Source organism: Bradyrhizobium sp. P5_C12, assembly GCF_054049735.1.
This window is the reverse complement of sequence record NZ_JBFULU010000013.1, coordinates 112805-163629: the sequence shown is the minus strand read 5'-3', so window position 1 is coordinate 163629 and position 50825 is coordinate 112805. Positions and strand designations below refer to the sequence as shown.

The window sequence follows — 50825 nt, the reverse complement described above, 5'->3', positions numbered from 1 at the left end:
CCCATACCCCCAGGGAGACGTTGTGGCGCGAAGCTGGTAACCACGAGTCTTCGCCAAACCACTGCCTGTGGGTATGGGTCCCGGCCTTCGCCGGGACGACACTGATTTTTTGGCTGGCTACCTCCGCCCCACCACCAGCGCATCCACGATCGTCACGCCCTGCCCTTCTGCGTGCACCAGCACCGGGTTGAGCTCGATCTCCGCGATCTCCGCCGCATGCCGCGCGGCGAGCACTGAGATGTCTGCGATCAGTTGCGCCACCGCCGCGACGTCGGCCTTGGCCGCCCCGCGGAACCCGTTCAGCAGCGGCGCGGCTTTCAGGCTCGCCAGCATGGCGCCGGCCTCTTCCGCGCTCACCGGCGCCGGACGATAGACGACGTCGCGGAACAGCTCCGTGGTGATGCCGCCGAGACCTACCATCACCATGGGACCAAACGTCCTGTCCGTCATCGTGCCGACGATGATCTCGACGCCCTTCTTCGCCATCGGACCGACCAGCACACCCTGGATCGTCGCCTCCGGCCGGTGCTTGCGCGCATTGTTGAGCAAGGCCTCGAACGCCAGGAACACCTCGCCCTTGGTCGTGATGTTGACGCGCACGCCGCCGACCTCGCTCTTGTGCGCGATATCCGGAGACTGGATCTTCATCACCAATGGGAAGCCAACACGGACGACTGCTTCGTCGAGCCCGCCTTTGTCCCTCACCAGCACCTCATCCGGCAGCACGATGCCAGCGGCGCGGAGCATCGCCTTGCTGTCGGCCTCGGACAGAGTTGGCGCTTTCAGATACGCCGAGAGATCGCGCGCCGGTGGCCGCGCCTGGTCCGCAGGCTTGGGCAGGCTGAACGTCGCGTAGTCGACCAGCTGCCGCATCGCGACGCCGACATAAGTGAGGCCCGACAGCACGACCACGCCGGATTTCGCAAGCTCGCGGCGCGCAAAGTCCGACGGCAGCGTGTAGGAATAGAACACCACCGGTTTGCGCTGCGCTTCAAGCGCCGGTTTCAGCTCGGATTCCTTGAACGGCATCCGCACCTCGCTCGACAGCGACAGCACGACCAGGATCGCGTCGACCTCGTCGGAGGCCGTGAGCAGGTCGACGCTCTTCTGAAGCCCGCCCGAGGTCACGCCTTGCGCGGTGACGTCGATCGGATTGCGCGCGCTGCCGTAGGACGGCATCAGCTTTTTGATCTCCGTCTGGATCGGCTCGGAGAGCTCAGGCACCTGCAAGCCGCGCAGCGCCACCGCATCCGCGCCCCAGATCCCGGCGCCGCCGGAAACGGTGACCACGGCGACGCGATCACCCTTCGGCAGCGGATTGCTGGCGAGCACGGCGGCGATCGTCAAGGCTTCGTCGAGATCGTTGGAAATGATGAAGCCGTACTTTGCGAATACCGCATCGTACGCCGCCGACCAGCCGGCCATGCTCGCGGTGTGCGAGGCGGCTGCGCGCTCACCGGCGCCGGAACGGCCGACCTTGGTGACGATGACGGGCTTGTTCAGCTCGGCCGCGCGCCGTGCCGCGGCGAGAAATTTGTCGACGTCGCGAATGCCTTCGATGAACAGCAGGATCACGCCGGTCGAGGCGTCCTGCACCAGATAGTCCAGGAACTCGCCGGCGCCGAGGTCGGATTCATTGCCTGCGCTGACCACATAGCTCACGGCGACACCGAGCGCCTTGGCGCGGTGATAATAGGCAAAGCCGATGCCGCCGCTCTGCGCGACGATGCCGATCCGCTTTGTCGTGGCAATCAGCGGCACCACGCCCGGCTTGACGTCCACGGCGGGGCTGAAGGTCGCCGCGACGCGCTGCACCTGGCTGAAAAAACCTTCGGCATTCGGGCCGGAAATCCGCATGCCCGTGCGCTTGGCCAGCGCCGCGATCGCGTCCTGCACCGCGGCACTGTCGCCGCCTTCCTCGGCAAAGCCGGAGGAAATGATGACGGCGTTCTTCACGCCGGCGACCGCGCATTGCTCGAGTGCGGGCAGCACCGCGCGCGCGGGAATGATGATGACGGCAAGATCGACCGGTGCGCCGATCTCGGCGACCGATTTGTAGCAGGCGAGCCCGTCGATCTTGGCATAGTTCGGGTTCACCGGATAGATTTTGCCGGGATAGTCGTTCTTGCGCAGCATCGACAACAGCCGCCCCGGGATCTTCTCGTGATCGCGCGAGGCCCCGATCAGCGCGATGCTCGCGGGCGCGAAGAAGCTGTCGAGCGGATGCGGCATGTGGGGCGTTCCCTTCTTCGTGGAGCCGTACACTCTCTCAATCCGTCATCCCCGCGCAACGGCGAAGCCGTTGCGCGGGGATGACGGATTGAGATCTACGAAGGCAAGAGTTCAAGCAGCAAGACGGAACGTCACCCCACCCAACAAGAACTCGCTGCCCGCGACCGCGTGGCCCTTTGCCCTCGCCGCATGCAGCACACTGGCCGCATCGGCGACCCGAAACTCAAGCGCGCTCATGATCTCGCTTGCGCCGTTGACGAAGCGAAAGGTGGCGTTAGGCAGCCTCAGCTCGGCATCGCTACTCGGCGCAACGCCGATGATCTTGCCCCAATGCTCCGCCAGCCCCATCGGATCCGGGCTCTGCATCTCCACGGCTGTCAGCGCCTGGGTCACATCCCTGCGGATGAATTTTTGCCAGTCCGGACCCGCCGGTGGATACGGCCCCAGAATGTCGTCGCTGCCGTCGGTATGGTTGAACTCGATGAAGGCGGCGCGGCAGTCGCGGGGATGGAGCTGCACGCCGTGATAGGGCGCGTGGTCGATGACGTTGGCGGTGCGCACGCCCATGGCGTTGGCATTCCGGCCGCGCTCGTCGGGATCGTTGCAGCAGAAGATCGCCATGTAGCCGCCGCGGCCGCCGGTCTTCTCGATGAAGCGGCCGGCCGTGGTGCCGCCCTTGAACGGCGCCACCACCTCCAGCAGAATCGTGTCGACCGGGAGCAGCGCGTTCTCCAGGCCGTATTTGGCGACATTGCCGTCGCGGTAGCAGACCGCGAGGCCCATGATCTCGGCGATGTCGGAGATCACGGGGGCGAGCCGCGGCGCGACCAGGCAGATCTGCCGCAGCCGCATATAGGGCGCCATCGTCATGCGCCCTGGAAGGTCGGCTTGCGCTTCTCGACGAAGGCCTTGGCGGCCTCCTTGTGGTCCTCGGTGTCGCCACAGCGGGTGTGATGGATCGCCTCGCCGTCGAAGCAGTCTTCCAGCGCCAGATGCTCGGCATTGTTGATGTTGCGCTTGATGAAGCCGAGCGCGATCGACGGGCCCTGCGCCAGCGACAGCGCGAGCTCGTGCGCGGCGGCGTCGATCTCGGCGTCCGGCACGACTTTTGTCACCATGCCGATCGCATGGGCCTCCTTCGCGGTGAGCACCGGCGAGGTCAGATAGAGCTCACGTGCCCGCGCGCTGCCGAGCAGCTGGGTGAGGAAATAGGTGCCGCCGTAATCGCCGGAGAAGCCGACCTTGGCGAAGGCGGTGGTGATCTTGCAGGATTCGGAGGCGACGCGCAGGTCGCAGGACAGCGCCATGGAAAGCCCGGCGCCGGCCGCGGCACCATCGAGCTGCGCCACCACGGGCTTCGGCATCTGGTGCAGGATGCGCGAGACCTCCATGCCGCGGCGCAGATTCGCAAGCTTGGTCTCGAACGGCAGCGGCGCGCGGCCCTCCGCCATCGACTTGACGTCGCCGCCGACGCAGAAGGAGCCGCCCGCGCCCTTGAACAGCACCGCGCGCACCTCCGGATCGTCGGCCGCGCGCCGTGCCGCCTCGACCAGCCCCCGCACCATGTCCGGGTTGAGCGCATTCTTGCGCTCCGGCCGGTTCATGGTGATGGTGAGCAGCCCGGCTTCGAGCTTTTGCAGGACCATGTCGTTGCTCATGGGACGTCTCCCTTGTTGTTGTTTGTTTTGTCGTTCCCGGGGCGCGACGTAGTCGCGAACCCGGAATCCATTTCTCAACAGTTACTGCGGCCCGATGGATCCCGGGCTCGCGACTTCGTCGCGCCCCGGGATGACGAGCCCATCCTGTCGTTCCGGGGCGATGCAAAGCATCGAACCATGGTGCGCAATTGCGCACCTGAGAACCTCGAGATCCCGGGTTCTCGCTTCGCGAGCCCCGGGATGACGCTTCGCGTCACTTCTTCACCAGCGGGCAACGCGACTGCTCCAGTGACTGGAACGCCTCGTTGCCGGGCACGGTGGCGAGCAGCTTGTAATCGTCCCAGCGGCCCTTGGACTCCGACGGCTTCTTCACCTCGAACAGGTACATGTCGTGGATCATGCGGCCGTCCTCGCGGATCTTGCCGTCCTTGGCGAAGAAGTCGTTGATCGGGGTCTCCTTCATCACCTTGATCACCGCGGCCGAGTCGGTCGTGCCGGCCGCCTTCACGGCTTTCAGATAATGCGTGACGGAGGAATAGACGCCCGCCTGCGCCGACGTCGGCGGCCGCTTCATGCGCTCGGTGAAGCGCTTCGAGAATGCGCGGGTGTCGTCGTTGAGGTCCCAGTAGAAGGCTTCGGCCAGCAGCAGGCCCTGCGCCGTCTCCAGCCCAATCGAGTCGATGTCGGTGACGAAAGCGAGCAGCGGCGAGATCTTCTGGCCGCCTTTCATGATGCCGAACTCGGCCGACTGCTTGATGGCGTTGACGGTGTCGCCGCCGGCGTTCGCCAGCCCGATCACCTTGGCCTTCGAGGCTTGGGCCTGAAGCAGGAATGACGAAAAATCCGACGTGTTGAGCGGATGGCGGACATTGCCCAGCACCTTGCCGCCGGTCTTCACGACCACATTGCTGGTGTCCTTCTCGAGATCCTGGCCGAAGGCGTAGTCGGCGGTGAGGAAGTACCAGGTGTCGAGGCCCGACTTCACGGCCGCAAGGCCGGTCACATTGGCCTGGCCGAACGTGTCGAACACGTAGTGCACGGTGTAGGGACCGCAGGCCTCGTTGGTGAGGCGGATCGAGCCGGGGCCGTTGAAGATGATGATCTTGTTGCGCGCCTTGGCGATCTCGCCGGCGGCGAGCGCAGTCGCGGAGGCCGCGACGTCATAGATCATCTCGACGCCCTGATTGTCGAGCATGTCACGGGCGATGTTGGCGGAGAGATCGGCCTTGTTGAGATGGTCGGCGGCCAGCACCTGGATCTTGCGTCCCAGCACCTCGCCGCCGAAATCCTCCACCGCCATCTTGGCCGCGGTCTCGCTGCCGGCGCCGGTGATGTCGGCGTACAGGCTCGACATGTCGAGGATGCCGCCGATCTTCAGTGGCGGCTTGTCCTGGGCCTGCACGGCACTTGCGCTCAGGGCGAACGACGCGGCAAAAATGCCCGACAAAATTCTCTTCATTGAAAAAGGCCTCCCTTATCGCGCCGTACTCTGATGGCGGCTTGGTTATTGCTCTTGGTTATAGCTCTTGGCTATCGCGATTGCCGCAATCATGCCGCATGCGCGAGAGCGCAGCAAGCGCGGGTGGCGTGCAGGTCGCGCGATCGTCACGCGTTTTCCGCAAAGCGGAATGGTGGGATGACGCAAGATGCTTCAACATTGCGAGCGCAGCGAAGCAATCCAGACTGTCACCGCGGCGGGATTCTGGATTGCTTCGCTGCGCTCGCAATGACGGAGTGTGAGGAAGCCTCTTCGCGACCCGCTACGCCTGGGTTAAAGCTAGAGCGTAACGCAACCTCTCCGGGCAACGTGACGCGATCCCTCACCTTCATAGTAGTCGCAGCGGCCCTCTTCATCGCAGCTCACGATGTCGCGCTCGCCACACCGTGCCAGTTCGAATCCCAGGGCGAGGGCCGCGTCGCGGCCATCGTCGATGCACGCGGCGTGCGCCTCGACGACGGCCGCGAAATCCGCCTCGCCGGCGTCGAGCCGACCGCAACGACGAAGCAGGCGCTGACGTCGCTTCTCGTCGGCCGCGACGTGACCCTGCGCGGCGCTGACGACACGCCCGACCGTTACGGCCGCCAGGGCGCGTTCATCTTCGTCGGCGAAAGCGACGCCTCCGTGCAGGCCATGTTGCTTGCCCAGGGCGAGGCGATCGTCTCCGCCGAAATCGCGGACAAGGATTGCGCGGCGGCCCTGATGTCGTCGGAAGCCGAGGCGAGGCGCCAAAAAAAGGGCAGCTGGGCTGACCCGTCGGCCATAAAAAACGCGGAAAGTCCGGACGATAWTTTGGCCGGGATCGGGCGCTTTTTGGTGGTCGAGGGCAAAGTCCTGTCGGTCCGGCAAGCTGGGGCAGTGACCTACCTCAACTTCGGACGGAACTGGACAYGCGGCTTTGCGGTGACTATTTCAAAGCGCACGTTGCCGGCGTTCGAGAACGCCGGATTTACCCTTAAGTCCTTGGAAAATCGTCGTATTCGAGTCCGGGGCTGGGTTGAGGGGACGACGGGGCCGCGTATCGATGTGCGTCTCTTGGGACAGGTTGAATTGCTGGGCGCAAACGAGCCTACTGGGGTAAGGCCTTAAAGGCCGGGCACGGGTTAAGCGACGTGAATGGGGTGCTAGAACAGCACAAAAAGGGCGAAGGACGCCGCCTTCGGGCTGCGCCGGCCGCGCTTTGCCTTTTGCTGGGCGGGCTTCTTGCTGGTTGCGGCGATATGGGCCGGTTCCAGACCACGGCAGCCCCGCCGACCGTCGCGCTCCCAAAACCCAAGCCGGCCGTCGCGCAGACCCCGGCGACCGAAAAGGAGCACGAGCGCATCCTGGCGAGCTATGGCGGGACTTATGACGACCCCAGGCTCGAATCGCTCGTCACCAAAACCGTCGATCGGCTGGTCGCCGCCTCCGACCGCCCCGACCAGGGCTACAGGGTCACCATCCTCAATTCCGGCGCGGTGAACGCCTTCGCGCTGCCGAACGGCCAGCTCTACGTCACGCGCGGGCTTCTTGCGCTTGCGAGCGATACCTCGGAATTGTCCTCCGTGCTCAGCCACGAGATGGCGCATGTGCTGTCCAAGCACGCCGCGATGCGCGAGGACCAGGCGCGCCAGGCCGCGATCGTCACCCGCGTCGTCACCGACATGAGCAACGACCCCGACCTCACCGCGCTCGCGCTCGCCAAGACCAAGCTCACCATGGCGAGCTTTTCGCGCAACCAGGAGTTCGAGGCCGATGGCATCGGCGTCGGCATTTCCGCCAAGGCACATTTCGACCCTTATGGTGCTGCACGGTTCCTTTCGGCGATGGAGCGCAATGCCGAACTGAAGGTCGGCAAGACCTCGCTCGATCCGCGCGCGCAGGACTTCACCTCGTCGCATCCGGCGACCCCGGAGCGCGTCCAGAATGCGCAGACCATCGCGCGGCAGTACGCCGCGCCGGAAGGCGCCGAACGCGATCGCGAGACCTACCTCGCCGCGATCGACAATCTCGTCTATGGCGAAGACCCCAGCGAAGGTTTTGTGCGCGGCCGGCGCTTCCTGCATCCGAAGCTCGGCTTCACCTTCCAGGCGCCGGACAATTTCACGCTCGACAACACGGCGCAGGCCGTGATCGGCGTGCGCGACGGCGGCTCGCAGGCGATGCGCTTCGACGTCGTCCGCGTGCCGTCCGAACAGTCGCTCGGCGATTACCTCAATTCAGGCTGGATGGAAGGCGTCGAGAAGGCCTCCACCGAAGATATCACCATCAACGGCTTTCCGGCTGCGTCCGCCACCGCCAAGGGCGATCAGTGGCAGTTCAAGGTCTATGCGTTGCGCTTCGGCAGCGACGTCTATCGCTTCATCTTCGCTGCGCGGCAGAAGTCGACCGAGAGCGAGCGCAATGCGCGCGAGACCGTCAATTCATTCCGCCGCCTGACGCTCGACGAAATCCAGGCCGCCCGTCCGCTGCGCATCAAGGTCATCACCGTGCAGCCCGGCGACACCGTGGAATCGCTCTCCCACCGGATGGCCGGCGTCGATCACCCCGCCGAGCGTTTCCGCGTGCTGAACGGCCTCGATCGCACCGCGCAGGTGAAGGTGCGGGATCGCGTGAAGGTCGTCGCGGATTGAGGCGCGCTGGCTCCGCAAGCTCCGCCGTCGTCCCGGACAAGCGTAAGCGCAGATCCGGGACCCATAACCACAGGATACCGGAATGGGCACGCTGGTAGCTCCAGCGTGCTTCAACAATGAACAGGCGGGGTAATGGGTCCTGGCTTTCGCCAGGACGACATGCGCGTGAGCTTAACCGCCCGCGTCCATGTCGCCCGCCTCGCGCTGGCCGCTGAGCCAGAGCGCCAGCAGGGTCCAGAACGCGCCGGAGAGCAGATAGGCGCCCGAGGCGATGACGCCCAGATTGGTCGCGAGCAACAGAGCTGCGAGCGGGGCAAAGCCGGCGCCGAACAGCCAGGCCATGTCCGAGGTCAGCGCCGAGGCCGTGTAGCGGTACATCTGCTTGAAGTTCGAGGCGATCGCGCCCGAGGATTGGCCGAAGGAGAGGCCGAGCAGGATGAAGCCGATCACCATGTAGATGGTCTCACCGAACGCGCCGGCGTCGAGCAGTTGCGGAGCAAAACCGCTATAGACCGCGATCGCGATCGCCGAGCCCATCAGCAGCGATTTGCGGCCGACGCGGTCGGCGATGATCCCGGAGGCCACGATCGCGGCGACGCCGAACACGGCGGCGACGATCTCGATGATCAGGAAGCGCACCGGGCTTTCGCGGGTGAACAGGAACACCCAGGACAACGGAAACACCGTGACCATGTGGAACAGCGCGAAGCTTGCCAGCGGCGCGAACGCGCCGAGCATGATGTTGTGGCCTTCGCGGGCGACAGTGTCGGAGATGCGCGATGGCTGCAATTCGCGGGTCTCGAACAGCGACGCGTATTCCTCCGTCGTCACCATGCGCAGGCGGGCGAACAGCGCCACGACGTTGATGGCGAAGGCGACGAAGAACGGATAGCGCCAGCCCCAGTCGAAGAAGTCGTCGGCCGACAGATTGCCGGCGAAATAGGCGAACAGCGCGCTCGCCACGATCAGCCCAAGCGGGGCGCCGAGCTGCGGCACCATCGCGTACCAGCCGCGCTTCGAGGGCGGCGCGTTCAGCGCCAGCAGTGAGGCCATCCCGTCCCAGGCGCCGCCCCAGGCCAGACCCTGCGCGATGCGCGCCAGCGCCAGCAGCCAGATCGCAGAGGCGCCGATGTCGTGATAGCCGGGCAGGAACGCGATCGCGACAGTGGCGGTGCCGAGCAGGAACAGCGCGGCGACCAGCTTGGCCGTCTTGCCGTATTCCCGGTCGACCGTCATGAAGATGACGGTGCCGAGCGGGCGCGCCATGAAGGCCAGCGCGAAAATCGTGAAGGAATAAAGGGTGCCGGTCAGTTCGCTCGCAAACGGGAACACCAGGCGCGGAAACACGATCACCGAAGCGATGGCGTAGACGAAGAAGTCGAAGAATTCCGAGGTGCGGCCGATGATGACGCCGATGGCGATCTCGCCGGGACTGGCCTGGTCGTGGCCATGCTCGCCCGAGTGGAGGTCTGCCATTGCGGGGGTCTGTGCCGTCGCCATTCGTGCGCCCTTAACGTCCTGAAAACCAAAGCCGACCACCCGGCGGGCGCCGGGCAATCTGGTTCTCTCTGGCGCAACATTCCGCACTGCAACATTGGACAAATTGTCCAATGTCCGGATTGCTGCGCCGCAGCTACCCGTTGGCCCCGCAAAGGAAACTCATTCTCATAAGGCTCAGCCCGTGTCTCGTCTCAAGATCCTGGCGCTACTACCTTTGGCCGTAGCGCTCAGTGGCTGCAACTACGTCGTGCTGGCGCCAGCCGGCGACATCGCCGCCCAACAGCGCGACCTCGTCATCATCTCCACCGTCCTGATGCTCCTGATCGTCGTCCCCGTGATGGCGCTGACGGTGCTGTTCGCCTGGCGCTACCGCCAGTCCAACACCGCCGCGCGCTACGAGCCGGACTGGGACCACTCGACCAAGCTCGAGCTGGTGATCTGGTCGGCGCCGCTGCTGATCATCGTTTGCCTGGGCGCGCTGACCTGGATGGGCACGCATCTGCTCGATCCCTATCGCACGCTCGGCCGCATCAACGCGGAGCGCGCCGTCGACCAGTCCAGGGCGCCGCTCGAGGTTGATGTCGTCGCGCTCGACTGGAAGTGGCTCTTCATCTATCCGGACTACGGCATCGCCACCGTCAACGAGCTCGCAGCGCCGGTCGATCGTCCGATCAAATTCCGCATCACCGCGTCCTCGGTGATGAACTCGTTCTACATCCCCGCGCTGGCCGGCCAGATCTACGCCATGCCGGGCATGGAGACCAAGCTCCACGCCGTCGTGAACCATTCCGGCACCTACAAGGGCTTCTCGGCGAACTACAGCGGTGCCGGCTTCTCCGGCATGCACTTCGCCTTCCATGCTCTCGACGACAAGGGGTTTGACGGCTGGGTCGCCGGCGCCAAATCGGCCGGCGGCTCGCTCGGCCGCGGCGAATATCTCCAGCTCGAGAAGCCGAGCCAGAACGAGCCGGTGCGGCGCTACGGCAGCATCGACACCGATCTCTATCGCCTGATCCTCAACATGTGCGTCGAGACCGGCAAGATGTGCCAGAGCGAGATGATGGCCATCGATGCCAAGGGCGGCAACGGCCATGAGGGCCTGAACAACACCCTGCCGCTGGCCTACGACAAGTACGCCCGCCGCGGCACGGCGCTTGGGCCGGAGCCGACCTTCGTCGCCGGCACCTGCACGCCCGAGGCGCCGCAGGGCCAGACCACGGCCGCGATCAAGGCGCCGCTCGACACCGCGCCGCTGCTCGGCGCCGGGCTGAAGCGGCCGACCTTCACGCCGCTCAAGTCTTCGTCCTTCTTCCTCGGACAACGTCCGAAGTCAGACTCCTAAAGAGAGCTCGCATGTCTCCTGATTTTCTCAAGCTCATCTTCGGCCGGCTCACCATCGAATCGCTGCCGCTGCACGAGCCGATCGTCGTCGGCACCTTCGCGGTGGTGGCGACCGGCGGCCTCGTCCTGCTCGCCGGGCTCACCTATTTCCGCCTCTGGGGCTATCTCTGGAGCGAGTGGTTCACCAGCGTCGACCACAAGCGCATCGGCATCATGTACATGATCCTCGGCATCGTGATGCTGCTGCGCGGCTTCGCCGACGCGCTGATGATGCGGTTGCAGCAGGCGCTCGCCTTTGGCGGCTCCGAAGGCTATCTCAACGCCCATCACTACGACCAGGTCTTCACCGCCCACGGCGTCATCATGATCTTCTTCGTGGCGATGCCGCTGGTCACCGGCCTGATGAACTTCGTCGTGCCGCTCCAGATCGGCGCGCGCGACGTGTCGTTCCCGTTCCTGAACAATTTCAGCTTCTGGATGACGGTGGGCGGCGCGGTGCTGGTGATGGCCTCGCTGTTCATCGGTGAATTCGCCCGTACCGGCTGGCTCGCTTATCCGCCGCTGTCGAACATCGGCTACAGTCCCGACGTCGGCGTCGACTATTACATATGGGGTCTCCAGGTCGCGGGCGTCGGAACGACACTGTCCGGCATCAACCTGATCTGCACCATCGTCAAGCTGCGGGCGCCGGGCATGACCATGATGCGGATGCCGGTCTTCACCTGGACCTCGCTCTGCACCAACGTGCTGATCGTCGCCTCCTTCCCGGTGCTGACCGTGGTGCTCGCGCTGCTCTCGCTCGACCGCTATGTCGGCACCAATTTCTTCACGAACGATTTCGGCGGCAGCCCGATGATGTACGTGAACCTGATCTGGATCTGGGGCCATCCCGAGGTCTACATCCTGGTTCTCCCCGCCTTCGGCATCTTCTCGGAAGTGACCTCGACCTTCTCCGGCAAGCGGCTGTTCGGCTACACCTCGATGGTCTACGCCACGGTGGTCATCACCATCCTGTCGTACCTGGTCTGGCTGCACCACTTCTTCACGATGGGATCGGGCGCCAGCGTCAATTCCTTCTTCGGCATCACCACGATGATCATCTCGATCCCGACGGGCGCGAAGATGTTCAACTGGCTGTTCACGATGTATCGCGGCCGCATCCGCTTCGAGCTGCCGATGATGTGGACGATCGCGTTCATGCTGACCTTCGTGCTCGGCGGCATGACCGGCGTGTTGCTCGCGGTGCCGCCGGCCGACTTCGTCCTGCACAACAGCCTGTTCCTGATCGCGCACTTCCACAACGTGATCATCGGCGGCGTCGTGTTCGGCGCGTTTGCCGGCATCGGCTACTGGTTCCCGAAGGCGTTCGGCTTCAAGCTCGATCCGTTCTGGGGCAAGCTGTCGTTCTGGTTCTGGGTCACCGGCTTCTAYSTCGCCTTCATGCCGCTCTAYGTGCTSGGCYTGATGGGCRTGACCCGGCGGCTTCGCGTGTTCGACGATCCGAGCCTTCAGATCTGGTTCATCATCGCCGGCATCGGCGCGTTCCTGGTCTTCCTCGGCATCCTCAGCATGCTGATGCAGTTCGCCGTCAGCTTCCTCAAGCGCGAGCAGCTCAAGGACGTCACCGGCGATCCCTGGGATGCGCGCACGCTGGAATGGGCGACGTCCTCACCGCCGCCGGCCTACAACTTCGCCTTCACCCCCGTCGTTCACGACAATGACGCGTGGTGGGACATGAAGAAGCGCGGCTACGTCCGTCCGCTGACCGGCTTCAAGCCGATCCACATGCCGAGCAACACCGGCACGGGCATCATCCTCGCCGGCTTTGCCACCGCGATGGGATTCGGCCTGATCTGGTACATGTGGTGGCTGGCGGCCGCGAGCTTCATCGCGATGCTCGCCGTCGCGATCGGTCACACCTTCAACTATCACCGCGACTTCGACATTCCGGCCGACGACGTCATCCGGGCCGAGGACGCACGCACCAAACTGCTCGCCGGAGCCAAGTAAATGACGGTCGCTGTCAATCCTGCCCAAACGGGCGAGCCGCTGTTCTACCTCGCCGACGAGCACCCGCACCCGGAAGGGTACAGCACCTCGCTCGGCTTCTGGATCTATCTGATGAGCGACTGCCTCATCTTTGCGATCCTGTTTGCGACCTTCGGCGTGCTCGGCGGCAACTACGCCGCCGGTCCGGCGCCGAAGGACCTGTTCGACCTGTCGCTGGTCGCGGTCAACACCTCGATGCTGCTGCTGTCGTCGATCACCTACGGCTTTGCCATGCTGACGATGCAGCAGAACAAGATCGCCCAGACCCAGATGTGGCTGGCCATCACCGGCCTGTTCGGCCTCGCCTTCATCGGCATCGAGCTCACCGAGTTCGCCCACATGATCCATGAGGGTGCGACGCCGCAGCGCAGCGCCTTCCTGTCCGCCTTCTTCACGCTGGTCGGCACCCACGGCCTGCACGTCTCCTGCGGCCTGATCTGGCTGGTGACCTTGATGGTGCAGGTCTGGAAGTTCGGCCTGATCGAGGCCAACCGCCGCCGCCTGATGTGCCTGTCGATGTTCTGGCACTTCCTCGACGTGGTCTGGATCGGCGTCTTCACCTTCGTCTATCTCCTGGGAGTTCTGCGATGAACACCGACACCCACGCCGCCCACGCCGACCATCACCACGACGACGGCCACGCCCACGGTTCGCTCTCGACCTATGTGCTCGGCTTCGTGCTCTCGGTCGTCCTCACCGCCATCCCGTTCTGGCTGGTGATGAGCGGCGCGCTGCCCAGCAAGCAGATCACCGCGCTCGTGATCATGGCCTTCGCGGTCGTGCAGATCGTCGTGCACATGATCTACTTCCTGCACATGAACACCAAGTCCGAGAACGGCTGGAGCATGATGGCGCTGATCTTCACCATCGTCATGGTGGTGATCGCGCTGTCCGGTTCGCTGTGGGTGATGAACCACCTCAACAGCAACATGATGCCGATCCACCAGATGACCGGGATGAAGTGAGCGAGACCGGGACCATGACAGCAAGCAAGGGCGCGCGCCGCAAGCCTGCGCGCCCTTCCTTGTGGCTCATCGTCCTCTCGCTCACGGCCATCGCGCTTCTGATCGCTCTCGGCGTCTGGCAGGTCGAACGCCGCGCCTGGAAGCTGGCGCTGATCGACCGCGTCGAGCAGCGCGTCCATGCCGCCGCACGGCCGGTCCCCTCGCCGGCATCGTGGCCGGCGGTCACCGCCGCAAATGACGAATACAGGCACGTCGCCGTCGCCGGCCGCTTCCTGCATGACCGCGAGACGCTGGTTCAGGCCGTCACCGAGGAAGGCCCCGGCTATTGGGTGCTGACGCCGCTTCGGCGCGACGACGGCACGCTGGTCCTGGTCAACCGCGGCTTCGTGCCGTCCGAGCGGCGCGACGCATCGACGCGCCACGACGGCAATCCGCAAGGCCCGGTCGAGATCACCGGCCTGTTGCGGATGACGGAGCCGAAAGGCGGATTCCTCAGGACCAATGTCCCCCAGCACAACCGCTGGTACTCGCGGGATGTCGCCGCGATTGCCGCGGCACGCGGCCTCGACCACGTCGCGCCCTTCTTCATCGATGCCGACGCCGGATCACAATCCGGCAGCGGGCCAATCGGCGGATTGACCGTGATCCGCTTTCCCAATAACCACCTGATCTATGCGCTGACGTGGTTTGCCCTGGCTTTCATGCTGGCCGGTAAACTTTTCGTCACATTCGGCGGCGGGCTGTTCCGCCGCAGGCGCTTCGTCCACGAACCGGCCGGCGATGCTGCCGCGCGCAGGACGGGATCAGATGCTGGAACGATCGTCGAGCCGACCTGACGACGGGAAGACGCTTCCCCACACGCTTGCCCATCGTGGCGAGCTGGCCGTCACGCTGCAATCGCAGGCGGATGCGCGCAGCGAGCTGATCGGCGCTGCGCCGACCGACGACGAAACCAACCGCAAGAACATGGCGCTGCTGATCCAACTGCGCTGGACTGCGGTGGTCGGTCAGATCGTGACCATCGGTGGCGTGCATTTCTGGCTCGGCATTCCGCTGCCGCTGGCGCGCATGGGCGCGGTGATCGGCGCGCTGGTGCTGCTCAATGTCTCGAGCCTGGTCTGGGTGCGCCATCGCGCCGCGATCACCAACAATGAGCTGCTGGTCGCGCTGATGCTCGACGTCGCCGCGCTGACCGCGCAGCTCTACCTCAGCGGCGGCGCCACCAACCCCTTCACCTCGCTGTTCCTGCTCCAGGTGACGCTGGGGGCCGTGCTGCTCAATGCCCGTTCGACCTGGTCGTTGGTCGCCCTGACCTGCGCGAGTTTTGTCTGGCTGACGATCGCGTACCGGCCGCTCGACCTGCCGCCGAATCCATTGGGCGAAAGCTACACCCTCACCGTCGCCGGCATGCTCCTGGGCTTCGTTCTCAACGCGGTGTTGCTGGTCGTGTTCGTCACCCGCATCAATCGAAACCTGCGCGAGCGCGATGCGCATCTGGCGGCGCTGCGCCAGCATGCGGCCGAGCAGGATCACATCGTCCGCATGGGCCTGCTGGCGTCCGGCGCGGCGCATGAGCTCGGCACCCCGCTCGCCTCGCTCTCGGTCATCCTCGGCGACTGGCGCCGCATGCCGGACCTCGCCGCCGATCAGGAGCTCGCCGAGGATCTCGCGGAGATGGAGACCTCGCTGCAGCGCTGCAAATCGATCGTCACGGGCATCCTGGTGTCGGCGGGAGAAGCGCGCGGCGAAGGATCCTCGCCGACCACGGTCACGGCCTTCGTCACCGCGCTGGTCGAGGAGTGGCGCGATGCGCGCTCGGCGCGCACGCTCTATTTCGTCAACACCTTCGGCGAGGACGTCGCGATCGTCTCGGACGTCGCGCTGAAGCAGGTGATCTTCAACGTGCTCGACAATGCCTACGAGGTTTCGCGCGAGTGGGTCGAGCTTCTGGCCGAGCGCGAGGGCGACAATCTCGTGCTGTCGATCAGCGACCGCGGCCCGGGCTTTGCGCCGGAGATGCTGGCGCAGCTCGGAAAGCCCTATCATTCGAGCAAGGGCCGCGCCGGCGGCGGGCTCGGCCTGTTCCTGGTGGTGAACGTGGTGCGCAAGTTAGGGGGCAGCGTGACCGCCGAGAACCACAGGAAGCGCGGCGCCACCGTCCGCCTGACGCTGCCGCTCGCAACGCTCGCGATCGGAGGCAGCTTTGACGCCTGACCGCTCGCTCATCGTCGTCGAGGACGATGCCGGATTCGCGCGCACGCTGAAGCGCTCGTTCGAGCGCCGCGGCTATGAGGTGGTGCTGGCCGGCTCGATCGAGGACGTCCGCAAGGTGCTGGAGGAGCGCTCCTTCGGCTATGCCGTGGTCGATCTCAAGCTCGGCGGCGCCTCGGGCCTTGCCTGCGTCGAGCTGCTGCACACCCACGACGAGGAGATGCTGATCGTGGTGCTGACCGGCTTTGCCAGCATCTCGACCGCGGTCGAGGCCATCAAGCTCGGCGCCTGCCACTATCTGGCAAAGCCCTCCAACACCGACGACATCGAGGCTGCCTTCAACAAGGCCGAGGGCAATGCCGAGGTCGCGCTCGATGTGCGGCCGACATCGATCAAGACGCTGGAATGGGAGCGCATCCACCAGACCCTGATCGAGACGGATTTCAACATCTCGGAAGCGGCGCGCCGGCTCGGAATGCACCGGCGGACCTTGGCGAGGAAGCTGGAAAAGCGGCCGGTGAAATAAACCTAGGCTCTCTCCCCTCGTCGTCCCGGCGAAGGCCGGGACCCATAACCACAGGATTTGGTTTGGCGAAGACTCGTGGTCGCCAGCCCCGCGCTACAACTTCTCCCTGGGGTAATGGGTCCCGGCCTTCGCCGGGACGACACTGCATTTGTTGACCCACCGTCGCGACGTGGCGGACATGGAACGCGAGACGGCACACGCAAAAACAAAAAKCCCGGCCATTCGGCCGGGCTTTTGATCTGTTGCGATGAACGCGAGAGGCGCTTACGCGGCCTCGTCGGCGACCGTGGTGTCGTCGCCATCGGTATCGTCGGCCTCACCCTCGGCATCCGCTTCGCCTTCGGCGGCTTCGGACTTGGCGCCGGTGCGGCGGGGGCTCTTGGCGAGCTGGGCCTCGATCTCCTTGACCGCTTCGGTCTCGGTCGAGTGCTGCACCACCGCGATCTCGCGGGACAGGCGATCGAGCGCCGCTTCATAGAGCTGGCGTTCGCTGTAGGACTGCTCGGGCTGCGACTCGGAGCGGTAGAGATCGCGCACGACTTCCGCGATCGCGACGATGTCGCCCGAATTGATCTTCGCTTCGTATTCCTGGGCGCGGCGCGACCACATGGTGCGCTTGACGCGGGCGCGGCCCTTGAGCGTCTCGAGCGCCTTCTTCACCAGCGCCGGCTCGGAGAGCTTGCGCATGCCGACATTGGCGACCTTCGCGGTCGGCACGCGCAGCGTCATCTTGTCCTTGATGAAGTTGATGACGAACAGCTCGAGCTTGGCACCGGCGATCTCCTGCTCCTCGATGGCCAGGATCTGGCCGACGCCGTGAGCGGGATAGACGACGAATTCGTTGGCCTTGAAGCCCTGGCGCTGGGTCACGACCTTCTTTTCCTCGACCTTCGGCGCGGGCGCAGCCGCCTTCACGGCCGGCTTGGCAGCGACGGGGGCCTTGGTGGGGGCAGCGGCAACGGGCGCCTTCGGAGCAACGGGCTTGGCAGCGGGAGCCTTGGCAGCAGCAGGCTTGGAAACGGTCGCTTTCGCGGCAGTTTTGGCAGTCTTGTTAGGCATTGCGCTTCTTTTGTTCTTGGAGGACTTTGCAGCCGGAGCCTTCGTGGCGGCACGGCCCTTGGATGCGCTACGGCTGGCCGTGGCGACTTTCTTGGCCTCCTTATGGGAAGCCCTCGCAGAAGTACTCTTTTTACGCGTTTTCTGTGACACAGCCTGCGCGCGGAAACTGCCACGCCCCTGTTCGACATTTGGTTTCACGGGAACCCAGAGGGGCCAACGGGGCTGACGGGGTTCAGCTTAATGTGCCCAATATAGCACATTTCCCGCAAAAATCAATGATTTAGGGGTCGTGAGGGCTGGTTTTCGGCGCGTTTGAAGCTAATAGGGTTAAGTTTGGGCCCAAATTAGTCCCCGGAACCGGGGTTCGGGGAGAAATACTTCTCGAACTTGCCCTCCATACCGTCGAATTCCTTCGCGTCGGCGGGTGATTCTTTCTTCTGGGTGATGTTCGGCCAGCTCTTGGCGTAGTCGGCATTGACCGACAGCCACTTTTCCAGGCCCGGTTCCGTGTCCGGCTTGATGGCATCGGCGGGGCATTCCGGCTCGCACACGCCGCAGTCGATGCATTCGTCAGGATGGATGACGAGCATGTTCTCGCCCTCGTAGAAACAGTCGACCGGGCAGACCTCGACGCAGTCGGTGTACTTGCACTTGATGCAGGCTTCAGTGACGACGTAAGTCATCCAACGCTCCGAAAAGCTCTTTTAAAAGTCGCGGCTTGCGTAGCGCGGATGGCCCGGCGCTGCAAGATCAGGAACGACCGATCATGACGGCTTTCCGCGCGTGATCGACCAAGAAATGAATACGAAGCGCAATTAATTGCGCTTTGCGTCAGTGAGCTCCTCGTAGAGCACGCGCGCAGAAGCAGCATCGCCACGGCGCTCGTTGAAGGCGGCGACTTTCAAGACGCGCACGGTGCGATCGAGCGCGATCGTCAGCACGTCGCCGATCTTGATCGCGTGCCCCGGCGATGTCTCGCGCCCGCCGTTGACGCGAACATGGCCGGACTCGACGAGCTCAGCCGCGGAGGTGCGCGCCTTCACCACCCGCGCATGCCACAGCCATTTGTCGAGGCGCTGGCGCTCGGTCGTGGGCGTTATTCCTCTTCACGCGTCTTCTTCACGCGAACCGCTCCGCACTTCGCTTGAAACGCTATTCCTTGCGCCCCGCGAGCTGCTCCTTCAGCGCAGCGAGCTTGGCAAACGGCGAATTCGGATCGATCGGGCGATCGCGCTCGCGCGGGTTGGCGCTGGAGGCGTAGGGACGCAGCGACGGCCCGCCCTGGCGGTCGCGGCCCTTGTCGCGGTCGCGGCCACGATTGTCGCGGCCCTTGTCGCGATCGCCACCGAACTTGCCCTTGTTGCGATCGCGATCCTTGTCGCGATCCTTGCCCTGATCCCGACCCTGGAAGCTGCGGTTCTTGTCGTCACGCCCCTCCTGGCGCGGCGCGCCTTCGGCGCCACCCTCGCGGGGCTTGCGGAAATCCTTGCCGCCATCCCTGCCAGCGTCCCTGCGATGACCACCGCCGTGGCGATGCCGCTGCTCGCGCTTCTCGCCGTCGGCGGCCTGCGCCGCTTCGCCTTCCGCGGGCGCAGCACTGGCCTGCGCGCCGTCCTGGGCGCGCGGCTGATTGTGGTGACGCTGATGGCGATGGCGCTCGTGGCGCGGCTTGCGATCCTCGTGACGGCCGCCGGGACGCCAGACCTCGACCAGCTCGGGCTCGGCGGGCGTGGCTGCCGCCTCCACGGGCGCGGCTGCATCGGCCGATGCAGCGGCTTCCGTTGCGGCGGCCTCAGCGGGAGCGGCCTCGAGATCAGCCGTTTCGGCAGGTGCTGCGGTCGCTTCGGCCGGCGGCGCGATGCCGGGGGCATCTTCCGGCGTGACCGGGGCTTCGCTCGATGCTTCGAGCGCGGGCTCCTCATGGGCGGGCTCGTCGTGCTGCTCCATGCCGGGGGCGTCTTCGACGGTGACCGGCTCGGCGGCGGCTTCGATCGCGCTGTCCACGGGTGCCGCGGCGTCCTCGACCGGCGTCTCGGCGCTAGCCGCTTCGGTCGCAGCAGCTTCCGTCACAGCCTCGGCACCGGCCTCAACAGCCGGCGTCTCCGCGGCGGGCGCCGCGGGCTTCGGCGGCAGCGGCGCGCGCTTCTCCATGCGATAGCCGAGCGCGCGCAGCACCGAGGCGAAATCTTCACCGGCCGAGCCCGTGAGCGAGGTCATCGCCTGCGTCACCACGAAGCTGCGGCCGTCGAACGCGCCGGCGGGCTTGTCGCCCGGCGAATTCTCGCGCCAGGCCAGCGCCGGGCGGATCAGATCGGCGAGACGCTCCAGAATGTCGACGCGCACGGCGCGCTCGCCGGCCTGCTTGTAGCCGAGCACGCGATAGGCATCGCGCGGCAGTTGCTTGTCGACCGGGAACGAGGTGCGGCCCGAGCTTGCCAAATGCTGCGCGCCGGACAGCGACGAGAGATCGACATTGTCCTGCTTCAGCGCCCACAGCAGTGCGGCGAGCGCGCGCGCGGCGGGCTTCAGGAGGCCGGGGAAATAGATGTGATAAGCGCCGAAGCGGACGCCGTATTTGCGCAGCGTCGCGCGCGAGGGCTGGTCGAGATCCTTCAGCTCATTGGCGATCTTCGGCCGCTCCAGCACGCCGAGCGCCTCGACCAGCTGATATGCGATGCCGCGGGCAATGCCGGTGACGTCAGCCGCCTTCGACAGCTCGAACATCGGCCCGAGCAGCTTCTCGATATGCGTCTTGAGCCAGAGATCGAGCCGGGCCTGCACCTTGTCACGAGGAGCCCCGGTCAGGCGCTCGTCGGAGATGATGCGGATGCGCGGATGCAGCGCCTCCTCGGCGGCCGTCAGCCGCGCCACGGCGTCGCCGGTCCAGCGGATGGTGCCGTCGGACGTCAGCAGGAACTGCTCGTCGGGCGCGCCGCCCAGTTTCTCGGCACGCGCATTGATCTCGCCCGCGAGCACCGCTTGTGCGGCAGCCTGCAAGGCTTTCGCATCGGAGCCGGCTTCCGCCGCATCCGGTGCAAAGGTGAAGCCATCGAGACGGCCGATGACATGGCCTTCGACGATGACTTCGCCGGTCTTGCCGATTTCCGTATTCAAGCTCGTGTTCTCCCGCAGGCGGCGCATCAATACACTGGTCCGGCGATCAACGAAACGCTCAGTCAAGCGTTCATGGAGCGCATCCGATAATTTATTTTCGACCTCCCGCGCGATTCCCTGCCAATGTTCGGGGTCCGCGAGCCAGTCCGGCCGGTTGGCGACGAAGGTCCAGGTGCGGATCTGCGCGATCCGGCCCGACAGCGTGTCGATGTCGCCGTCGATGCGGTCGGCCTGGTCGATCTGGGCCGCGAACCAGGCATCGGGAATGCGGCCTTTCTGCATCAAAAAGCCGTACAGCGTCGTCACGAGCTCGGCGTGGGCCGCCGGCGACAGCTTTCGGTAATCCGGGACCTGGCAGGCCTCCCACAGCCGTTCCACCGCGGCCTTGCCATGTGCGGTATCGCGCACATCGGCATCGCGGGCGGCGTGGTCGAGCACGCGCATGTCCTCGGCGATCGGCGCGCGCGTCAGCGCCTCATGGCCGGGGGCGAGGTTCAGCGACACCTGGAGCGCGCCGAGGGAGGAGAAATCCAGCTTCGAATTGCGCCATTGCAGCATCTTCACGCTGTCGAAGGTGTGGTTCTGGAGCGCGTTGACGAGCTCGGGCTCGAACGGTGCGCAGCGGCCTGTCGTCCCGAACGTTCCGTTCCGCGTGGCGCGGCCGGCGCGGCCGGCGATCTGGGCGAATTCGGACGGTGTCAGGCGGCGGAACTGGTAGCCGTCGAACTTGCGGTCGGAGGCAAACGCGACGTGATCGACGTCGAGATTGAGGCCCATGCCGACCGCATCGGTGGCGACGAGATAATCGACGTCGCCGTTCTGGAACATCGACACTTGCGCATTTCTGGTGCGCGGCGACAGCGAGCCGAGCACCACGGCGGCGCCGCCGTGCTGGCGGCGGATCAGCTCGGCGATGGCGTAGACCTCGTCGGCGGAGAACGCGACGATCGCGGTGCGGCGCGGCTGGCGCGTGATCTTGCGGTCGCCGGCGAATTCGAGGCTCGACAGCCGCGGCCGCGTGATCATGGAGACGCCGGGCAACAGCCGCTCGATAATGGGGCGCATCGTCGCGGCGCCGAGCAGCAGCGTCTCGTCGCGGCCGCGGCGGTTGAGGATGCGGTCGGTGAAGACGTGGCCGCGTTCGAGATCGGAGGCGATCTGGACCTCGTCGACGGCGAGGAAGGAGACGTCGAGGTCGCGCGGCATCGCCTCGACCGTAGAGACCCAATAGCGCGGGTTCTTCGGCTTGATCTTCTCCTCGCCGGTGATCAGCGCGACGGACTCGGGGCCGGCGCGATCGGCGATCTTGTTATAGACCTCGCGCGCGAGCAGCCGCAGCGGCAGGCCGATCACGCCGGAGGAATGCGCGAGCATCCGCTCGATGGCGAGATGGGTCTTGCCGGTGTTGGTCGGCCCGAGCACTGCGGTGACGCCGGCGCCTGGCAGCCGCTCGGAAGCGAAGGGGGAAGAGGAAAAGGCCATGTCCAGGGATTAGGTAGTGGCGATTGGGGCGAATGTCAGTGCTGTTTGGGGCGGGTCAGCGGTAGGACCCGTCGGCCATGTCTCCGAACGCTGCGTCGAAGCCACGTTTTCCGCTGTCATGCCCCGGCTTGACCGGGGCATCGAGTACGCCGCGGCCTGTCCGCTCAACCACAGCCGCCTCGGCGTACTGGTTCGCCCGGTCAAGCCGGGCGATGACACCGGTGGTGGTGTGGGAGCGGTTTCCAAAAATCCCGCGCAACTGTCTCACTTTGCGACGCTTTTCCCGTTGGCCTTAAGCTTCGGAACGACTCTAGAACGAATCGCGGCCGAATCGCTGACTCGCCCCTGAGTCCTGTTCCGTTCACGCAACATGTCGCGGGACCCTGTGTTTCATCGCACTAGATGGAGTTTTGGGTTGCCGCACAAGCGCCGATTTGATGACAGGTTCCTTAAAATTGGGGACGGCGCGGAGTCGAATCAGAATCGGGGAGGAGTCAAATGGATTCACGGGCCGGCTGACCCCTCCAGAGCAAAATCGCGAAAACAACCCCATGCACAGTAGAAGCGGCTGGGCGGATGAATCGTGGGGTGGCGGCGGGTAAGGTGTTGGCGCGGTGTGGTAAAACTCTCTCGAAACGACGGGGGTTCGTAGCCCGTATGGAGCGGAGCGGAATACGGGGAGCCGAAGCAAAGAATCCCGGATTGCGCTGCGCTCCATCCGGGCTACGGCAGCTCCGCCTACTGCGTCTTGGCCACTCTTGGCGGCTGGGCGACGGTGACGAAGCTGGTGGCTTCCAGCATCGCCGGGCCGAGCGGCGTCGGCACTTTCAGCCAGAACGGGACCAGGATGCGGGTGCCCGCGACGGGGGCGAAGGCGATCTCGATGTTGCGCTGGGCGGCGAGGTATTTGATCACGGGGCGGTCGGGGATGTAGCCGGCGACCGGCACGAAATACAGCGAGCAGACCACGACCGGGCCGTGATAGCCCTTCTCCGCCTTGACGTTTTCCATGCGCTTGAAATCGAGCTTGAGGTCGTAGCGCATGCGGCCGTCGAACACCGGCGCGGAATTGTGGCAGGCCTCCGCCGACAAGGGATCGCCGGTGCCGGGCACGCGCAGCAGCGAGGCCGTCATCGGATCCCAGATGCCGCGGCGATGCGCCTCGGTGACGACGATGCGGTCGGCATCGACCGGCGGCTCCGGCACGATGGCAAAATCCTTCACATTGCCCTTGTCGAGCGTGATGCGGATCTCTTCGGTCTTCTTCGAGGTGGTGGTGGAGGCCTGGTAGCCGGTCGCGACCAGCGCGCCGTTGACCACCCGCCCTTGGCTAGCGCCGGTGCCGGACCCGCCCGCGAAGGACTTCAAAAGCCCCGTGGTGCCGCCGGCGGCGGCTGAGGCGAACACGTCGTCCTGGATGTCGATGTTCCAGGCGCCCCGGCCGACGGGAATGCCGGCCAGCGTCGCCTCATACTGCGCCTCGAGCTTGCCCTGGGCTGCCGCGGGCTTCGCCCCCCAAAACATGGCCAGCCCGCAAAGGGCCGCCAAAGCCAGCCGGCCAGCAGCATGCAGCCGGGGCAGATGAGGGGTCAGGGTGTCCACGAAATCATTCCGATGGGCCGTCAGGCCTTGTTACTTAAGTCAAAAATCACGGCAAACAATGCGTCCGGGCCCAGGGCTTGCGGAACTTAAGTGGGGTTTTCACCAGTGAATACGCCCTTTATGTGATGGTAAGGCGCTTTAAACACTGCCGTTTTGGTGATCGGGGCGCGACTTTTTCCCGCGCTCCGCTGCCCCTTCCCCCTCGCCCCGCTTGCGGGGTCGCGACGAGCTTCGCTCGCGCTGAGAGGGTTGGGGTGAGGGGGGCTCTCCCCGGGGACGGTGAGAGCTGCCCTCGCGGAGACTCCCCCTCACCCGGAATCCGCGCTAATCGCGCGCATTCCGGCCTGTCCCCGCACGCGGGGAGAGGCGAAACGGGCCCCGGTCGCCTTGACTGTCCGCCGCTTCCCCCCTATACGTCCGCCGCTCCCTGCAAGGACAGAGAATTTGCCCCCGTGGCGCCCCGGATGGCGGCCGCAAATCATTGGGGGAAAGATTGAGGATTTTGACATGTCTCGCCGCTGCGAACTGACGGCCAAGGGCCCCCAGGTCGGCCACAAGGTCAGCCACTCCAACATCAAGACCAAGCGCCGCTTCCTGCCGAACCTGGTCAACGTGACCTTCATCAGCGAAGCCCTGGAGCGCAACGTGCGCCTGCGCGTCTCCACCAACGCGGTCAAGAGCGTCGACCACAATGGCGGCCTCGACGCCTTCCTGCTCAAGGCCAAGGCCGACGCCCTGTCGCCGCGCGCCCTCGAGCTGAAGCGCGCCATCCAGAAAAAGGTCGGTCCGACGACCGCGCCGGTCAAGAAGGCCAGCTAAGCGGATTTTTTCGAATAGGGCGGGGGCTAAGTTGCGTCGCGTGGCGTAGGCTTAGCCAAGTAGAGTTTTGCGTGACGGCCGGATCGGAAGATCCGGCCGTTTTTGTTTGCGACTCAAAGCCAACTCGACGCCAATCACAACTCTGGCGCGCACGGCGCAGCGCGGCTATTCTCAAAATTGCGAGCACTTTTTTTATCTGACATTTCGATGAGGGAAAATTGACTAGAGATCTTAGACCGCGCAGCGGTCGACCCGCGCACGACGAACTCTCAGAATTTGTCCAACACCTTCCTGCGCCAACGAAGATTCTCGGTCTAACGCATATTACTAGCAGCTATTTGTTGAGGGATCTCATCACCGCAGGACGAATAGAAGCATACGAAAAATGCTCTGTCTTGGGTGAGCTTGTCACTTATGCGTTTTACGGGCGCGCAGCTTTTCGCGGGAAATTTGAATTCGCACCAACTACTTTGTCGGCTCTATTTCCGTCCGTCCTCATACTAGATCCAGCGACGGTTCCAACTCCGGCGTACGTTTTTCCGTTCGACAGCGGCGCCTTTGTCGATAACATGATGGACGCGTTCCTTCATCCTTACATGCCTCTGTTCGACTTTCTTCTCGCACCAGACATACAGTCTGCTGCCAAACTCGTAACCGCCGTATTCGGCACCAATGAGAACTTCCTTCGTAACACCCCCCTAATGACCTTCGATGTTCCTAGTTCGAATTTCGAAGCGGATTGTTACAAGAAACTGGCGCTGGCAAACGGCGCGACCTCATCTGGCGATCTTGACGATCGTGCATCGACACCCGAAATCATCTTTAAGGATGCGATCGAGTTGCGAAAAAGCGTTGTAGCTGCGGTGCTGCCAGACACGCTCGCTGCAGATGCCAAGATCGGCGGCGCGCTAAGAGCTTTTGACGTAGACGTGTATGACTACGTATGGACAAGCGGCAGCCGCCCTGGCGAGAATCACTTTGTGGTTCGGAATTTGATTCAGACCATCTACAGGCGTCAGGGTTGGTTATGACGAACGATAACTCACATCATCACCGCGACATGTTGCTCGACGAAGGCCTTGTAACATCGCTGGCCGTGCCGTTCTGGACGCAACCCGGATTCGCAATTCCTCTTGTCCGATCGCGCGCGGACAGTAACGTCGCTTACGTTCAACGCGTCGGCAGGAATCAGCGTATTGTCGGATTCGAGCTGTTCGAAGGCAGTTCAAACATCGTACCGGTTAGCGAGCCAAAAGAGGTTCGCGTTGGAGAGAAAGAACTATTTGCGTTGATCGACCCAAACGGAGAGCCACACACCGGCCCAAGAAACAAGCTTGCACCCATCGTACGGCAATGGGTTGGCCACATAGACACCCCGCTTGTTCGCATGAACTTCGCGCGGTTCTGTGGGAATGACGCTTTGGCGACACGCTCGGCGGCTGAAGCCGTCAGATCGAAGTCTCTAGAGCTGAAGAGCAAAGATGACGCTATTCTTTGGTTCGTCGATGCAGTTTTGATAATTGAGTTGTTGAACGTCCTAGCCGGCGCCCGCAACGCAAAAAGCCTACAGATTGAGGACGAATTATTGGGAAATTCGCTCCTTTCTGTGCAGCTCGATAAAGATCGCTTATCGATAGAACTTCCTGCTTTCCTTCTGGATCAAAAAGCAGGAGCAGTGAAGGGCTTCAAACTTGAGAAGTTGCTTCGATTTGCGCGGCAAGCCACCGGACGTGGCTTAGATCTAAAGAAGAAAGTTCAAGCGGGCCGAACTAAATCGTCTCGAGAGAAAGAGACGGAGCATCTTCGCTCGATTTCTGAGAACATTCGACAACTCTCAACACAGGAGAAACGTTTAGCACGGCTGATCCGTAGCCTTGTTATTGAGCCGCTTGGGCCGAAGCTTCTCGAGCACTACTCGGACAAAACAGTCTTCATGAAGAAGGCGCTCTTGCTGTTGCGCGAGGCTCTCGCACCCTGGCCCGCCAAGAAGCAGCTTGATCAGAAAATCGCAGCCGTCTTGCTGAATATCATTTCGACATCATATCCGCGGCAAAAAGGACGCCTGCTTCTGCAGCTCGCGCGTGAACTAAACGAATTCGAGCACATCTCGGCAGTGATCCGAAATATCGCAACCCACTCAAAGTCGCAGGATGTGATTCCGCTGCGAGACTCAATAGTGGAGGTGCTCTCACTTGGTTTCGAGAATCGTCGATGAATGTTTCTAGCCAACAACCCTCAGATTACGGGCAGCATAGCGACCATCGCCCAATTCTATCAGCGCTAACGCCGGAATTCGAACATATAGCCCCTTTGCCGCTATACTCGCCCCGGTAGCATCACCCGAAGACGCACCATCGTTGCCTGCGCATAACGGACACAACTCGGCGCCGCCACGATGTTGACATTTGTTAACACTCCCGCTATCTTCAGGTCTCCCCATGGCTGATCGGCCCAGGCATCCGCACAAGGAGATCGAGGCCGTTGTCGCGCACGCCGAGTCGATTGGTTGGCGGTGGCGCAAGATGGGGCATTGGGGGCGGCTGTTCTGCCCGCATGCCGGTCGTGATGGCTGCCAGGTCGGCGTGAACGGCACACCGAAGAACCCGGAGGACCACGCACGCCAAGTGATGCGGGCGATCGGGCGCTGCCCGCACGGAGGCGAGGAGGACAAGTGAAGAAATTCGAATTCAGCATCATTGCGTCCGGCCTCGATCCTGCGGCGGAAGATTTCGAGCAGCGTTTCTACGATGCCGGCTGCGACGACGCGGCGATCGCCTTCCAGAAGGGCCACATCATCGTCGATTTCACCCGGGAGGCGAAATCAGTCAGCGAGGCCATCGTCACGGCGGTGCAGAACGTGCAGGCCGCCGGCGCCCGCGTCGATCGCGTCGAGCCCGACCCGCTCGTCAGCCTCTCCGATATCGCCGCCCGAACCGGAATGACGCGCGCGGCGATGACGCAATATTCCAAGGGACAGCGAGCCAAGGATTTTCCCGCGCCGGTCGCCCGCGTGACGTCCGACAGCCCGCTGTGGGATTGGGCGGCGGTCGCAAAATGGCTGTTTCATCACGACAAGCTCAGCCGCGACGAGGCGATCGAGGCGGCCGCCGTGCGAGCGGCCAACGCGGCGATCGGATCGCGCACGGCCAAGCTCGAAGAGACCTTGAAGGGAAGCCTGAAAGCCTACGAGAAGGAACTCGACCGGGCCGCGTGAGGCGCGGGATCCCCGCCGGCTCGCCTGCTCTGCGCTCTGCGCGCCGCCCGCCCCCTACCCCCGAAAATCGATGCTCCGCAGCACGATCCCGGCGGCGTGCCCTCGAACTCCGTCGCCTGATATTTGTGTCCCGCTCGCGCTTCGATGCGGTCGCGCAGGCGGGTGAACTGGGCTTGGACCTGGTCGGGCCTGGCGCGCACGCCGGGCGGCTGGCCCCGCCCGCGTGTTAACCGTCCATTAACCAACGCAGCCTAGCCTGCTGTAATCGTCCAGCCATCATTAGCCCGAAATGCCTTCCCGGTTCGCTCCAGGAGAAGCGCCGATGTGCGTTGCGTTGTTGACGTATGCCGATCTCAGTGCCCGCCTCAATATCTCGCGCGAGGCCGCGCGTTCGCTTGCGAGACGTCGCCGGTTGCCGCGCTCGCGTTCGGATGATGGCAAAGCGCTGGTGAGCGTTGATGTCTCCGAACTCCGGTACGTGCCCCGCCCACGGCGTGGCCGCCAGGCAGACCCCATCGCCGCCTCCATGGCAAGGATCGAAGCGTTCAAGGCGGAGGCCTTCAAGGCGGAGGTCGCGCGGCTCGAAGCGGCAGCAACCGGCTACAGGGCGGATTTCGAGCGCGAGCGTGAGCGCGCCGATCGCCTGGCCGTCGAGCTCAAGCAGGCGGCTGCCGAGACGATGGCAGCCAATGCGTGGGCGGCACGACTGGAAGACGAAGTGGCGGCTCTGCGGAGCGGTCGCCGGGCCGGCGGCGCGATCGCGGGACAAGCCGCGCTTCGATTGGGACATCTGGCCGCGGCCATCGTGGGCGCAGACCGCGCGGCCTGCAGGTAGCACTCGAACCTTTCTCCATCCCCGGCCTGCCGGAGCAACCACGAGGAAAGAATCACTGGCATGACCGATATTCGTGAAATGAAGGCGCGCATTGTCGTGTTCGGGGTCGGCGGCGCCGGCGGCAATGCCGTCAACAACATGATCACGGCCGGGCTGGAAGGGGTCGACTTCGTCGTCGCCAATACCGACGCGCAGGCTCTGACCATGTCGAAGGCGCCGCGCCGCATCCAGCTGGGCACAAAGGTGACCGCAGGCCTTGGCGCCGGCTCGCAGCCCGAATTGGGACGCGCCGCAGCCGAGGAGGCTATCGATACGATCCGCGATCATTTGACCGGCGCGCACATGGTGTTCGTGACCGCCGGCATGGGCGGCGGTACCGGCACCGGGGCTGCACCCATCATCGCCAGGACTGCGCGCGAGCTCGGCATCCTCACGATCGGCGTGGTCACCAAGCCATTCTACTTCGAGGGCCAGCGCCGCATGCGCTTTGCCGAAGCCGGCATCGAGGAGTTGCTGAAGACAGTCGACACCCTGCTGATCATCCCGAACCAGAACCTGTTCCGGGTGGCCAGCGAGAAGACCACATTCGCCGATGCCTTTGCCCTTGCCGATCAGGTGCTTTATTCGGGCGTGGCCTGCATCAGCGACCTCATCGTCAAGGAAGGCCTGATCAATCTCGATTTTGCCGACGTTCTCTCCGTGATGCGCGAGAAGGGCAAGGCGATGATGGGACGGGGCGAGGCTTCCGGCGAGAAACGCGTGCTCGCCGCCGCCGTGGCCGCAATTTCCAATCCATTGATCGAGAACCCCTCGATCAAGCGCGCCAGCGGCCTCATCATCTCCATCACCGGCGGGCGGGATCTCATGCTGTTCGAAGTCGACGAAGCTGCGACCCGCATTCGCGACGAGGCGGACCCGGACGCCAACATCATCGTCGGCGCGTCGTTCGATGAAAGCCTCGAAGGCATCGTCCGCGTCTCGGTGGTGGCGACCGGAATCGACAATGTTGATCCGGCGCAGCAGACGCAACCGGCGGAAACCTCACTCACGCAGCTCGCCGGCAGGCTGCGCAACGACAGCCGCCGCATCGCCGATCGCATCGAGCGCGGTGCACCGCTTCCGCAAGTGGAAAGCCCGCCGCTTCGCCCCGAGGCCGGCCGATCCGCGAGGCCACCGGCAACGCCGAATGCTGAATATGCGCGCCATACAGCTTCTCAGCCGCTCGATCCCTACGGCCGCTCCTCTCCGCGCAATGCGACCGACGAGGACACTCTCGATATCCCGGCCTTCCTGCGTCGCGCCGGCAACTGAGCTGGTCGCAAGCACCAGCACCTGGACCGCTGTCCAGCCCGTCATGCCCGGCCTTGTGCCGGGCATCCACGTCTCTGCTCCAACCAGGCAAGAAAGGCGTGGATGGCCGGGTCATAGGCGAGCGAAAGCGACGCCGTCCTTCGGACGGCCATGGCGAGCGGAAGCGACGCCGTCCTTCGGACGGCTAGGCCCGGCCATGACGAAAAGTGGGTCACTTCACGCGGTTAGAAAGTCCCTGAAAATGCTGGCTGCATTTCGGTCAGGCCCTGAGCAGCGCAGCGCGCCGGTTTTTCACGCGGCCGTGCTGCGCGGGCCCTCCGCTGCTTCCTTTTTTTCCGTCTCCTTGTCACGGGACAGCCATGCCGGGAATCGAAGCAGGCGCTCGTTGTTGTCTTTTGGCAGTTCGACGGGCGGTACGATGGGCGCTTCATTGGCCGAACTCGGGAGGTCCAGTGCAGCGTGGCCGACGCGCACCGCATCCGCGCGCTGATCCAGTTCGCGCAACACCGGATCGATGACGTTGTCGATTTCGGCCGCCACCGATAACAGGAAGCTGTTGAGCTCGCGGGCCTCGGGCACAACTGCCGCAGCCTGCTCGATCGCCCTGCAGAGACCATCGACAACAGGTGCAAACGCGCTCCCGGCCTGTTTGATTCGGGTTTTGATCGCTTCGATTTCGCCGAGGACGCGATCACGCTCCCGCCTGTTCTTCTCCTCCGAAAGGCGGGCTTCGATTTCGGCGATCTGAGCCGTCAGGGTCGCGGCTTCGGATGCAAGAGCATCGCGTCGTCCGCGCGCGCGATCGAGATCGCGACTGAGATTGTCCACTAAGTCGTCCTTTCCGAACATTGCTCTGCTCCCTAGGACAGCCGCAACGCGAACCGTCAGCCTGGCAACCGAACGAATGGCCGGATCGGCCAAAACAGGCAGCAACTTCAGTCGCGTCACATGGGCCGACATGGTGATCCCCCAATCGTCCACATTAGGCGACCGCATGGTTAACAAGAGGTTAATTTCAACAGCTGATGCGGCAACGGGGCCCGCGGATGCAATCGAAAACGCGCGAAGCTTGCGCACGCTCGGGTTCGAACCGTCGCTACCCCCTACCCCCGAAAATCAATGCTCCGCAGCACGATTCCCGGCGGCGTGCCCTCGAACTCCGTCGCGCGGTACTTGCTCGCCGCTCGCGCCTCGATGCGGTCGCGCAGGCGGGTGAACTGGGCTTCGCGGTGCTCGGGGCGGGCCTGCGGGCCGCGCTCGAGATAGTCCATCGCGGAGGTCGAGATCGCGCAGGCGATCTCCTTCGGCCCGTCCTGCATCGAGAACTGCACGATACCCCGGTCCTGTTCGTAGCCGACGAAGCGGCTGCTCGTGAGCGTCATGGCTTACTCCCTTACGCGATTGCTCCCGGCGCGGTCGCCGCTTGGCTCCAACGCCCCCCAAGCCCGTAGGCCGGGATCCGTGACCCGGTCGGCTTTGTCGCAGCACGCTGTGACACGCGCATCCCTGACAACTCGCTCCGGCGCTTATGGGTCCTATTTTCGCAGGAAACGGCCGGAACCCGCCTTCAGCTCTCCCCGGACAGGCGGACGAAATCGTCGAACAGCGCCGCCACCAGCGCGCGGTGGCGGGTGTCTTCAGAGGGCAGGCTCGCGGCATAGAGGTTGAGCAGATGGCGCGCCTTCACCGCGGCCTCCGGCCACGACATCGCCGGCACCGTCATCATGCGGTTTTCGAGATCGGCCTCGCGCTCGCGCAGTTCCCTGACATGGGACTCGACCTCGGCCAGCGCGCGGCGCAGATCGGTCGCCTTCTGGGCGGCCATGCCGCGATGCTTGTCGAGATCGACCGGGTAATCACTCATGAGGCGCTTCCTGGGGAGCTTTCATGGCGCGGCGCTGGCATCGGCGGCCTGGGCGTTGGCGAGGTCGACCGAGCCGATCGACAGCATCTCCATCGCACCGGTGTGCGGGGCTTCGGTCGGCACCGTGATCATGGTGGCGATGCGGCGATAGGCCGAGAAGGTCAGGCCCTCGATCGTCTCCTCGTCGGTGACGACCTCGTAGGCGCCCGCGGGGAGCAGGCGCTCGATGCCGCGGATGCGGAACGGATGCTTGAAGGTGACGGTTTCCCGCCGCGAGCGGATGGTCATGCGCGCCTGCCTTTCGAGAAAGAGGGGCCCCAACCGACGCCGCAGTGCAAAGCATGCGCTCCTTTGGTGGCAATAGCCAACGCTTTCTGCCGCGGCATCGGCGCGCGCGCAGGCTTTGGGCTCGCTATCGGCGCGGTGCAGGCGTACGCTTGCCGAACCAATGCGCGTTCGACGGCATCGCGCGGCCATTGAAGGTCATTTGCGCGCCCGCCGCGCTAGTCGGCGAACTCGAACCTCCACAGGAGACGGACGTCATGGCCAAGGGACAGCAACGCAGCAATCGCGAGACCAAGAAGCCGAAGAAGGACAAAACCAAGGTGATCGCCGCGGCCCCGAGCCGCAAGGAAGCCGGCTGGCAGCCGGATTTCGGGCCGGCGAAGAAGAAGTAGGGCGCTCCTTCGCCTCTCCCCGCGTGCGGGGAGAGGCCGGAATTTGCGCCGCAAATTCCGGGTGAGGGGGACTCTCCACGAGTCCAACTCCCACCTTCCCCGGCGAGGCTCCCCCTCACCCCAACCCTCTCCCCGCAAGCGGGGCGAGGGAGCGGACCGCCGTCGCGGACACAGGCATCGTCTCCTCCCTGCCACGCTTTTCGGCTATACTCGCCCCGGTAGCATCACCGGGAGGGGCATACCGTGGAGCACGACCACAAGACCGAGCCGAGAAATCTCGTCATCTGCTGCGACGGCACCGGCAACGAGATCAGCGAGAACATCTCCAACGTCCTGAAACTGTATCGCTGCCTGCGCAAGACCGACAAGACGCGGCCGCGGCAGCTGGTGTTCTACGATCCCGGCGTCGGCACGGTGACGGAGCCGACCACGTGGCACCGCTGGAAGGCCAACATCAACCTGGTGCTGGGGCTCGCCACCGGCTACGGGCTCGATGACAACGTGCTGTCGGCCTATTGCTTCCTGATCGAGCACTATGCGCCGGGCGACAAGATCTATCTGTTCGGCTTCTCGCGCGGCGCCTACACGGTGCGGGTGCTGGCGGGGCTGATCCACAAGATCGGGCTGATCTCGCCGGAGCAGGCCAACCTCGCAGGCTCCGGCCTGGTCGCCTACAAGCAATATTCCGGCACCGGGCGCGGCAACGACATCGAGGACCTCAAGGACGTCGCCGTCGACGATCAGGGTCCGCTGCCGAAGGATGCGTTCGATCTCGCCGCCCAGTTCGCGCGCATCACCTCGACGCGCTGGCCGACCATCCATTTCATCGGGGTCTGGGACACGGTGGCGAGCGTGATCGTGCCGCGGCGCGACAACTTCTTCTTCCTGTTCAGCCTGGAGGAGCTCGCCTTCACGCGGCGCGATCCGAGCGTCAACATCTTCCGCCAGGCGATCGCGATCGACGAGCGGCGCCGCATGTTCCGCCTCAATAAGTACGAGGAGCCACAGGACTATTGGAGCAATCGCTATGTGCCCGACGAGAAGAAGGTGCCGCAGGACATCATGCAGGTGTGGTTCGCTGGCGTGCACTGCGACGTCGGCGGCGGCTATCCGGAGGCCGAGAGCGGGGAGTCCAAATATCCGTTGATCTGGATGATCGAGGAGGCGGCGAAAGCGGGCCTGAACTTCAACCCGCGCACCGTCAACCAGCTCGCCTGGGGCGTCCAGCGCGAGAACTCGCCGTTCACATACGTCCCGCCCGCCTACACCGGCAAGACGGGTGAGCTGCACAATTCGATGACGGCGGCCTGGCGCGCGCTGGAGTATGTGCCGAAGAGCGCGAAGTACAAGGAATGGCCGGAGCGGAAGGTTGTGCTCGGCTTCTACATCCCCGATTGCGAACCGCGCGTGATCCCCGAAGGCGCGCATGTGCACGAAAGCGTGCTGAAGCGGATGGCGGTGGAGCCGGGCTACCGGCCGGTGAACATGCCGAAGGACTATGTGACGGTGCCGATGCCGATGCAGGCGGGGGTGGAGGCGGCGGTGGGGACGACGGGGTGAGGAGGGGCTGGCGCGGCACTACCGGTGTCGTCCCGGCGTAGGCCGGGACCCATAACCACAGGGAGCGGTTTGGCGAAGACTGGTCGTTCGGGATTAGCCCTCCGCGCAATCGATAGATCACGCGGTATGGGTCCTGGCTTTCGCCAGGACGACGGTTGAATTTGAGGCGCCAGCGCAGCCCCCCACCGCGCTACCACCACTTTTCATTAAAATTCTCACCCCCGCCTTAGCGAGATCGCATCATACTCCTTCCATCATCGCCTCAGACCCGCCGCGAGCCCTGCGGAATTGGAGGAGAGTGCCAATGCATCCGCGCCGACATGCCCGCGTCAAGCCCGCCGGCCTGGTGTCCCGCCAGGCCAAGATCATCACCGACCCGCGCGCGCCGGTGATCCCCTGCACGCTGATCGACTATTCGCCCGGAGGGGCCTGCGTCGATCTCGGCGGCCAGGTGACGATCCCCGAGCGGTTCGAGCTGCTGCACGTCAACACCAAGAAACGCTGCCGCATCGCCTGGAAGCGCGGCTCGCGCATCGGCGTGGTGTTTTGATCTCCTGTCGTCCCGGCGAAGGCCGGGACCCATAACCACAGGGAGTAGTTTGGCGAAGATTCTGGGTTCGGTACTTGCACCTCATCCCAATCGATAGACCTCGCGGTGGGTCCCGGCCTTCGCCGGGACGACAGCGAGTTTTTAGCCTCCCTACTTCCGCATCCTGGCCTTCGCGCCGGCGATGATCTGCATGGCGACGCCGGCGATCCAGCCGATCAAAGCGAGCCAGGTCCAGGCCAGGTGCGGCTCGAGCCGCAGCACGATGACGGCGATGGAGGCAAAGGCGGTGAACGTGGCGAAGAGCGTGCCGGCGGCGCTGAGGAATTCCGCGGCGTCGAGCTGGCTGTGGGCCTCGTCGAACGGAAGCTGCGGCGTGTCGATGCCGAGATAGAAGCCGACGACGCCGAGCAGCATCATCACCAGCAGAAAGCCCTGCGTGGTGAGCGGCGCAATCGCAGATCCGACATAGGCGCCGACGAACAGCCCGCACGCGGCCCCCGCCATCGCGAGGCCAATGCGCTCCAGCACATGAGCAGCCTTCCGGACACGAAAACGCATGGCGGGCCTCGCAGGCTTGAGTGCGCGCAAGGTTAGGCCAGTTTCGTGGAGGGTGGAAGGCAAGCGGGGTTACGGATGCGTGAGGTGATGGTGACGCCGTGACCCTGGGCCGAACGGAGTACTCCCGATGATCAGGGAACGATCGTGCCGCGCCAAATCCACCGTCGTCGTCCTGGCGAAAGCCAGGACCCATTACCACAGGAAGTAGTTTGACGAAGATTCGTTGTCCGGTACGTCTACCTTCCCCCATCGATAGATCACGCGGTATGGGTCCTGGCTTTCGCCAGGACGACGGCTGAGGTCGAGGCGCCGCTACCGCGCCTCATCCCCACCCCCTCACCGCGCCCCGAACGTCGTCTTGCCGAACAGCTCCTTCTGCGTCGACGGCTGCGAGCGCCAGTATTGCGGCGGCGCCTCGACCACACCGCCGACTTCAGCCGCGGCATGCCAGCCCCAGCGGGGGTCGTAGAGCATGCCGCGGGCGAGCGCGACCATGTCGGCCTTGCCGGATGCAACGATGTCCTCGGCCTGCTTCGCCTCGGTGATCAGGCCGACGGCGATGGTGGGCAATCCGGTCTCGCGCTTGATGCTGTCTGCGAACTGCACCTGGTAGCCGGGGCCGAGCGTGATCTTCTGCAGCGGCGAGACGCCGCCGGAAGAGGCATCGATCCAGTCGACGCCGCGCGCCTTCAGCGCCTTGCAAAATTCGATGGTCTGCGCCAGGTCCCAGCCGCCCTCGACCCAGTCGGTCGACGACACCCGCATGCCGACCGGCTTGTCGTGCGGGAACACGGCGCGCACCGCGTCGAACACCTCTAACGGAAAGCGCATGCGGTTCTCGAGCGAGCCGCCATATTCGTCGGTGCGCTTGTTGGAGATCGGCGACAGGAATTGATGCATGAGATAGCCGTGCGCGCCGTGCAGCTCGATGGCGTCGATGCCGATGCGCATCGCGCGGCGGGTCGAGTCGACGAAGGCGTCGCGGATGCGCTTCAGCCCCGCGGCATCCAGCGCCAGCGGCGCGGCCTCGCCCTCCTTGTGCGGCAGCGCCGACGGCGCCACCGTCTGCCAGCCGCCCTGCGCTTGCGGAATCAGCTGGCCGCCGTCCCAGGGCCGCGCGCTCGAGGCTTTGCGGCCGGCATGCGCGAGCTGCATCGCGACCGCTGTGGTGGAATGCTTGCGCACGGAGGCGATCACCTGCTTCAGCGCCGCCTCGCAGGCGTCGCTGTAGAGCCCGAGGCAACCCGGCGTGATGCGGCCGATCGCCTCGACATGGGTCGCCTCGATGCAGAACATCGATGCGCCCGACAGCGCGAGATTGTTGATGTGGGCGAAGTGCCAATCCGTGGCGACGCCGTCGTCGGCCGAATACTGGCACATCGGCGACACCACGAGACGGTTCTTCAACGTCAGGCCGCGCAGCTTGATCGGGGAAAACAGGGCGCTCATGCGGGGAGTTCCGGGGATGGGAGGGGCAATGCAAGGAGTGTAGTGACGGACGGGCGGATTTCCAGCGGCGCGGCGGGCATGGCGGCCCGCGGGGCCATGCATTGCGCGCGTCATATGATCACAAGACCGCGACACACATTCCGCCCGTCGTCCTGGCGAAAGCCAGGACCCATACCGCGAGGTCTTTCGGTTGCGTGCGGTGCTAATCCCGAACGACCAGTCTTCGCCTAACGTCTCCCTGGGGTCATCGCGACGAGCGCAGGGCGCTCGCGCGGGGGTCCTGGCTTTCGCCAGGACGACGATTACTCCAGCTCCTCGAACTTGCCCGCTTGCGGCTTGCCCATGCGAATGCGGCCATCGGGCAGCAGCTCGCCGTCGGCCTCGGCCGAGAACTGGATGGTGTTGCCGCCGCCGTCCCGCTTCGTCGTTTTGCCGAGCGGCCCGAGCTTGTCCGCAAGCGCGGTGTCGTCGAGCACGAACACACGGTAATCCGTGAGGTGGAAGCGGCGCGGCGACTGCCATGTCAGCGCGGGCACGGATGTCCGCATGTCGCCGTCCTCCTTGAGCTGGACGGTGCGCCCGGTGGCGTCCCGGAACAGGTCCGGCCCATCGATCAGCCGCGCGCGGCCGCCTTCGATCGCGTACAGGTTCAGCGTGACGATATGGCGCTCGCTGCGGAACGACACCGCAACATAGCGCGAATCCGCCGACCAGGCGGCGTGGAAAGCACCCGGCGCGGAGTCGAGGATGTTGTCATCGTTGACATTGTCGAGCGCCATCAGCCGGCGATGGCCGGGCTCGGCCATCAAATAGATGCGGAATTTCTCGGAGCCGGTCTCGCCCTCGCCGTGGGCGGCAATCGAGAGCTTCCGATTCGGCGCACGTCCGTCCTGGATGATGGCGTATTCGCCCTTGGCGTATTTGTGCTCGGCCGTGGCAAAGGCCGGCGACAGGGCGAAGGTGAGCAGAAGGGCGAGGATGGCGCGAGGCTGGGGCATGATGTTGGGTCGGCGAAGGGGGGGCTAACGTTCAACCTACTCCACCAGCGTGAACTGCAACAGCAGGGTGCGCTGGAGCAGGGAGAAATTATCATCCGAGACCATCGTCAGCACGGTCTCGCCGTCGGCCGTGACATGGGCGTCGATGCCCTCCATGTTGTCGACCTCGTGGCCGAGATCGGCCTCGAACAGCGTAGGCCCGTCGACCACCGCGCCGGGCGCGATCGACTTCAGCGGGATCGAGCGAATGCGGATGTTGATGCCGGTGAACCAGGAGAATTTGCGCTCGAGGATGAGCAGCTCGCCGGAGGGGAGCAGCACCGCGTCGCTGATGAACTGCTTGTCGGTGCGGCGGACGCTGAACTGGCCCGGCGAAGGCCCGCCGATCAGGAATCCGATCAGATTGCCGTCGGCATCAAAACCGCCTTCCGACAATGCGATCAAGCTGCCCGCGAGCGGCTGGCCCTTGTCCCTGGGCACGAAGACCAGTGCCTCGAGCCCCTTGTTGTACGGCAATTTGCGCACCGCAGGCGGCGTCGGCAACACCTCGCCGCGGGCGCGCGTCGCTCCCTTGGCAAAATCGAAGCGCATGATCTGGTTGACGCGCTCGAGCCCGACATAGAGGAGCGAGCCGTCGCGCGCGAGCGACTCGGTGTCGTACCAGAGCCGCTTCTCCGTGATCGGCCGCCCCTCGGAATTGAGCATCGGTGCGGCCTCGACATCGTCGAGCCCGACCATGGCGCGGCCGGAATAGCGGATCGCGCCTGTGAACCAGGTGCCCTGGTCGGAGAGCGCGAGGAAACGCTCGCCCTTGCTGTCGAGGAAGCGGAAGCCGGACAGGCCGCCAAAACCGCGATGCGGCGAGGTCAGCACCAGGCCGCTGCGATATTGCAGTGAACCGAAGCGCGTGCGCGACCGGTCGCGCGGCTCGAAGGACGGAATCGGCCGCGCGTTGACTTCGATGCTGGCCGGTTCGGTGACGGCATGCTCGATCTGCGTCTGCCGCGCCGGCGGCTCCGCATGGGCAAACCGAGGGAGTGCGAAAGTGGAAAATCCCGCCGCCGCGTGGCCGATAAAGCTGCGGCGGGATCGAAGCGTGCTCACGAATGCAGTTTGCGGCGCGGGCGGCTTGCCGAATGCGTAGGCGCGGTCGCCGTCTCGCTGAAGAGCTCGGCGAGCTTCTCGGTGATGGCGCCGCCGAGTTCTTCGGCGTCCACGATCGTCACCGCGCGGCGATAATAGCGGGTGACGTCATGGCCGATGCCGATCGCGATCAGCTCCACCGGCGAGCGGGTCTCGATCTCCTCGATGATGTGGCGCAGATGCCGCTCGAGATAGTTGCCGGGATTGACCGACAGCGTGGAATCGTCGACCGGCGCGCCGTCCGAGATCATCATCAGGATCTTGCGCTGCTCGGGCCGGCCGAGCAGGCGCTTGTGCGCCCAATCGAGCGCCTCGCCGTCGATGTTCTCTTTCAGCAGGCCCTCGCGCATCATCAGGCCAAGGTTTTTCCGCGCACGGCGCCAGGGGGCGTCGGCGGACTTGTAGATGATGTGGCGGAGATCGTTGAGACGGCCGGGATTGGCCGGCTTGCCGGCGGCAAGCCACGCCTCGCGGGACTGGCCACCCTTCCAGGCGCGCGTGGTGAAGCCCAAAATCTCGACCTTGACGCCGCACCGCTCCAGCGTGCGCGCCAGAATGTCGGCGCAGGTCGCCGCCACGGTGATCGGGCGTCCGCGCATCGAGCCGGAATTGTCGAGCAGCAGCGTCACCACGGTGTCGCGGAAGGTCGCCTCCTTCTCGTGCATGAAGGACAGCGGATGATAGGGATCGGTCACCACGCGCGACAGCCGCGCGGGATCGAGGATGCCTTCTTCGAGGTCGAACTCCCAGGCGCGGTTCTGCTGCGCCATCAAGCGCCTCTGAAGCCGGTTGGCGAGCCGGGCGACGATGCCTTGCAGATGCGCGAGCTGCTTGTCGAGATAGGCGCGCAGCCGCTCCAGCTCGTCATGGTCGCAGAGGTCTTCGGCCGCGATCACCTCGTCGAATTTCGGCGCGAAGGCGTGGTATTCCGGCCCGCGCGGCTCGTTGGCCCCGCGCGAATTCGGCCGCGTCGCCTCGCCCGGCGTCTCGTCGTCGCCGAGCTCGCCGTCGTCGAAGGTGTCGGAGGTCGAGGCCTGCGCGCTTTCCATCGCGCTCTCGCTCATCTCCTCCGAACTCGCCTGCGCCTGGTCGGCGCTCATCTCCTGGGCGGCATCGGAATCGGGCGAGCCCTCGGCGCCGGACTGATCGTTGTCGCCGTCGCGGTTCTCGTCGTTGTCGTCATTGTCCTCGCTGTCGGCGTTGCGCTCGTCGCCGAGCTCGAGCGCCGAGAGCAGATCATGCACGGCGTCGCCGAACCGGGTCTGGTCCTCGACCAGGCCGTCGAGCCGGTCGAGCCGCCTGCCGATCTTGTCTTCGAGAATGGGACGCCAGAGATCGACCACCTTTTTCGCAGCCGTCGGCGGCGCCATGCCGGTCAGCCGCTCGCGCACCAGCATCGCCAGCGCGTCGGCCAGCGGCGCATCGGCGCGGTCGGTGATCTCGTCAAACTTGCCGCGATGGAAGTGATCGTCGAGCATCGCGGTGAGATTTTTGGCAACGCCGGCCATGCGGCGCGCGCCGATCGCCTCGACGCGGGCCTGCTCGACCGCCTCGAACACGCCGCGCGCCTGCGGATTGCCCGGCATCAGCTTGCGATGCAGTTTCGGATCGTGACAGGCGAGCTTGAGCGCGATGGAGTCGGCGTGGCCGCGGACGATCGCGGCGTCCCGCTTGGTCATCTTGCGCGCGGGCTCCGGCAGCCGCGCCTTGCCGGGCGCAAGGCCCGGACGCTCGGCGGCGAAGCTGACGTCGAGCTCGGGCGTCTTGGCGATCGCCTTCAGGCAGGAGGCCACCGAGCGCTTGAACGGCTCGGTCGGAGCTTCCTTGGTGTTGCGGAATTTGGAGTTGGAGGTGGTCATCTCGCCCTATCCGTCGCCCCGGCGCAGGCCGGGGCCCATAACCACCGGCCGTTGTCGTATCAGGGAAAACTATCAGCGTCGCTTCATCGAGAGACCTCGCGGTGGGTCCCGGCTTTCGCCGGGACGACACACCGAGAGAAATCAGGACAGCGCCACGTTCACCGCCGATTCCGGCAGCTCCGCGTTGAAGCAGCGCTGGTAGAACTCGGCGACCAGGGGACGCTCGAGCTCGTCGCACTTGTTGAGGAAGGTGACGCGGAAGGCGAAGCCGATATCGCCGAAGATGTCGGCGTTTTCCGCCCAGGTGATCACCGTGCGCGGGCTCATCACCGTCGACAAATCGCCATTGGCGAAGGCGTTGCGGGTGAGATCGGCAAGGCGCACCATCTTGTTGACGATGTCGCGGCCCTCCGTGGTGCGATAGTGCTTGGCCTTCGCCAGCACGATCTCCACTTCCTCGTCATGGCTGAGGTAGTTGAGCGTGGTGACGATCGACCAGCGGTCCATCTGGCCCTGGTTGATCTGCTGGGTGCCGTGATAGAGGCCCGACGTGTCGCCGAGGCCGACCGTGTTGGCGGTGGCGAACAACCGGAACGACGGGTGCGGCTTGATCACCTTGTTCTGGTCGAGCAGCGTCAGGCGGCCGGAGACCTCGAGCACGCGCTGGATCACGAACATCACGTCCGGGCGGCCGGCGTCGTATTCGTCGAACACCAGCGCGACGTTGTTCTGGAGCGCCCAGGGCAGGATGCCGTCACGGAATTCGGTGACCTGCTTGCCGTCGCGGACCACGATCGAGTCCTTGCCGACGAGGTCGATACGGCTGATGTGGCTGTCGAGGTTGACGCGCACGCAGGGCCAGTTCAGGCGCGCGGCGACCTGCTCGATATGGGTGGATTTGCCGGTGCCGTGATAGCCGGTCACCATGACGCGGCGATTCCTGGCGAAACCGGCGAGAATGGCGAGCGTGGTGGCGCGGTCGAAGCGGTAGTCGGAATCAACTTCGGGCACATGAGGATCGACGGCGGAATAGGCCGGCACTTCGAGATCGCTGTCGATCCCGAACACCTGGCGGACCGACACCTTCATGTCGGGCAAACCGGAAACTTCCTCAATCTTGGACAGGGCGGCGGTCGTCATCAATCCTCCGAGGTCCCGGGCGATCCCGAGACCAGTTATTTGCACGGTGGCTGCGGCTGGGTGCGTCTGCGAACCTATCAGAGACAACGTGCTGGCAGAAGCCCGCCCCCCAATCAAAGTTCCATTGTCTTTTCATCTAGATAGGTAAGGAACGCGATTTTTGGAAGGCTGCCCTGCGAATCACGCTCGAATTTCGTGCGGGACTGGTAGCCCTGCCCACGCAAGTGGCACTTTTACCGCCCCTGCTTACTTATGTAGGGTCCGAACCCGCGTGGCCCCACCCAACCCAGAGACGATGTGACGTCCTTTCTCGATCCCTTCATCGCGTTCGTTTCGGCCCATGCGTGGCTGGCCTACCTGACCCTGTTCCTGGCAGCGCTGCTCGAAGCCGTTCCGGTGGTGGGATCGGTGGTCCCCGGCTCGACCATCATCCTGGCGCTGAGCGCCCTGATTCCCGGCGGGGAGCTGAAGCTGCAATGGGTGCTGCTGGCCGCGGCTTTCGGTGCGGTCCTCGGCGATGGCTCGGCCTATTGGATCGGGCACCGGCAGCAGCGCGAGATCCTCAGCACCTGGCCGCTGACCAATTACCCGCGCGTGGTCGCGGAGAGCGAAAGCTTCTTCCACCGCTTCGGCACCTGGGCCGTGTTCTTCGCCCGCTTCGTGCCGCCGATCCGCGCCTTCGTGCCCGTGACCGCCGGCGCGCTCGGCATGGCGCCGGCGCGCTTCTATTCCATCAACATCCCGGCGATCCTGGTCTGGGCGCCGGCGCATGTGCTGCCGGGCGTGCTGGCGGTATCGGCCCTGCATGAATATGCCGGGCTGCACCACCATGGGCATATCGGCAAGCACATCTGGATCCTCACCGTGGTCAGTGGCGCCATTATTCTGGGGCTGGTGATCTGGTTCATCCGCCGCCGGAACGGCGGCGGCGTCGCCCCGGCGAAACCGCGGGCCTAGGGCATGAGCCCGGGACCCTGAGCATCCCGGGAAGACCTGCCAAATCCGTATCGGCTCCGTATCGGCCTCAGGCGACGTTCAAATTGGTCGAGCGCCCGGTCTGAACTGTGTCACGGCGACGCCGGAGATCGCGAGCAGCCCACCGACAATCAACTTTGGGGTCATGCGCTCGCCAAGAAACAGCACGCTCGACATCAAGGCAAACACCGGAAGCAGCAGGCCGAAGGGGGCGACGCGGCCCATGGAGCAGCGGGCGATCAGCCAGAACCAAAGGCCGAACCCGACGATTCCCCCGATGAAAATCGTGTAGGCGAGTGCCAGCCAACCATGTTGATCGGCCGTGACAAGGCTCGCCAGCTGTCCATGCTCAAGCAGCAACGACATCAACATGACCTGCGGCACCGTGAGCAGCGACGACCACCCCATCAACATCAGGGGATCGAAAGGGCCGTAGCGTTTCGTCAAGACGTTGGAGACCGCGAATGCGAAAGCTGCCCCGACCACAAGCAGCAGCGGCAGCGCGTTTGCCGACAGGCCAGGCCCCGCTGCCAGCACGACCACGCCGACGAATGCAAGCACAACGCCGGCGGACGTGATGAGGGACGGTCTCTCCGCGAGCAGCGGCCAGGCCAACAGGACGGTGAAAGGCGGCGCGAGTTGATAGGCGACGGCCGACAGACTTCCCGAGCCGAGCCCAAGGCCAACATAGAAGAGCCCGAAGTTCAGTCCGCCAAGGAAAAGCGAAATGGCTGCGACAGGGCCGAACTGTTGACGCGTGGGCCGTTTGACGAACGGAACAAGCAGCAGCGCGATGGCCAGGAAGCGCAGCGCGAGGAAGAAGAGCGGCGGAAACTCCGTAACGCCCACCTTGATGGCCACGAACTGGTAACCCCAGAGCAAGGGAACGGCCACCGCGCAGACAATCTGGATCGCAGACATGGCATCTTCCTTTCAAGACCGATCAGTCTAGATATGGACGCGCCGATAGCGAAGCGCCCGTGGGTTGTCGTTTACCTGATGAAGCGATCGAGGAGGGCGTCAACGGTGGCTTGCCATGTGATCCCTGTCGGTGCCGTTTTGGCGACCACTCGTAGCCCCCAAAGGAAACAGACGAGAATTTGAGCGGCGCTTGTAGGCTCGACACCATCGACCAGCTTGCCCGCCGTCTTCGCGCGGGACAATGCATCCGCCACCCTGGCTTCCATGGTTTTGAAAAAGCTCGCGATGCGACGACCAGCTTCAGCATCCTGGCCGGCCAGTTCCATGGCCGTGGCCACCAGCAGGCATCCGCGCCGGCCATTGGCGCCGCTCATGCGCTCGACATAGCCGGCAAAGAAGGCCCGCAGGCCGTCGACCGGCTCTCTACGGGGGTCAAGTTCGACATCCATGCGTGTCAGGGCATCGGCAATGTAGCGATCAAGCGCACGCAGGAAGAGTGAGTGCTTGTCACCGAAAGCGGCGTAAAGGCTGCCGCGCGAGAGTTTTGTCGCACGAAGAAGGTCCGGCAGCGCCGTGGCGTGATAGCCGCGCGACCAGAACACGCCCATCGCACGTTCGACAGCGGCTTCCGTGTCGAAACTTCGGGGACGGCCGCGGGGCAACCGCACTGGGGTTTGGTGGCGCATTGCTGATATATAGACCAAATGGTCTTTAATTCCAAGCGGGCTTCCAGGTGGACTGCCAAATGGCCGCTTCGGGTCAACCCTGGGGCTTTGATTCCGCAGCCGCCGTTCTCCGGCCCGGCGCAGGCCCGACATAGCGGGCGCGGGGACGGATCAGCTTGCCGAACTGCAATTGCTCGCTGGCATGCGCGATCCAGCCGACGCAGCGCGCCATCGCAAACAGGGCGAGCTCGCTGCCCGCGGGTAGCCGCAACGCGTGCACGAGCACCGCGAGCGCATAGTCGATATTGACGAGTTCGCCGGTGGCTTCAACGATCCGCTCCGGCACTTCCCTGGTGAACTTTCGCGGCGCGCCGGCGCGGGCCAGTGCATTCAGCAGCGACTGCGCGCGGGGATCGCCGCGCTTGTAGACGCCGTGGCCGAAGCCGGCAAAGCGTTCGCCGAGCGCGACGCGCTCGCGCACCATCGGCTCCACGTCGCGATCGACCAGCGTCTTCACGAGCTGCGAGGCGAGCACGCCGGCGCCGCCATGCTTCGGACCTTTCAGCGCGGCAAGACCGGCGATGACGGAATCATAGAGGTTGAGGCCGGTCGACGCCGCGCAACGCGCGGTGAAGGTCGAGGCGTTCAATTCATGGTCGGCGAGCAGCACCAGCGCGCGGCGGATGAGATCCGGCGCATGCTTGTTGTCGGGTGCCCAGGTCTTCGCGATCTGCCGATGCAGCGGCTCTGCCGAGAGCTCGGCATTGAGCATGGTCGCCACCAGCAGCCGGACGATGCGCGCGCCGACCAGCGCGCGGCCTTCGGGCGCGCGGGTGAAGGCGCGGGGATCCGCGCTCGAGGCAAGCGCCAGCACGGCGATGGCGCGGTCGATCGGGGCGGCGCGGCGCGCGGCCTGCGCAATCGCGCGCATCTCGTCGGACAGCTGCGGCTGATTGTCCGGTGCGAACGGATCGACGCCGGAGACGTCCCAGAGCAGCGTCGCCGTATGCTCCAGCGTGTCGTTCTCGGCGAGATCGACGCAATTGACGCCGCGATAGATCGCGCCCTCCTCGGTGATGGTCGAAATCTCCGTGTCCATCACCGGCAGGTCGGCATCGAAGCTGCGCAGGCCGCGCGGCTCCGGCGACGGCACCCGGCGCTCCTTCAGGGCGCGCACGTCCTCGGCGCGGTAGCGGTTTTTTCGCGAGTCCGGAGTCGGCTCGGAGCGGATCAGGCCGCGGCTGACATAGGCGTAGAGCGTGGCCGGCGAGATCGCGAGCTCGGCGGCGGCTTCCCGGGCGGAGAGGTAGAGCTCCTCGGAATTTTTCATATTGATTTATGTAATCAAGATTGATCAATCTGTCGAGAGGCCCGATCTTTCTTCCCGTGAACAGGAGATTTGGGCCATGAACATCCACCTCACCAAAAGCCAGATCGGTCTGGACGGCGTCCCCGCGGCCGAAACCGTGCTCAGCCATGTCGACGGCGAGCGCGGCGAACTGATCATCGCCGGCGAGCATGTCGGCACCCTCGCCGCCAAATCGAGCTTTGAGGGCGTCACCGCCCGGCTCTGGAACGGCGCCACCGGAAGCACGCGCAGCGAAGCCAATGTGCGGGCGAACCTCGGCGCGGCGCGCGAGCGTGCCTTCGCGCGATTGGCAGACCTGCTGCCGGCCACCCGCGGCATGGGCATCGTCGACGGGTTCCGCGCGGCGGTCGCGGGTCTTCGCGCGGAGAACGGGCTGGAGCATGAAGCCACCATCGTCGGGGCGTTTCCGGTGATTGCGGGTGCGCTGGTCCAGCGCGCCAAGGGACTCGATCCGGTCGCGCCCGATCCGAATGCGAGCCATGCCGCCGATACGCTGCGGATGTTGCGCGGCACGTCGCCGGAGCCGCGCGAGGTCGCGGCGCTCGACGCCTATTTCGTCACGGTCTGCGATCACGGCATGAACGCCTCGACCTTCACCACGCGCGTGGTGGCCTCGACGCAAGCCGACCTGTTCGCGGCCGTCACCGCCGGTTACTGCGCTTTGACCGGTCCACTGCATGGCGGGGCGCCGGAGCCGGTGCTGGAGATGCTGGATGCGATCGGCTCGCGCGAGCGAATCCAGCCCTGGGTGGATGCGGCGCTGGCGCGCGGCGAGCGCATGATGGGTTTTGGTCACCGCGTCTATCGCGTGCGCGACCCGCGCGCCGACGTGTTGAAGGCAGCCATCGAGCGGCTGTCCGCAGACGGCGCCGACCTGCCCTTCGCCGGCGAGGTCGAGGCCTATATCCGCGCGGCGCTGCGCAAGAAGAACCCAGACCGGCCGCTGGAGACGAATGTCGAGTTCTTCACCGCGATCCTGCTCGATGCGCTCGCCATCCCGCGCCAGGCCTTTACGCCGATCTTCGCGGTGGCGCGCGCCGCAGGCTGGACCGCGCATGCACGCGAGCAACAGCGGACGGGGCGGCTGATCCGGCCGAGCTCGTCTTATGTCGGGGCGATGCCTAAAGAATGATGCAGTGGCCGGGATGGAGCGAAGCGTAATCCGGGGAATTGCTGTGCGAGAAAGTCCCGGATGACGCCGACGCTCCATCCGGGCCACGGCTGCTTGGCTAAACGCCCCAGCGCAACACGCCGCACGAGACCGTGATCGCGAGGACGGCCTGCCGGCCATGCAGGAACACGCGCGCACCTGGCGACTTACCTATCTGCCCCCGGTAGATCAGGAACGCGATGCTGGACTTGTTAGGACATTCGGACGAGGCCAGGATCGGCGAGATCGCCGCCAGCTATGCGACGCGCCGGAGCGAGGCCGACGCCGATTCCGAAAGGCGCTTTCGCGACTTGCTGCAGGCGTTGCCCGCCGCGGTCTACACAACCGACGCAGACGGCCGCATCACATTCTTCAATCGCGCCTGCGTCGATTTTGCCGGACGCACGCCAAAGATCGGCGAGATGTGGTGCGTGACATGGAAGCTCTACCTGCCTGACGGCACGCCGCTCCCGCACGATGAATGCCCGATGGCCGTCGCGCTCAGGCAGAACCGGCCCGTGCGCGATGTCGAAGCCGTGGCCGAACGGCCGGACGGCTCCCGGATCTGCTTCATGCCGTATCCGACGCCGCTGCGCGACAAACGCGGCCGATTGGTTGGGGCGGTGAACATGCTGGTCGACATCACGGCCCGCAAGCAGGCCGAGCAGCGGATGATGCTCCTCACCTCCGAGGTCGACCATCGTTCGAACAATCTGCTCGCAGTGGCTCAGGCAATGCTGCGGCTGACGAAGGCAGACACCGCAGAAGAGTTCCAGGCCGCGTTTCAGGGCCGGCTCAGCGCCCTTGCCAACGTGCAGAGGCTGTTCTCGGCCTCGCGCTGGACCGGTGCGAATCTGAAGACCATCGTCGAAGAGGAATTGCGGCCCTACGCCAGCCGGGACGGCGAGCGGATCAGGATCGCGGGAGACGACGTCCATCTGCCGCCTACCCTCGCCCAGTCGATCGCAGTCGCGCTGCATGAGCTGGCGACCAACGCTGCCAAATACGGATCGCTGTCGACGCCTTCGGGCACGCTGGAGATCCGTTGGGTGACCAATGATGCACAGCCTCTCGTGCTGCACTGGTCGGAGAGCGGCGGCCCCCGGGTCAACGAGCCGACGACGCGCAGGGGCTTCGGGGTCGGCGCGATCGATGGCATCATCCGGACCTTGGGAGGAAAGGTTATCCGGCAATGGAGGCCGGAAGGACTGGTTTGCGAACTGTCCTTCCCCGAGGTCGTCGCCTAGGCCTCCCGCACCACAGTCTTCAGATAATTATAGGCCTTGATGATCTCGATCAGGCGGTCTTCGGTGGAGCGGTCGCCGCCGTTGGCGTCGGGGTGGTGCTGCTTCACCAGCGCCTTGTACTTGGACTTGACGTCGGCGAGCGTCGCGCTGGGGCCGAGGCCCATGACCTGGAGAGCCTTGCGCTCGGCGTTCATCACCTTGCGCGTTTCGACCTTGGGCTGAGCCTCCGGACCCTTGCGCCAGCCGGAGCGGCCGTTGAGCTCCTGGAACATGCTGAACGGATCGAAGGCACCGTCGATCTCGGCCTCCGCGCCCTTCTTGACGCCGCCATTGGCACCCATCTTCCAGGTCGGACGGTGGCCGGTGAGCGCGTCCTTCTGGTAGCGCGCGACGGCGTCGGCGTTCATGCCGGAGAAGAAATTGTAGGACTGGTTGTACTCGCGCACGTGATTGAGACAGAAATGCCAATATTCGCGCGAATTGTCGCGGCCCTTGGGCGCGCGGTGGGCGCCCTTGTTCTGACACCCGGCCCATTCGCAATTGGCCACGGTGTCGCGCGGCTTCGCCTCCGCCTTGCCCTTGGTCGGCTTGACGCGGATGGAGTCGAAGAACTTTGATGAATCGATCGGCATGACCAACTTTGACTACGCAATGCAAAAACCTTCAAGTCTTGACATTGCAATTAGCGGCTACCCCGGCAATTGACGGAGTGCGATCGCACGCATTAATGGACTCACATGGCTACCAGAGACATTATCAGCAACAAGTTGCAGGAAGCTTTCACGCCGGAAAGCCTGCAGGTCGTCGACGAGTCACATTTGCATGAGGGCCACGCCGGCCATCGGCCGAGCGGCGAGACGCACTTTCGTGTCTATATCGTATCGCCGGCCTTCAAAGGGAAGAGCCGGGTCGAGCGCCATCGCATGATAAATTCGGCGCTGGCCGCGGAACTCTCCGGCAGCGTGCATGCGCTCGCGATCCACGCGCAGGCGCCGGGGGAAGGGTAAAGGCGCGACAAGTCGTCCTGTCATGCCCCGCCACCGGGTCTCGCCTTCGGCGAGCCCGATGACAGGCTCCGTCGGGGCATCCAGTAAACACTGCTGTCGAGATTCAACCGATAGGCCGCGGCGTACTGGATCGCCCGCCCCAGTGCGCAAGTGCGCACAAGGCGGGCGATGACGCCGAGTGTGCGTCAAAACGACGTCCCGGCCCGCCGCGGCTTGGCTTCTTCCAGCTCCGCCTCGCGCGGCACCGGTGAAATACGGAGCGCGGTGATGCGGTTGCGCTCACGGCGCAGCACGCGGAAGCGGAAGCCGTGGAAGGTGAAGCTCTGGCCGCGGTCGGGGATCGAGCGCGCCTCGTGAATGACGAGGCCGGCGACCGTGGTTGCCTCTTCATCGGGCAGGTGCCAGTCCATGGCGCGGTTGAGATCGCGGATCGGCACCGAGCCGTCGACCACGACGGAGCCGTCCGGCTGGGCGCGCACGCCGGCGACCACGACGTCGTGCTCGTCGGAGATGTCACCGACAATCTCTTCCAGAATGTCTTCCAGTGTCACAAGACCTTCAACTTCGCCATACTCGTCGACGACCAGCGCGAAATGTGTCTTGCGGCGGCGGAACGCCTTGAGCTGCTCGGAGACGGGGCGCATCTCCGGCACGAACCAGGGCGGCAGCGCGATGGTGGAGACGTCGATGCGCGAGGTGTCGCCGTCCGAGGCCCGGATCGCGCGCAACAGATCCTTGGCGTGGAGCACGCCGATGATGTTTTCCGGCTTCTCGCGCCACAGCGGAATGCGGGTGTATTCGGTCGCCAGCACCTCGCGCACCAGATCTTCCGGCGGCAGGTCGGCGTTGATCATCATCATCTCGGTGCGATGGATCATGACGTCGGAGACCTGGAGCTCGCGCAGATCCAGGAGGCCGCCGAGCATGTCGCGGTCCTGCTTCTCGACCTTGCCCTCGTGGTGCAGGAGGTCGACCGCGCCGCGCAGGCGCTCGGTCGGCGACAGGATCGCCTGGTGCTCGCCGGCAAGGCCGAACAGCCGCATCAACACGCGCACCACGATCTCGACCACGTGGAGCAGCGGTCCCAGCACGTACATGGTCAGCCGCATCGGGCGCGCGACCGCCAGCGCCATGCGGTCGGGCGCGTTGATGGCGATGGTCTTGGGCAGGACTTCCGCGAAGATCACGACCAGCACGGTCATCACGCCGGTCGCATAGAGCACGCCGACATCGCCGAACCAGGCGGTGAAGATGCTGGTGGCCAATGCGGATGCGCTGATATTGGCGATGTTGTTGCCGAGCAGCAGCGCGCCGATCAGGCGCTCGCGCATGTCGAGCAGTTGCGAGACCACGTCGGCGTCGTGATTACCCTGCTTGGAGAGCCGCAGCATGCTGGCGCGCGAGGCGCCGGTCAGCGCGGTCTCGCTCGCGGCGAAGAACCCCGAGACGAGCAGGCAGAGAATTACAATGGAGAATCCGAGCCAGTCCATGCACCACTCTGGTTTCTAGTCTTGACGCGTTTTCCTGACGCGAACCGGTACCCACTTCGCTCGAAACGCTCTATTATTTGAGCATGATCTTTTCGGAAAACCACCGCGCACTTTTCCGGATCATGCTTTAGCGCCGTTCGGCCGCCCATCACGCCTTGCGCGCGAGCTTCTCCTT

The 50825-nt window shown here is 64.8% G+C and carries 49 protein-coding genes and 2 pseudogenes (1 of these 51 cut by a window edge); 23 read left to right on the top strand and 28 right to left on the bottom strand.

From position 1 onward, the window contains the following. Positions 1-117 precede the first annotated feature (117 nt). From ACXJMY_RS14860 to ACXJMY_RS14845, 4 genes are all read right to left on the bottom strand, one after another. Entirely contained in the window at positions 118-2232 is a 2115-nt protein-coding gene (locus ACXJMY_RS14860) for an acetate--CoA ligase family protein (protein WP_456620088.1), read from the bottom strand. Between the two features lie 111 nt (positions 2233-2343). Next, complete coding sequence (locus ACXJMY_RS14855) at positions 2344-3096, bottom strand: hypothetical protein (RefSeq protein WP_456620087.1); 753 nt, start codon at positions 3094-3096, stop codon at positions 2344-2346. Between the two features lie 2 nt (positions 3097-3098). After that, complete coding sequence (locus ACXJMY_RS14850) at positions 3099-3890, bottom strand: enoyl-CoA hydratase (RefSeq protein WP_456620086.1); 792 nt, start codon at positions 3888-3890, stop codon at positions 3099-3101. 253 nt (positions 3891-4143) lie between these two features. Further along, positions 4144-5349: an ABC transporter substrate-binding protein gene (locus ACXJMY_RS14845; protein WP_456620085.1), complete on the bottom strand. Its 1206-nt coding sequence runs from the start codon at positions 5347-5349 to the stop codon at positions 4144-4146. Positions 5350-5616: 267 nt separating this feature from the next. Here ACXJMY_RS14845 and ACXJMY_RS14840 point away from each other — a divergent pair, with 267 nt between their 5' ends. Beyond that, positions 5617-6477 carry a thermonuclease family protein gene (locus ACXJMY_RS14840; RefSeq protein WP_456620093.1) on the top strand — a complete coding sequence of 287 codons (861 nt, stop codon included), beginning with the start codon at positions 5617-5619 and terminating at the stop codon, positions 6475-6477. 131 nt (positions 6478-6608) lie between these two features. Beyond that, the gene (locus ACXJMY_RS14835; protein WP_456620084.1) at positions 6609-8000 is read left to right on the top strand and encodes a M48 family metalloprotease; all 1392 of its coding nucleotides are present in this window, start codon (positions 6609-6611) and stop codon (positions 7998-8000) included. A 171-nt stretch (positions 8001-8171) separates the two neighbouring features. Here the strand turns inward: ACXJMY_RS14835 and ACXJMY_RS14830 are convergent, their stop codons facing one another. After that, positions 8172-9500, bottom strand: coding sequence for an MFS transporter (locus ACXJMY_RS14830; protein ID WP_456620083.1), 1329 nt, complete (start codon positions 9498-9500; stop codon positions 8172-8174). Positions 9501-9681: 181 nt separating this feature from the next. Between ACXJMY_RS14830 and cyoA the strand changes: the two genes are divergently transcribed. From cyoA to ACXJMY_RS14795, 7 genes are read left to right on the top strand one after another with little or no spacing between them, the layout of a single operon-like run. Then, positions 9682-10842 (top strand): ubiquinol oxidase subunit II, encoded by a 1161-nt coding sequence (gene cyoA / locus ACXJMY_RS14825; protein ID WP_456620082.1) that lies wholly within the window; start codon positions 9682-9684, stop codon positions 10840-10842. Positions 10843-10853: 11 nt separating this feature from the next. After that, positions 10854-12851, top strand: a complete 1998-nt coding sequence (gene cyoB, locus ACXJMY_RS14820) for a cytochrome o ubiquinol oxidase subunit I (RefSeq protein ID WP_456620081.1) — start codon at positions 10854-10856, stop codon at positions 12849-12851. After that, the gene (gene cyoC, locus ACXJMY_RS14815; protein ID WP_456620080.1) at positions 12852-13481 is read left to right on the top strand and encodes a cytochrome o ubiquinol oxidase subunit III; all 630 of its coding nucleotides are present in this window, start codon (positions 12852-12854) and stop codon (positions 13479-13481) included. Then, entirely contained in the window at positions 13478-13855 is a 378-nt protein-coding gene (gene cyoD / locus ACXJMY_RS14810; RefSeq protein WP_456620079.1) for a cytochrome o ubiquinol oxidase subunit IV, read from the top strand. The genes cyoC and cyoD overlap by 4 nt, the downstream gene beginning before the upstream one ends. A 14-nt stretch (positions 13856-13869) precedes the next feature. After that, positions 13870-14691 carry an SURF1 family protein gene (locus ACXJMY_RS14805; protein WP_456620078.1) on the top strand — a complete coding sequence of 274 codons (822 nt, stop codon included), beginning with the start codon at positions 13870-13872 and terminating at the stop codon, positions 14689-14691. Continuing rightward, the gene (locus tag ACXJMY_RS14800; RefSeq protein ID WP_456620077.1) at positions 14663-16069 is read left to right on the top strand and encodes an ATP-binding protein; all 1407 of its coding nucleotides are present in this window, start codon (positions 14663-14665) and stop codon (positions 16067-16069) included. Before ACXJMY_RS14805 ends, ACXJMY_RS14800 begins: the two co-directional genes overlap by 29 nt. Next, positions 16059-16592, top strand: a complete 534-nt coding sequence (locus ACXJMY_RS14795; protein ID WP_456620076.1) for a response regulator transcription factor — start codon at positions 16059-16061, stop codon at positions 16590-16592. The genes ACXJMY_RS14800 and ACXJMY_RS14795 overlap by 11 nt, the downstream gene beginning before the upstream one ends. A 264-nt stretch (positions 16593-16856) precedes the next feature. Here the strand turns inward: ACXJMY_RS14795 and ACXJMY_RS14790 are convergent, their stop codons facing one another. From ACXJMY_RS14790 to ACXJMY_RS14765, 6 genes are all read right to left on the bottom strand, one after another. Then, a complete protein-coding gene (locus tag ACXJMY_RS14790; protein ID WP_456620075.1) occupies positions 16857-17651 on the bottom strand; it encodes a CarD family transcriptional regulator in 795 nt (264 codons plus the stop codon). A 344-nt stretch (positions 17652-17995) separates the two neighbouring features. Further along, positions 17996-18334, bottom strand: coding sequence for a ferredoxin FdxA (fdxA, locus tag ACXJMY_RS14785; RefSeq protein ID WP_027545217.1), 339 nt, complete (start codon positions 18332-18334; stop codon positions 17996-17998). 132 nt (positions 18335-18466) lie between these two features. Next, positions 18467-18751: an RNA-binding S4 domain-containing protein gene (locus ACXJMY_RS14780; RefSeq protein WP_456620092.1), complete on the bottom strand. Its 285-nt coding sequence runs from the start codon at positions 18749-18751 to the stop codon at positions 18467-18469. A 52-nt stretch (positions 18752-18803) separates the two neighbouring features. Continuing rightward, positions 18804-22247, bottom strand: coding sequence for a helicase-related protein (locus ACXJMY_RS14775; protein ID WP_456620074.1), 3444 nt, complete (start codon positions 22245-22247; stop codon positions 18804-18806). A gap of 55 nt (positions 22248-22302) precedes the next feature. Then, the gene (locus ACXJMY_RS14770) at positions 22303-22506 is read right to left on the bottom strand and encodes a hypothetical protein (RefSeq protein WP_456620073.1); all 204 of its coding nucleotides are present in this window, start codon (positions 22504-22506) and stop codon (positions 22303-22305) included. Between the two features lie 479 nt (positions 22507-22985). After that, a complete protein-coding gene (locus ACXJMY_RS14765) occupies positions 22986-23771 on the bottom strand; it encodes a DUF3108 domain-containing protein (RefSeq protein WP_456620072.1) in 786 nt (261 codons plus the stop codon). A 585-nt stretch (positions 23772-24356) separates the two neighbouring features. On the opposite strand from ACXJMY_RS14765, the gene rpmB reads away from it, so the two are divergent. From rpmB to ACXJMY_RS14740, 5 genes are all read left to right on the top strand, one after another. Further along, positions 24357-24668, top strand: coding sequence for a 50S ribosomal protein L28 (gene rpmB, locus ACXJMY_RS14760; protein WP_456620071.1), 312 nt, complete (start codon positions 24357-24359; stop codon positions 24666-24668). 341 nt (positions 24669-25009) lie between these two features. Then, positions 25010-25699, top strand: a complete 690-nt coding sequence (locus tag ACXJMY_RS14755; RefSeq protein WP_456620070.1) for a hypothetical protein — start codon at positions 25010-25012, stop codon at positions 25697-25699. After that, positions 25696-26883, top strand: coding sequence for a hypothetical protein (locus ACXJMY_RS14750; protein ID WP_456620069.1), 1188 nt, complete (start codon positions 25696-25698; stop codon positions 26881-26883). Before ACXJMY_RS14755 ends, ACXJMY_RS14750 begins: the two co-directional genes overlap by 4 nt. A 223-nt stretch (positions 26884-27106) precedes the next feature. Then, the gene (locus tag ACXJMY_RS14745; protein WP_212247045.1) at positions 27107-27343 is read left to right on the top strand and encodes a hypothetical protein; all 237 of its coding nucleotides are present in this window, start codon (positions 27107-27109) and stop codon (positions 27341-27343) included. Beyond that, positions 27340-27882 carry a hypothetical protein gene (locus tag ACXJMY_RS14740; RefSeq protein ID WP_456620068.1) on the top strand — a complete coding sequence of 181 codons (543 nt, stop codon included), beginning with the start codon at positions 27340-27342 and terminating at the stop codon, positions 27880-27882. The genes ACXJMY_RS14745 and ACXJMY_RS14740 overlap by 4 nt, the downstream gene beginning before the upstream one ends. A 54-nt stretch (positions 27883-27936) precedes the next feature. On the opposite strand, the pseudogene ACXJMY_RS14735 reads toward ACXJMY_RS14740, so the two are convergent. After that, positions 27937-28085: pseudogene (locus tag ACXJMY_RS14735) on the bottom strand (DUF1488 domain-containing protein); the annotation flags it as partial. Positions 28086-28204: 119 nt separating this feature from the next. On the opposite strand from ACXJMY_RS14735, the gene ACXJMY_RS14730 reads away from it, so the two are divergent. Next, positions 28205-28717, top strand: a complete 513-nt coding sequence (locus ACXJMY_RS14730) for a hypothetical protein (RefSeq protein WP_456620067.1) — start codon at positions 28205-28207, stop codon at positions 28715-28717. A 60-nt stretch (positions 28718-28777) separates the two neighbouring features. Beyond that, positions 28778-29719: pseudogene (gene ftsZ / locus ACXJMY_RS14725) on the top strand (cell division protein FtsZ); the annotation flags it as partial. A 600-nt stretch (positions 29720-30319) separates the two neighbouring features. On the opposite strand, the gene ACXJMY_RS14720 reads toward ftsZ, so the two are convergent. The 4 genes from ACXJMY_RS14720 to ACXJMY_RS14705 form a co-directional block, all read right to left on the bottom strand. Further along, positions 30320-31105, bottom strand: coding sequence for a hypothetical protein (locus ACXJMY_RS14720; RefSeq protein WP_456620066.1), 786 nt, complete (start codon positions 31103-31105; stop codon positions 30320-30322). Between the two features lie 26 nt (positions 31106-31131). Then, positions 31132-31410: a DUF1488 domain-containing protein gene (locus ACXJMY_RS14715; RefSeq protein WP_456620065.1), complete on the bottom strand. Its 279-nt coding sequence runs from the start codon at positions 31408-31410 to the stop codon at positions 31132-31134. Between the two features lie 185 nt (positions 31411-31595). Further along, a complete protein-coding gene (locus ACXJMY_RS14710) occupies positions 31596-31892 on the bottom strand; it encodes a hypothetical protein (protein ID WP_456620064.1) in 297 nt (98 codons plus the stop codon). A gap of 21 nt (positions 31893-31913) precedes the next feature. Further along, positions 31914-32180: a hypothetical protein gene (locus ACXJMY_RS14705; protein WP_456620063.1), complete on the bottom strand. Its 267-nt coding sequence runs from the start codon at positions 32178-32180 to the stop codon at positions 31914-31916. A 53-nt stretch (positions 32181-32233) separates the two neighbouring features. Between ACXJMY_RS14705 and ACXJMY_RS14700 the strand changes: the two genes are divergently transcribed. The 3 genes from ACXJMY_RS14700 (at position 32234) to ACXJMY_RS14690 (ending at position 34679) form a co-directional block, all read left to right on the top strand. Further along, positions 32234-32569, top strand: a complete 336-nt coding sequence (locus ACXJMY_RS14700; protein WP_456620062.1) for a hypothetical protein — start codon at positions 32234-32236, stop codon at positions 32567-32569. A gap of 243 nt (positions 32570-32812) precedes the next feature. Beyond that, entirely contained in the window at positions 32813-34129 is a 1317-nt protein-coding gene (locus tag ACXJMY_RS14695; RefSeq protein ID WP_456620061.1) for a DUF2235 domain-containing protein, read from the top strand. Positions 34130-34433: 304 nt separating this feature from the next. Next, complete coding sequence (locus ACXJMY_RS14690) at positions 34434-34679, top strand: PilZ domain-containing protein (protein WP_456620060.1); 246 nt, start codon at positions 34434-34436, stop codon at positions 34677-34679. A gap of 150 nt (positions 34680-34829) precedes the next feature. Here ACXJMY_RS14690 and ACXJMY_RS14685 read toward each other — a convergent pair whose 3' ends face one another. The 6 genes from ACXJMY_RS14685 to cobS form a co-directional block, all read right to left on the bottom strand. Beyond that, a complete protein-coding gene (locus tag ACXJMY_RS14685) occupies positions 34830-35237 on the bottom strand; it encodes a hypothetical protein (protein WP_456620059.1) in 408 nt (135 codons plus the stop codon). Between the two features lie 336 nt (positions 35238-35573). Further along, on the bottom strand, positions 35574-36686 hold the full coding sequence (locus ACXJMY_RS14680; protein WP_456620058.1) for an NADH:flavin oxidoreductase/NADH oxidase: 1113 nt from the start codon (positions 36684-36686) through the stop codon (positions 35574-35576). Between the two features lie 302 nt (positions 36687-36988). After that, a complete protein-coding gene (locus ACXJMY_RS14675; protein ID WP_456620057.1) occupies positions 36989-37684 on the bottom strand; it encodes a hypothetical protein in 696 nt (231 codons plus the stop codon). A 36-nt stretch (positions 37685-37720) separates the two neighbouring features. Further along, entirely contained in the window at positions 37721-38788 is a 1068-nt protein-coding gene (locus tag ACXJMY_RS14670; RefSeq protein ID WP_456620056.1) for an esterase-like activity of phytase family protein, read from the bottom strand. Further along, on the bottom strand, positions 38785-40686 hold the full coding sequence (gene cobT, locus ACXJMY_RS14665; protein ID WP_456620055.1) for a cobaltochelatase subunit CobT: 1902 nt from the start codon (positions 40684-40686) through the stop codon (positions 38785-38787). The genes ACXJMY_RS14670 and cobT overlap by 4 nt, the downstream gene beginning before the upstream one ends. A 141-nt stretch (positions 40687-40827) precedes the next feature. Beyond that, on the bottom strand, positions 40828-41826 hold the full coding sequence (cobS, locus tag ACXJMY_RS14660; RefSeq protein ID WP_456620054.1) for a cobaltochelatase subunit CobS: 999 nt from the start codon (positions 41824-41826) through the stop codon (positions 40828-40830). 297 nt (positions 41827-42123) lie between these two features. On the opposite strand from cobS, the gene ACXJMY_RS14655 reads away from it, so the two are divergent. Next, the gene (locus ACXJMY_RS14655; RefSeq protein WP_456620053.1) at positions 42124-42783 is read left to right on the top strand and encodes a DedA family protein; all 660 of its coding nucleotides are present in this window, start codon (positions 42124-42126) and stop codon (positions 42781-42783) included. A 78-nt stretch (positions 42784-42861) separates the two neighbouring features. Here ACXJMY_RS14655 and ACXJMY_RS14650 read toward each other — a convergent pair whose 3' ends face one another. The 3 genes from ACXJMY_RS14650 to ACXJMY_RS14640 all read right to left on the bottom strand — a co-directional run bounded on the left by ACXJMY_RS14650 (position 42862) and on the right by ACXJMY_RS14640 (position 45717). Continuing rightward, positions 42862-43722: a DMT family transporter gene (locus ACXJMY_RS14650; RefSeq protein WP_456620052.1), complete on the bottom strand. Its 861-nt coding sequence runs from the start codon at positions 43720-43722 to the stop codon at positions 42862-42864. A 71-nt stretch (positions 43723-43793) separates the two neighbouring features. Continuing rightward, on the bottom strand, positions 43794-44330 hold the full coding sequence (locus tag ACXJMY_RS14645) for a TetR/AcrR family transcriptional regulator (protein WP_456620051.1): 537 nt from the start codon (positions 44328-44330) through the stop codon (positions 43794-43796). Between the two features lie 151 nt (positions 44331-44481). Further along, positions 44482-45717, bottom strand: a complete 1236-nt coding sequence (locus ACXJMY_RS14640) for a citrate/2-methylcitrate synthase (protein ID WP_456620050.1) — start codon at positions 45715-45717, stop codon at positions 44482-44484. Positions 45718-45793: 76 nt separating this feature from the next. Between ACXJMY_RS14640 and ACXJMY_RS14635 the strand changes: the two genes are divergently transcribed. Together ACXJMY_RS14635 and ACXJMY_RS14630 are read left to right on the top strand one after the other, a co-directional pair. After that, positions 45794-46888, top strand: coding sequence for a citrate synthase/methylcitrate synthase (locus tag ACXJMY_RS14635; protein WP_456620049.1), 1095 nt, complete (start codon positions 45794-45796; stop codon positions 46886-46888). 218 nt (positions 46889-47106) lie between these two features. Next, entirely contained in the window at positions 47107-48153 is a 1047-nt protein-coding gene (locus tag ACXJMY_RS14630) for a sensor histidine kinase (RefSeq protein ID WP_456620048.1), read from the top strand. Here the strand turns inward: ACXJMY_RS14630 and ACXJMY_RS14625 are convergent. After that, positions 48150-48785: a J domain-containing protein gene (locus tag ACXJMY_RS14625; RefSeq protein ID WP_456620047.1), complete on the bottom strand. Its 636-nt coding sequence runs from the start codon at positions 48783-48785 to the stop codon at positions 48150-48152. The two genes, ACXJMY_RS14630 and ACXJMY_RS14625, sit on opposite strands and share 4 nt — an antisense overlap. Before the next feature lie 105 nt (positions 48786-48890). Between ACXJMY_RS14625 and ACXJMY_RS14620 the strand changes: the two genes are divergently transcribed. After that, complete coding sequence (locus ACXJMY_RS14620) at positions 48891-49160, top strand: BolA family protein (RefSeq protein WP_456620046.1); 270 nt, start codon at positions 48891-48893, stop codon at positions 49158-49160. Positions 49161-49345: 185 nt separating this feature from the next. Here the strand turns inward: ACXJMY_RS14620 and ACXJMY_RS14615 are convergent, their stop codons facing one another. Beyond that, positions 49346-50650 (bottom strand): HlyC/CorC family transporter, encoded by a 1305-nt coding sequence (locus ACXJMY_RS14615; protein WP_456620045.1) that lies wholly within the window; start codon positions 50648-50650, stop codon positions 49346-49348. 148 nt (positions 50651-50798) lie between these two features. Beyond that, positions 50799-50825: the 3' end of a 3-dehydroquinate synthase gene (gene aroB / locus ACXJMY_RS14610; RefSeq protein ID WP_456620044.1), read on the bottom strand. Its footprint extends 1122 nt past the window's final position; the window shows 27 of its 1149 coding nt (coding positions 1123-1149); its start codon lies off the right edge, out of view; its stop codon occupies positions 50799-50801.

Bases quoted from the DNA above. Each gene is read 5' to 3' on its own strand.
- ACXJMY_RS14790 (WP_456620075.1), bottom strand. From the start codon at position 17,651: ATGCCTAACAAGACTGCCAAAACTGCCGCGAAAGCGACCGTTTCCAAG.
- ACXJMY_RS14855 (WP_456620087.1), bottom strand. From the start codon at position 3,096: ATGGCGCCCTATATGCGGCTGCGGCAGATCTGCCTGGTCGCGCCGCGG.
- ACXJMY_RS14830 (WP_456620083.1), bottom strand. From the start codon at position 9,500: ATGGCGACGGCACAGACCCCCGCAATGGCAGACCTCCACTCGGGCGAG.
- ACXJMY_RS14835 (WP_456620084.1), top strand. From the start codon at position 6,609: ATGGGCCGGTTCCAGACCACGGCAGCCCCGCCGACCGTCGCGCTCCCA.
- ACXJMY_RS14640 (WP_456620050.1), bottom strand. From the start codon at position 45,717: ATGAAAAATTCCGAGGAGCTCTACCTCTCCGCCCGGGAAGCCGCCGCC.
- ACXJMY_RS14705 (WP_456620063.1), bottom strand. From the start codon at position 32,180: ATGACCATCCGCTCGCGGCGGGAAACCGTCACCTTCAAGCATCCGTTC.
- ACXJMY_RS14615 (WP_456620045.1), bottom strand. From the start codon at position 50,650: ATGGACTGGCTCGGATTCTCCATTGTAATTCTCTGCCTGCTCGTCTCG.
- cyoD (WP_456620079.1), top strand. From the start codon at position 13,478: ATGAACACCGACACCCACGCCGCCCACGCCGACCATCACCACGACGAC.
- ACXJMY_RS14675 (WP_456620057.1), bottom strand. From the start codon at position 37,684: ATGCCCCAGCCTCGCGCCATCCTCGCCCTTCTGCTCACCTTCGCCCTG.
- ACXJMY_RS14700 (WP_456620062.1), top strand. From the start codon at position 32,234: ATGCGCTCCTTTGGTGGCAATAGCCAACGCTTTCTGCCGCGGCATCGG.
- ACXJMY_RS14715 (WP_456620065.1), bottom strand. From the start codon at position 31,410: ATGACGCTCACGAGCAGCCGCTTCGTCGGCTACGAACAGGACCGGGGT.
- ACXJMY_RS14860 (WP_456620088.1), bottom strand. From the start codon at position 2,232: ATGCCGCATCCGCTCGACAGCTTCTTCGCGCCCGCGAGCATCGCGCTG.
- cobT (WP_456620055.1), bottom strand. From the start codon at position 40,686: ATGACCACCTCCAACTCCAAATTCCGCAACACCAAGGAAGCTCCGACC.
- ACXJMY_RS14680 (WP_456620058.1), bottom strand. From the start codon at position 36,686: ATGAGCGCCCTGTTTTCCCCGATCAAGCTGCGCGGCCTGACGTTGAAG.
- ACXJMY_RS14625 (WP_456620047.1), bottom strand. From the start codon at position 48,785: ATGCCGATCGATTCATCAAAGTTCTTCGACTCCATCCGCGTCAAGCCG.
- ACXJMY_RS14850 (WP_456620086.1), bottom strand. From the start codon at position 3,890: ATGAGCAACGACATGGTCCTGCAAAAGCTCGAAGCCGGGCTGCTCACC.
- ACXJMY_RS14690 (WP_456620060.1), top strand. From the start codon at position 34,434: ATGCATCCGCGCCGACATGCCCGCGTCAAGCCCGCCGGCCTGGTGTCC.
- ACXJMY_RS14710 (WP_456620064.1), bottom strand. From the start codon at position 31,892: ATGAGTGATTACCCGGTCGATCTCGACAAGCATCGCGGCATGGCCGCC.
- ACXJMY_RS14645 (WP_456620051.1), bottom strand. From the start codon at position 44,330: ATGGGCGTGTTCTGGTCGCGCGGCTATCACGCCACGGCGCTGCCGGAC.
- ACXJMY_RS14650 (WP_456620052.1), bottom strand. From the start codon at position 43,722: ATGTCTGCGATCCAGATTGTCTGCGCGGTGGCCGTTCCCTTGCTCTGG.
- ACXJMY_RS14775 (WP_456620074.1), bottom strand. From the start codon at position 22,247: ATGGCCTTTTCCTCTTCCCCCTTCGCTTCCGAGCGGCTGCCAGGCGCC.
- ACXJMY_RS14765 (WP_456620072.1), bottom strand. From the start codon at position 23,771: ATGTTTTGGGGGGCGAAGCCCGCGGCAGCCCAGGGCAAGCTCGAGGCG.
- ACXJMY_RS14685 (WP_456620059.1), bottom strand. From the start codon at position 35,237: ATGCGTTTTCGTGTCCGGAAGGCTGCTCATGTGCTGGAGCGCATTGGC.
- ACXJMY_RS14630 (WP_456620048.1), top strand. From the start codon at position 47,107: ATGCTGGACTTGTTAGGACATTCGGACGAGGCCAGGATCGGCGAGATC.
- ACXJMY_RS14635 (WP_456620049.1), top strand. From the start codon at position 45,794: ATGAACATCCACCTCACCAAAAGCCAGATCGGTCTGGACGGCGTCCCC.
- ACXJMY_RS14730 (WP_456620067.1), top strand. From the start codon at position 28,205: ATGTGCGTTGCGTTGTTGACGTATGCCGATCTCAGTGCCCGCCTCAAT.
- rpmB (WP_456620071.1), top strand. From the start codon at position 24,357: ATGTCTCGCCGCTGCGAACTGACGGCCAAGGGCCCCCAGGTCGGCCAC.
- cobS (WP_456620054.1), bottom strand. From the start codon at position 41,826: ATGACGACCGCCGCCCTGTCCAAGATTGAGGAAGTTTCCGGTTTGCCC.
- ACXJMY_RS14745 (WP_212247045.1), top strand. From the start codon at position 27,107: ATGGCTGATCGGCCCAGGCATCCGCACAAGGAGATCGAGGCCGTTGTC.
- ACXJMY_RS14800 (WP_456620077.1), top strand. From the start codon at position 14,663: ATGCTGGAACGATCGTCGAGCCGACCTGACGACGGGAAGACGCTTCCC.
- fdxA (WP_027545217.1), bottom strand. From the start codon at position 18,334: ATGACTTACGTCGTCACTGAAGCCTGCATCAAGTGCAAGTACACCGAC.
- ACXJMY_RS14620 (WP_456620046.1), top strand. From the start codon at position 48,891: ATGGCTACCAGAGACATTATCAGCAACAAGTTGCAGGAAGCTTTCACG.
- ACXJMY_RS14845 (WP_456620085.1), bottom strand. From the start codon at position 5,349: ATGAAGAGAATTTTGTCGGGCATTTTTGCCGCGTCGTTCGCCCTGAGC.
- ACXJMY_RS14750 (WP_456620069.1), top strand. From the start codon at position 25,696: ATGACGAACGATAACTCACATCATCACCGCGACATGTTGCTCGACGAA.
- ACXJMY_RS14805 (WP_456620078.1), top strand. From the start codon at position 13,870: ATGACAGCAAGCAAGGGCGCGCGCCGCAAGCCTGCGCGCCCTTCCTTG.
- cyoC (WP_456620080.1), top strand. From the start codon at position 12,852: ATGACGGTCGCTGTCAATCCTGCCCAAACGGGCGAGCCGCTGTTCTAC.